We start from the raw sequence: 48737 nt of genomic DNA, 5'->3' as shown, positions 1-48737 counted from the left end.
TCCAGCGCTGCGCCGCTGGCGCAAGGCGCGCACCGCGCGCGCCTGCGCGAAGCGGCCGCACAGCTCGCCGCAGGCGCTGGCGAGCTCGCGGGGCTCGCGCCCTTAGCGAGCATTTGCCGCTCGCTGCAGGAAAAAGCTGAGCGGCTGCAGCAGAGCCGCTTTACGATCGCGCTGTTCGGAGCGTTCAGCGCGGGTAAATCTTCTTTCGCCAATGCATTGATTGGCGAAAGGGTACTGCCCGTCTCGCCGAATCCAACGACAGCGGCGATCAATAAAATCATGCCGCCTGAGCCGGAGAATGGCTGGCCGCATGGTACTGCCAAAATACAGATGAAAAGCAGCGATCGCCTTGCTGACGATATTCGTAATTCGTTAGAGGTTCTTGGCATTCAGGTGAATGGTTTGTCAGATAGTCTTGCCGCGATCAGCCGTTTGACAGCAGACCAAGTATCTGCAAAGGGTAAGCCGCACTACACGTTTCTAAAGGCAGTAGAGAACGGTTGGGATGCCGTTAAGAACGATTTGGGCCGAGAGCTAAAGGTTGATGCAGACCAATTTGCTCTCTATGCAGCGGATGAGAGTAAGTCGTGTTTTGTCGAACTGATTGAACTGTATTATTCGAATCCATTGACGGATCAAGGTATTGTGCTTGTCGATACCCCAGGCGCGGATTCTATCAACGCGCGTCATACTGGAGTGGCGTTTAACTATATCAAAAATGCGGATGCCATATTGTTCGTTACTTATTATAATCACGCATTTTCACATGCGGACCGCCAGTTTCTACTTCAGTTAGGTCGGGTAAAGGATAGCTTTGAGCTTGATAAAATGTTTTTTATCGTAAATGCCGCCGACTTGGCTTCATCAACAGATGAACTTGAAGGTGTAGTCGCTCATGTTCAAAGTAATCTACAGCAGCATGGAATCCGAAAACCGAGAATTTATCCACTGTCCAGCTATTATGCTTTGGAAGGTAAGCTTGCTGAAGATGAAGCGACGGTTCAAGCGTCAGGTATAGCTGCATTTGAACAAGATTTTGTCAGATTTAGCTTAGAAGAGCTCACGGATATTGCTGTCAGGTCAGGACAAGCCGATCTGGGGCGAGCGGCAGATGTGCTGCAGCAGTGGATCATCGGAGCACAGTCAGACGAAAGTGCACGGCTTGCGCGTGCTGCGGATATTCGATTGGCTCTGAATGAAGCTGTTACAAAGCTTAAAGAAATATCAACTGAGCCTGAGGAGAGAGAACTCCGCAAGGAAATAGATGAGCTGTTGTATTATGTGAAGCAGCGTGAAACCTACCGATTCGGTGAATTATTCCTACATGCCTTCAATCCCGCTGTATTCAGTGAGGAGGGGCGTGATATTAAAGCTCTGATGGAGTCGGCATGGGATGACCTGCGTCGGATGATTTCTTTTGATTTATCTCAAGAAATTTTGGCTACCACACTTCGTATCGAAAATGCAATTAACAGTACAGCCAAAAAAAGAAGGCAGCAGTGGTCACAGTCTTTTGGCAGTGAGCTTACAACCTTTCAGTATTCCGAATACGAACCGAAGGTGTTTGAAACGCCGCAGGAGACTGAGCCATTTAGCGCTAATTCCATACAGGCGAAATGGCTGGCCGGCTTTTATAAAAACGCCAAACAATTTTTCGAAGGTGACGGGAAACAAAAGCTGCGCACTGAGCTGGAAGCGAAATTGAACGATCCGTTTACTAGTTATGTGCAATCTCAGGCGGATTGGCTGGATCAGATATATCGAACTCAACTGCAAGCATGGTACCAGTTATTATCTGAACAGCTGCAAACTGAACTACAGGAATATGCTGTCGGGCAATTGGCTGCCTTGGAAACGCAGATTGACATCGAAGAACTTAAAAATAAGCATGATAAATTAATGAATAATTATTTAAAACCAAATTTAAAATGATCTATTTATGATCGGCTGTCTGTAAAAAGGCAGCCGATTTTCATTGTTTTTATAAAAGGGGATTCATATGGCGGCATAAGGTACTATTTTCGTGAAAAATGTGGATTGTGTCATCATTTCGTAAAGATTTGAGGTTTTATCTCCTTACAAGGAGAATTATGGGAAATAGGGTTGTTGCCCCACCTATTGGATGGTGTTAAGATTCTAAAAAAGCGAACGCTTTCGGTGGCAGTATGGTCTGCATCGGAAGCAATTTTTGCTTTTGCGGCCAATTTTGGCTGAATGATTAGCATAAGAATTGCTTTAGTCCAAACTTAGGAGGGTCCAATGGAAGTCTTTAGGCAGCTAAAGGAGTATTACTGGTCAGAAAGAAAATTATTGATTGCATCGATTTTGTCGTTGATGACCGCAACGGCTCTAGGACTGGTTTACCCCAATTTGCTTCGTTATTTGATCGACGAAGTAATAACAAAGAAACAGTTTTCCTTAGTGCCTGGATTATCTTTACTAGTAGTGGGCGTGGTTACCTGTAAAGCGATTTTTCAATTTGTTCATGGTTTAATGAGCGCAAGGCTTGGAAACAACACGGCTTTCAACCTTAGGAATGCCTTGTATGAAAAGCTGCAGTATTTATCCTTTCAATACTATGACAAAGCAAGGACTGGAGACTTAATGTCTCGTCTTACGGCAGACCTGCAAGCGGTTCGTGATTTCGTCGGATTTGGTTTTGTTCAAATATTAAACGTCTTCATGATGTTTATTTTCGGAACAACCATGCTGCTGACCATCAATTGGCAGCTTACGTTGATCACTATGATCACCATGCCATTTCTTGTCTTTACCGCGATTCGCTTCGAAGGTAAAATCCATCCAGCGTTTCGTTCGATCCGTAAATCTATGAGCTCTATGACCACCTCAGTACAAGAAAACATTACAGGTGTACGTACTGTAAAATCATTTGCCCGCGAGCCTCATGAAATTACGAAGTTCTCGGAAAAAAATGAAGATTACAGAGTAAATAACGTAAATACATCAGGTATTTGGGCTCGTTATTTTCCATTAATGGAGATTCTCGCTAATTTAAGCGTTGTCTTTTTACTTGCTAGCGGTGGTTATATGGTTATTCATAATATGATCACTTTAGGAGAACTTGTCGCTTGCTTCAGTCTGATCTGGTATATTATCGGACCGATGTGGCAAATAGGTTTTCATATCAATAATTACACGCAATCCAAGGCGGCCGGGGAACGTCTTCTCGAAATCTTACATCACTTTGTACATGTTAAAAACAAAGACAATGCGATAGAGCTGACACCAGATAGAGTAAAGGGACATGTTCGCTTCGAGGATGTGACATTTGCTTATACAGACCAGCAAGCTGCTCTTCAGCATTTTAATTTGAATGCGCCTCCAGGATCAGTAATAGGTCTTTTGGGAGGTACCGGATCTGGCAAATCTACAGTTATACAGCTTTTGCTGCGTGCATATAATGTCAAAGAAGGTCGAATTACAGTGGATGGCCTGGATATTAGGGATATCACGTTAGAGAGTCTAAGGGAGCAAATGGCGATTGTTTTCCAAGAAACCTTCCTATTTTCTTCGACAATTCGAAATAATATTGCCTATGGAGTCCGGAATGTGACGATGGATCAGATCATTCAAGCGGCTAAGCTTGCAAAAGCTCATGACTTCATAATGGAGCTTCCGTTAGGCTATGACACTATTGTTGGCGAACGTGGAATGGGACTATCTGGTGGGCAAAAGCAACGAATTGCCATCGCAAGAGCGCTGCTTATGAATCCCAAAATATTAATTCTAGACGATGCGACGAGTGCTGTTGATATGGAAACTGAGCACGAGATTCAAAGAGGTTTCCAAGAGGTTATGAAGGGCAGAACAACTTTTATTATTGCGCATCGAATATCCTCCTTGAAGCATGCTGATGAAATTATTGTATTGGATCAAGGTCGAATCGTTCAGAGAGGAACGCATGATCAATTGATGAAGCAAGAAGGACCTTACTTGGAAACATATAAGATTCAATTCGCAGATCAAGCGGATGCTGTTTTGCTGGAAGAATCTATTGAAGATCTTATAACACAACAGGAGCAGCACGTGGAGAATCAGGTGGCCGCAGCGGGTCAACAGAAGTCCGGGAGGTACATACAGTGAGTGAGTCAGTGAAACAAACGGTACAAACCGATGAAGATGAACAAACAGGAAGACGTTTTGTCTATCAGGATGATGAATTGCTGGATAAAGGGTTTGACTGGGTACAGGTTAAACGGTTGGGCCAATATTTGAAGCCTTATTCCAAACAAATACTTCCCGTCATTATAACGATGATGATAGTAGGGGCGCTAACAAAGCTTTTGAATCCATTATTAATCGCTTATGCAATCGATAATGTACTTCGAGAGAGTGCTCCTCGTCATGGTGATACAGCCTTGCTGTTTCAATGTGTAGCTGGCATGCTCTCCTTGTACTTCATTCAGTGGGCAGCAAATAACTACCGAATCCGGTTTACCAATAAAGTCGGACAGAAAGTGATCTATGACCTTCGTCATGATTTATTCAAAAACATACAAAGCTTGTCCTTCCGCTTTTTTGATAAACGTCCAGCAGGCTCAATTCTAGTGAGGATTACCAACTACGTAAATTCATTACAGGATTTGTTTACAAACGGTGTTGTCAATCTGATGATTGATTGTGTGCAGCTTCTAGGCATCATCTTCATTTTGTTGTTCTACAATGTCAAGCTTGGTACGGCTATTATTGTTACGGTACCGATTATGTTTATGGTTTCCACCAAGCTGCGAGTCTTGATTCGTCGTGCCTGGCAGGTTGTGCAGACGAAGCAATCCAGAATCAATGCACATCTAAATGAATGCATTCAAGGCATCAAAGTGACACAGGCTTTTACACAGGAAAAAGAAAATATGGCCTTTTTTGATCAAATGAATTTGGATAACCATAAATCTTGGCAGCGGGCATCAACACTAAACCAAGCTTTCAATCCGATTATTGAAGTCACGGGAGCCATCGGTTATTGTATTCTGTTCTGGTTTGGAGCTTATTTAATTCAACAGGAAGAAATAACGATTGGATTATTGGTTGCTTTTGCTACATATATCGGACATTTTTGGGAACCGATCAACCGATTGGGGCAAATGTACTCTCAAATGCTGATTGCAATGGCGTCATCTGAACGGATCTTTGAGTTTATCGATGAGAAGCCGAATGTCGCTGAGGCAGCAAATGCAAAAGAATTACCTAAAGTGAAGGGCGATATTGAACTATCCAAGGTGGAATTCGAGTACGAGCCGGGACGTAAAGCTCTCAAGGGAATTGATCTGAGTGTAAAAGCTGGGGAATCGATTGCCCTGGTTGGTCACACGGGTTCTGGCAAGAGCACTATTATTAATCTGCTATGCCGCTTTTATGATATTACAAGTGGCTCCATCACGATAGACGGTCACGATATTAGGGATGTAACGGTGTCTAGCTTACGCTCTCAGGTAGGTATCGTGCTGCAGGATACGTTTATATTCTCCGGCACTATCCGGGATAACATCCGCTTTGGACGGCTGGACGCGACAGATGAGGAAGTAGAATTTGCAGCAAAGGCTGTAAGAGCACATGATTTTATCATTAATTTGCCGTTAGGCTATGATACTGAGGTACAGGAACGAGGGAATGTGCTCTCCATGGGGCAGCGCCAGCTAATTTCATTTGCACGCGCATTATTAGCCGATCCACGCGTTCTGATATTGGATGAGGCGACTGCCAGTATTGATACAGAAACAGAGTTGAAAATTCAAGAAGCGCTGAAAACGCTGCTTGCTGGAAGAACCTCGTTCATTATCGCTCACCGATTGTCGACAATCAGAGGTGCTGATAAAATTATCGTGTTGGATCATGGGGTGATGATGGAGCAGGGTACTCATGAGGAATTACTGGCGCATAGAGGCATATATCATGGTTTGATTCAGGCTCAGTATCGGTTTTTGAGAGAAGTGGGATAGGAACATTTTGAAGAAATTAGAACATGTGAATATTTATTCATAAGGTACGGTTATTCCGGGAAAGGGATGGTACTCCACCGCTGTTGAAATCCAAGTTGTCTATTAATTTACCTTGCGGTAACAACTTGATTTCAAATGCGGACGTAGACTTTCCGTACCATTCCCTTATCCCTTCATAACCACATGAATAAAGATTCACAAACCCATATTTCTTAAAAAAGTTCCTATTTATTAGAGCTAGAAAGACAAGACGCCCTGTAGTTGGGCGTCTTTTTTGTACATATACGACTTTATTGGTTTAAGGTGAACGAAGCTTTACCTGAATTTCTGGAGCTAATTCTCACACATATAGTCTTCTTTTTAGTTCGATTGCGTAGGGTCAAGATGAGGGAAGCGAGTGCACTTGTAAAAGGCGGCAAACAAATGTACGTTTTCAATCCCTTCCTTCGTCACTCCAATCTACTACTAGGGAGAACTCAAAGGGTGTTAACGAGGTTTGCTTTTATTAGTGATAATCAGTGCCTCTCCGGAATAGACTAGGAAAAGGTTGTTTACTTTCCACCATTACACCGATATACGGGAGGTACAAGTGGACTATACAACAGGCTGGAAAATGGAAAAGAAGCTGGTTCTAAGCTGTGGGAGCTTGGCTGTTTTTGCTTTGTTTTGCTCAATTGTATATATGTATATGCTGCAGCATACTGTGACGCGATACCGTGTTATTGTTGGGATGGAAGAGGTTGGCACCGTCAGCAGTCCGAATGTCGTTTGGGATTGGTTCGAGCAGAAAAAAACATGGACAAAGCTGCAATATCCGATGGTTCAAGCTGAAGCAAAGTTAGCAGACTTACAATTTATTGAAGAACGGGAGTACAAAGCAACGTTTGATAATTCGGGTGTAATTACTGAGCTGGAGAAAAGAATTAGGACACAGATGAAAGGCGTACAAATCCGTATAGATGGTAAGCCGCTAGGACTGGTCAAGGATGAAGCCGCGGCGCAGGAGCTATTGGAGCAGGTTAAGCAAAAAATGTCGAAAAATAGCAGCAAGGGGCAGGTTCGTATTTTATCAGAACCATCAGGATCAGCTGCTGAAACAACAGAAGACCAAAAAACTGCAGATGAGACGTTCCCGCGTTTCGAATCTATTCAATTTGTTCAGAATATTGATTTCGTCTCTTTAGAAGTCAAGCCAGAGGATATTGGAGATAGCGGGGCAATGCTTAAAAAAATTGAAACGGGCGATGTACAGCCGTTGAAATATAAGGTCGTTTCTGGTGATTGCGTGTCTTGCATTGCCTATAAGCTGAAAATCAACAAACAGGTCATTTATGACAATAATCCTTGGATCAAAAATAATCTGATTCGTATTGGAGATGTTTTGGATTTAACGGTGTTACAGCCGCTGCTGTCGGTGAAAACAATAGAAAAGCGTACAGAAAGCTTTGAAATGCCCTATGAGGTTGCTTATGTAGAAGATTCTAGCATGAAAGCAGGTCTGAAAGAAACATTAGTCCCAGGAGAAGCCGGATTAAAGGAAGTTACCTACCTGACGACCCGAATCAATGGCGAATTCAAGGAAGAAACAGCGGCAGCTGAGAGCATTCTGCGTCTAAGTGTTCAAGCTATCGTTAGAAAAGGGACTAAAGTGATCCCAGGAGTAGGGACGGGAAGCTTTGCATGGCCTATTTACAGAGCTAAATTAACAAGCGAGTTCGGTAAACGCTGGGGAGCATTCCATCCGGGCACAGACATGGTTTCTGAGAATAAAACGATCATGGCTGCTGACAACGGAAAGACGGTATTTGCCGGATGGAAAAATGGTTACGGTAATTGTATTATTATTGATCATCAGAATGGGTTTAGTACGCTTTATGGTCATTTAAGCAAGCTTTCTGTAAGTGAGGGTGAGCTGGTTCAGAAGGGTGAGAAGATCGGCATCATGGGTGCTACCGGTAATTCTACAGGTGTTCATCTTCATTTTGAAGTACATAAAGGAGACGGTCAGGAAAATCCGCTGAACTATTTGGGCAGCTTATAATACACATATTGATATAAGGGATCAATTAGACTGGAGGCCTACTGCTTCCGGTCTATTTGTCAAACATTTGCAAATTGGTTCGCGAACCGCTACTCTAAAATGGAAGTGCAATAGATGTCGAAAGTTGGAGAAGGGAGGAGTTGTCTTGTTATCCACTCGTTTTTTGTGGCGCACGGTTGGGTTGGCTGCTTTTTTATCAACTCTGCTGTGTATTTTCGGTTTTGTTTATGCGATAAACCAAATTATGTTTCCAAAGAAGGCTGGCAATATGGGAGTAGCCGCCCCTCAAGAAACGGTCAAGCCTAAGGAGTCATCCTTTGCTGCTAAGGACAAGATTCAAATTGTCGCTTTGGGAGATTCTTTATCGGCTGGAACCGGTGATTTATCAGGACGGGGATATGTGGGACAAGTAAAAGAAAAGCTGGAGAAGCAGCTGGGTAAGCCTGTTTTTATCTTAAATAATTTTGCTATACCCGGATTTAAAACAAGCAATATGCTGAAGGATATGGAAGAGAAAAAAGGGATTGATACAGCTCTTTCGCAAGCGGATCTTATAGTGCTGACGATTGGCGGCAATGATTTATTTGAAGGTGGACAAGGAGTATTCAACGGGCAATCCGATGAGAGCTTTAATCCAGGCGCAGCGCTCGAACGTATGCCGGAGGCTTTAAAGCGTCTGGAGTTAATATTGGACCGGGTAGCTAAGTTAAATCCAACGGCGGTCATCTGTTATGTCGGTCTTTACCATCCTTTTTTGGATATTGATCCCAATAGAGAGGGTTCCCCAATTATTCAGAAATGGAATATGAGCGCCTTTGAAATTGCAAACCGTTATCCGAATATGGTAGTGGTGCCTACTTTCGATTTATTTGAGGTCAATTTAAGCAAATATTTGTATACGGACCACTTCCATCCGAATCAAGACGGATACGAACGTATTGCGGAGCGGATAGCGCAGGTCGTAAAATAGACCTCTTAGCAGACACTTTTAATACCGTTATGGAGGTTGTTCAAAAAGCCATTTTGACCGCTTCTCTATTCTGAAAGGTTGACTTTTTGAACACTCACTTACAGGGAGATGTTAGCATGAAAAATCAGCGGGAAGTTGTTCTATCAGTTAAAAATGTTAAGAAATCCATCAAAGGCAAAGAGATTATAAAAGGCATCTCGTTTGAAATATACGGAGGCGAAATCTTTGGGTTTTTAGGGCCCAATGGCTCCGGTAAAACAACGACTATTCGAATGCTGGTTGATTTGATTGCACCTACCGAGGGCTCAATTACGATCTGCGGCTATGACGTCCACAAAAAGCATAATGAAGCGATGCAATACGTGGGCTGTATTGTAGAAAATCCAGAGCTATACTCGTATTTAACGGGCTGGGAAAACCTCGAACACTTCGCGCGAATGCTACCGAACGTTTCGGATAAGCGAATTCAGGAGGTAGTTGACATTGTAGGCATGGACGCTCGAATTCATGATACGGTAAGGACTTATTCGCTAGGCATGAGGCAGCGGCTTGGTATTGCTCAGGCCCTTCTTAATAGTCCAAAGCTGCTCATCTTGGACGAGCCCACTAACGGCTTGGATCCGCAGGGCATTAAGGAAATGCGCGAATTTATCCAGCAGCTGGCCAAAACCGGGTTAAGCTTGTTTGTTTCAAGTCATCTGTTGAGTGAGATTCAACAAATGTGCGACCGAGTGGCTATAATAAGCCATGGGGAAGTCATCAAGGTTGGGGAAGTCGATGCGCTAATTGATGAATCGGCAAGCCGTGTTGTATGGCGGATTTCTCCTCTGACCAGAGCTTTGGAGGTGCTTCAAGGGCAGCCGGATGTTCAGGTTTTGAGCTTTGAAGAGAAAGATTCAGATGAGGCGGTTGACTCGGCAGCCGTCGTGGTGACTCAGCTAAGTCCGGAAAGGGTTCCTGCATTGACACGTCTGTTGGTTGAGTCGGAAGTTCAGCTGTATGGAGTGGAGACGAAGAGTCCAACGCTTGAGGATTTATTTTTGAGCTTAACGGAGGGGAAAAGCATTGGTTAGTTTATATCCGTTGGTTAAAAACGAATGCATCAAAATCGTTAAGAAGAAGCGGCTGCTGGTCGTTCTACTTATATTGGCAGCACTTATACCTATGTTTACTTTTGCCCAGATGAAGGTGGCTCAAAATAATCTGAAGCAGTTCGGTACTACAGATTGGCGGGCTGAGCAGAGACAGAAAATTACGGATTACACAAGGAGCATCGGGAGCGCTCGCGTACCTGAGGAGTGGAAGCAATTTCGAAGGGTTGAAGTCATTTTGGCCCAGTATTATTTGGATAAAGATGTGAATCCTGCGGAACCTAACGGTGTAACCTTTACAAGAGAATTTCTTAAAAATGCTGTGGGTCTGTTCATACCTCTTATGATTATGGTGATCGCATCCGACCTTGTGTCCTCCGAGCATTCAACAGGAACAATTAAGCTTTTGCTGACCAGACCTGTTGAGCGATGGAAAATTTTAATGAGCAAGTTAATCAGTATTATATTGTTCACTTCTCTGATTGTGACCTGCACAGCCTTGCTTTGTTATCTCATATCAGGTATTGTATTTGGCTACGGAGGTTGGGATATGCCGATCTTCTTTGGATTTAAAGTTGTCGGTACGGAAGTGGATACTTCTTATGTTCGACCAGTGGAGCAATGGCTTTATCTTATCATGGAATTTGGCTTGGTATGGTATTCTGCGTTGATCGTAGCGGTTATGTCTTTAATGATTTCAGTAATGATACGTAGTACAGCTGCTGGGATGGGTTTGATGCTAGCTGTGCTTATTTCGGGTACAATACTGACTAATATGGTCTCATCATGGGAAACCGCAAAATATTTATTTATGGTCAATTTGCGACTGACTGATTATTTGACAGGCAGCCTTCCGCCCATAAAGGGTATGGATTTACCGTTTTCTTTGACAGTACTTACGGTATGGGGTGCTGTGTCTATAATTGCATCATTTGCCGTTTTTACGAAAAAAGATATATTGAACTAACGGTACAAGATGTTATAATGCACAATAGAAACTAGAGCTTCAGAAAAAAAGTGACAACCAGCTTCGCTGTACTTGTAGTAATGGTTGCACAAAAGGGGATGCTGCGATGGCGGAACAACTTGATTTGTTTGCTAACAAAACAACCACGCGGACGGATTACGACGCTGACGATATTCAAGTGCTGGAAGGGCTTGTAGCAGTCCGAAAAAGACCAGGTATGTACATAGGGAGCACAAGCTCCTCCGGGCTTCATCATTTGGTGTGGGAAATAGTGGATAATGCCGTCGACGAACACTTGGCTAAGTATTGCTCCAAGATTGACGTGACGATTCATAAGGACCAATCTATTACGGTTCAGGATAACGGACGTGGGATCCCGACAGGGATGCATAAAACAGGTATTCCAACCCCACAGGTTGTCTTTACCATATTGCATGCCGGCGGAAAATTCGGCGGTGGGGGATATAAGAAATCTGGAGGGTTGCACGGTGTAGGCGCTTCAGTTACTAATGCACTTTCCGAGTGGCTGGAAGTTACTATTTATCGTGATGGGAAAACACATCGCCAACGTTTTGAATATTGGGTGGATGACAAAGACGTAGAACACGTCGGCGAACCAACTTCCGGTCTTGAAATTATTGGTAATACAAGGCAGACAGGTACGAAAGTTACGTTTAAACCGGATAAACGCGTATTTCATGCTGGAATTGCAGTTAACTACGATACGCTGCTTGAGCGTTTGCAAGAAATTGCTTTCCTGAATTCAGGCTTACAGGTTACCATAAAGGATGAACGGGCTGATAAACAAGAGACGTTCCAATACGAAGGCGGCGCAAGCCAATTCGTCCAATTTTTGAATGAAGAAAAAACAGTGTTGCACGAGGTTATTCATTTCTCCGCTGAAAAGGATGATATTGAGGTAGAGGTAGCACTTCAGTATAACGATGGGTATACCGAAACTCTCGTTTCGTTCGTTAACTCGATTCCGACTCGTGGTGGTGGTACTCATGAGACCGGATTTAAAACGGCCTATACACGTGTCATGAATGACTATGCGCGTAAAACGGCTATTTTGAAAGAGAAGGATAAAAATCTCGACGGACAAGATTTGCGCGAAGGCATGATGGTGGTCATCAATATTAAGATGGGCGAGGTTGAATTCGTCGGTCAAACGAAGGATCAACTAGGCAGTGCAATAGCTCGAAGTGTTGTAGATTCAATCGTATCTGAGAAAATGGCCGTTTTCCTGGAAGAAAATCCTCAGACCGCTCAGATGGTGATGAAAAAGGCGGTACAATCCGCAAAAGCTCGTGAAGCCGCGCGAAAAGCACGTGAAGAGGTACGAAGCGGCAAGAAGGGCAAGAGTGAGAGCTCCAATCTTGGAGGCAAGCTAACCCCTGCTCAATCAAAGGATCACACCAAGAATGAGCTGTTTATCGTGGAAGGTGATTCTGCTGGAGGTTCTGCCAAACAGGGCCGCGACTCCAAGCATCAGGCTATTTTACCGCTTAAGGGCAAGCCGATGAATCCGGAGAAGGCCAAACTGCTGGATATTATGAAAAACGATGAATATAAGGCGATCATTGCTACGATTGGAGCGGGCGTAGGTCCTGAATTCGATGTAACTGAGAGCAATTATGCCAAAATCATCATTATGACGGATGCGGATACAGATGGCGCTCATATTCAGGTACTGCTTCTTACCTTCTTTTATCGTTACATGAAGCCGTTAATAGATGCAGGTAAGGTTTATATCGCACAACCGCCATTGTACAAAGTAACCAAAAAAGCAGGCAAAAACAGCTCTGTAAACTATGCTTGGACCGATGAACAGCTGAATAAGCTAACCAAGGAATTAGGCAAAAACATCGAATTGCAGCGCTATAAAGGCTTGGGTGAGATGAATCCTGATCAACTATGGGAGACAACTATGGATCCAGCTACACGCACTATGCTGCAGGTGCAGATTGAGGACGCGGCAAAAGCCGAACGGCGTGTATCTACGCTGATGGGTGATAAAGTAGACCCGCGTAAGCGTTGGATTATCGAGAATGTCGACTTTACCGAGTTCGAGGAGTAGATAAACTGTGACAATATTGGAAAGCTTTTTACCTGCATTTCTGGAGGAAGTAGTTGGAGACCGATTCGGCCGCTATTCCAAATACATTATACAAGATCGCGCTATTCCTGATGTGCGGGATGGCCTAAAGCCTGTACAACGGCGTATTCTATATGCTATGTACGATGCTGGCAATACACCCGATAAACCGTACAGTAAATCTGCCAAAACAGTTGGTTATGTAATGGGTAATTACCATCCTCACGGAGATTCGTCTATCTATGATGGAATGGTACGGATGGCACAGCCTTGGAAGATGGGGCATACTCTGGTCGATGGTCATGGAAACTGGGGTTCACAAGATGATGATCCTCCTGCTGCTATGCGTTATACCGAGGCTCGTTTGTCCGAAATTGCTATGGAGCTGCTGCGTGATATAGAAAAGCGTACGGTACAATTTAAAGACAACTTCGACAATACGACCAAGGAGCCTGTGGTTCTGCCTGCTCGTTATCCGAATTTGTTGGTTAACGGAGTTAGCGGTATCTCGGCTGGTTTTGCAACGGAAATACCGCCGCACAACCTACGAGAGGTAATCGATGCTTGTATTGCGATGATTGACAAGCCTGGTATGGATCTCGAAGAGCTTATGCAGATTGTCAAAGGACCTGATTTCCCGACTGGCGGCATCATTATGGGCTCCGATGGCATTCGAGAAGCCTATCGCACGGGTAAAGGTCGGATTTACGTCCGGTCGCGTACTGAGATTGAAAGCGTGCGAGGCGGACTTCAGCAGATCGTCATTACTGAAATTCCTTACCAGGTCGTCAAGTCACGTCTAGTAACGGCTATGGAAAACATAAGGATTGAAAAGAAAATTGAGGGCATCGCTTTGGTGCGAGACGAAAGCGGGCGTCAAGGCTTGCGGATCGTTGTCGAACTGAAGAAAGAAGCGGATGCACAAGGTGTTCTTGCTTATTTGTTGAAAAAAACCGATCTTCAGGTTACTTATAATTTCAATATGGTAGCTATAGTTAATAAAACGCCTAAGCAACTGGGCATCCAGGATATTATTCACGCTTACATTCAACATCAGAGAGAAGTTGTGACGTATCGAACTCGATACGACTTGGACAAGGCTGAAGATCGAGCGCATGTCCTGGAAGGACTCGCCAAGGCCTTAAATATTTTGGACGAGGTAATAGCTGCGATCAAGGCATCCAAGAACCGTTTGGACGCACAAAATAACTTGGTTGCGCTATTCGGCTTTACGGAGCGTCAGGCTGACGCTATCCTGACCTTACAGCTATATCGTTTGACCAATCTGGAAATCCACTCCATCGAGAAGGAGCTGAAGGATGTCCAAAAAACGATAGCTCATTTGAACTCCATACTGAACAGCGAGAAGAAATTGTTGTCGGTCATCAAGGATGAAATGACTGTAATTCGCAATAAATATGGTGTTGATCGGCGCTCGGATATCCAAGATGAGGTGGAAGAGCTCAAGGTTAATCTTGAGGTGATGGTAAGCGCAGAGGATGTATACGTTACCTTGTCCAATGAAGGCTACATCAAACGGACAAGCAAGATGTCCTTTATTCGATCAGGCGGAGAGATTGAGAAAACAGGGCTCAAGGATGGAGATTATGTACGCTACCTTCTGGAAGTAAACACTCTGGATAATCTGCTTATCTTCACGCAAAAGGGACAGTTCTATCTCTTGCCTGTTCATCAGGTACAGGAGTACAAGTGGAAGGAAAACGGCACAGCCATTGTGAATGTTATTCCTATTCCCAAGGATGACCGGATTGTAAATGTCATCCCGGTAAAAGACTTCGAAGAACCGGGCCGATCTGTTGTATTCGTCACCAGACGCGGTCAGGTGAAGAGGACGGAGCTCAAGGAGTATTTCACCAACCGTTCCATTGGCATTGTCGGTTGCAAGGTCGGGGAAAACGACTCTGTATTCGAGGTTCGACTTAGTCATAATGATCAAGATATTATGCTTGTATCTAAGCTGGGTATGGCGATCCGTTTTGCCGAAACAGAAGTGAACCCTATGGGCCGCGCAGCTGGAGGGGTTCGTGGTATCCAGTTGAAGGATGATGATGAAGTCATCAGTGCTGAATGGATAAAAGGGGAGGAAGGGGAACTGCTAGTTGTTTCCGACCTTGGCTACGCGAAGCGCTCACTCATTCTTGATTACCCTGTACAAGGCCGCGGAGGGAAGGGAATCTTCACCTTTGAATTCAGAGATGGCAAGCGAGTGAAGCCTAACGGCAATCAGCTTGTTAAGGCCTTCGTAGTTAAAGAGGAGCTGCTGATTACCGCATTCCTGCAAAGCGGTGAGCGTGTTTCATTCTCTTCGGAAAAGACACCGATAGAGCAGCGTAAATCAACAGGAAGGCAGGTTGTCACGGTTAATAAGACAGACCTGATTTCTGATTTGTTGAAGAGCGATTAGTGCAAATTTAATCATAGCTATTGTAATGAGCATCGTGCTTTTCGATAAATTCCAAAAATAATTTTAATACGGCCCACACTGGCATCGATTCATCTAATCGGTCGAGCCATTGTGGGTCATTTATTATGCCGGATTGTAAAGCCTGTTCACCAATAACCTGTTTCCATTCTTCCATCTTTAAATCACTCCTTACACGAAATGACAAGCCCCGCCTCTAGTCAAATACCTATGCTGCATTATATGTTGAAACGAGTCTAATGTTCCTGATATTTATCGATTAATGTCTTAAAGTATTTATGATATTAACCTTTCAACCGAAGAAAGGTAATGATATAATAAAAATAACAAACGAGGAAAAATTTTGGAGTTGAAAACAGGAGTGATAATCTGTGGTAACCCAAGAATTTGCAAAACTATGGTGGAAGCTGTCTAAGGATCTTCACACCCATATGGATGCGGAGCTTGCCCCGTCCTTGACCGAAGGGCAGCTGACGGTCTTAGAGTTGCTTCTGAATCGAGATCGAATGAAGCCTTCAGATTTTATTGAATTTCTTGCAACGACACCAGCTGCGATTACCACATTGTTGGATCGGATGGAAAAGGCGAGTCTCATTACGCGGGAGCGGGATGAGAAGGATCGCCGGATCGTATGGGTGCAGGTCTCTGAGAAGGGAAGAGCGGAGTGCGAACGCGGAATGCAAATTCGTGAACGGTTTCTGCAAAGCTACTTAAGCCGGATCTCTTCACATAATCAACAGCTGCTGGTCTATTTGCTAGGCAAGGTTGCGAATGCATAATAGTTTTTGAGGGTTGCTATTTTTCCAGAATGAGTTACAATTGTTTTTGACAAAGAAAGCTGTGTGTGACTGGCGGACATGGGGAACCATGAGGGAGCACATAGGGTACAAGGCCGTACGCCTGGGCAAAGGTAAGGGAGCATATCCCTTGCCTTTTTCTGTTCTTAATTAAGTTGAAGGGTTGGGAGAGTATGACAACAAATAGCCTTATATTAGACGGAGCTCAAGTAGCAGATACCATCAAGGAACAATTGAAGGCAAGGATAGGACGACTGGCAGGTCAAGGGATTACAGCTTGTTTGGCGACAGTCATGGTAGGGGATGATCCTGCATCTGATACTTATGTGAGAATGAAAGGAAATGCATGCAGGCGGATCGGGATTGTCTCCAAGCGGATTCAGCTCGCCAAGGAGACAACAACGTCAGAATTGGTTGAGGTTATTCAGCAGCTCAATAAGGATCCCTTAGTGCATGGCATTTTATTGCAGCATCCGGTTCCTTCACATATTGATGAAAGAGCAGCCTTCGACACAATAAGCATCGAAAAAGATGTAGACGGTGTGACTACTATGGGCTTCGCTCAGACGGCCTTTGGATTTGGTGCTTTTCCATCCTGCACGCCAGCGGCGATTATTGCGATATTAGATGCTTATAACATATCCATTGAAGGTAGGCATGCTGTAGTTATCGGTCGAAGTCCGATTCTAGGCAAACCAGTATCGCTTATGTTATTGAACCGGAATGCTACCGTAACTATATGCCATTCCAAAACACAGCAGCTGGATCAGATTGTAAAGTCAGCAGATATAGTTGTTGCGGCAGTGGGCAGACCTAAATTTGTTCAAGGTGATTGGATTAAACCAGGAGCCGTTGTGATGGATGCCGGTTACAACAAAGGGAACATTGGTGATGTGGATTATGATGCTTGCATGCGAAATGCAAGTGCTATTACACCGGTACCCGCAGGTGTCGGACCTGTAACTATTGCCACATTGCTCAAGCATACCGTTGATGCTGCTGAAAGAGCCTCTATGTCCAACCAGTAAAGGTGTCAGCAATTAGAGATGGATGCTGGTGTAGCGACCGTAAACCCGTGTATGATTTCAAAAGCCAAACTTGTAAAAGTGAGGTATAATCGTACACGACGATTTAATGGGAGTTTTTTTAATAGGGGGGAAATCAGTGAGTGAGATCGCGATTCTAGAGCTGGATTGCTTGCAGAAATCCATTTTTCAAGAAAAACAGAGGACTTTGTTTGAGGGGATTACTAGTACAATTACGGAGCCTTCCATAATCGCAGTGCTAGGAGTATCCGGGCAAGGGAAAAGCACATTGCTGCGCATTCTCGGCATGCTGGATAGTGCAGACACAGGGACGGTCCGGTATCGTGGACGGCTTTCAACGGCTTGGCGTCCCCAGGACTGGAGAATGAAGGTCAGCTATGTGGCGCAGCTGTCGGTTATGCTTACAGGAAGTGTGGAGGATAATCTGCGCGCAGCAAGCTTTATACATCATCAGCCGTTTGATAGTAAATCGGCAACAGAGCTAATGGCTAAAGTAGGACTTGGTAATATGGATTGGAAGAAACAAGCAGCCGATCTATCCGGCGGTGAGAAACAAAGGGTAGCTTTGGTGCGTTCGATGCTATTAAGGCCGGAAGTGCTGCTATTGGATGAGATCACAGCTTCTCTTGATCTGCAAAGTAAGCAAGCAGTCGAAGAGATGCTATTGGGCTGGCAAAGTAAGGAAGAAGGCACGATTATATGGGTAACCCATGATTTGGAGCAAGCTCGTCAAACAAGCGATCGTATTTGGTTCATGGGGGAACAAACATTGCTGGAGCAAAATGATACAGTTGATTTTTTTGCAAACCCGCAATCTGCAGTAGCCCAGCAGTTTTTGCAAATCACGCGGGAGGAAGCTAAATAATGATGTCCAATCTTGCGTTAGGCTTTACGCTTGTTTTTATCGTTATCACGATTTTCGTGTCCATGTGGCAGAAGCTTGGGTTAGAAAAGGATATTATAATTGGGACGATTCGTTCGGCAGTTCAACTGTTGCTAGTCGGTTATTTGCTGCAGTTTGTTTTTAACGCTAATCATCCAGCACTTTTAATAATAATTTTATGCGCCATGATTATCATTGCTGCTTGGAACGCAAGTCATCGGGCAAAAGGAGTTGCTGGCATACGTTGGCGAATCATTCTGGCCATCGCGATTACGGAAGGGTTGACTATGGGATTGCTGCTGACACTGGGTATCATTGAGCCTACGCCGCAATATATCATACCTGTGAGCGGGATTATCATTGGTAACTCTATGGTTGTTTCCGGATTATACTTGAACCAGATGAAGCGTGAGATGCAAACTTCGAGGGGACAGATCGAGACCTTGCTTTCACTCGGAGCGACAACGCGTCAGGCTATTCAGGAATCGTTAAAACGCTCAGTGAAGGCTAGCATGATCCCAACTATTGATGGGATGAAGACAATGGGCCTTGTACAGCTGCCAGGAATGATGACGGGGATGATTGTAGCAGGCGCCAATCCGGTTGAAGCTGTGCGATATCAGGTGCTTATCGTATTTACGATTATTGCAGCTGCAGCACTGTCAAGTATAGTTCTAAGCATGATCAGCTACAAGCTGTGGTTCACCAAGGATGAGCAGCTGCGTTCGACGGTATAGTGCTGCATTCACGGTGTGAGGTTATAGCGGAAGTCCTTGTTCCTCTAACGTCTAGAAAATACAAAAACAGAGAGATAAGGGAACAGCAATTTCCTTTATCTCTCTGTTTTTGTGCGTTGTGCTCTTCGTAGTTGAAAATAAAGGAATTCCGGCTTCCGCTATAGCCTCAAATTGGAGCCAGCAGATTGGATAAAGGAACTCATAGTTCCGCTTCAATCCTTCAAGGCACACATAGCAGCGTCATCGCTATCCTTATTATCAAACTGTCTCAGACATGGAGTGAAATTTTTCCTTTAAGTAAGGTTGGGTGTTTGTTAAGCAACTAGTCGTGTTGTACTATAATAATGGTATAAAATAATAAGCAATGTTATAGATTAAGTAGTTGTAAATTAAGTTGTTTTAAATTAAGTAGTTTTAAATTAGATCATAAATCACCAGAATTGTTAGGTAAAACATATAGAACATGTTTAAGAATGGAGGTTAGAAATGAAGGTCAAACGAATCGTTTCCAATATACATACGGAGGATATCATGGCAGCTAAACGCTTTTACCAGGACGTGCTTGGTCTCGATGTATGGATGGATCACGGATGGATCGCAACTTACGGCTCGCACAAGGAGATGAGCATCCAAATTAGTTTCGCCTCACAAGGAGGCTCAGACACACCTACACCGGATCTATCGATTGAAGTCGATGATGTTGATGTTGCATTTGAACGCATGAAAAGCGCGGGGTTTTCGATAGAATATGGCCCGGTTGATGAGCCTTGGGGGGTACGGCGATTCTATGTTCGCGACCCATTTGGCAAGCTTATCAACATTCTTGCACATGTACCCTACAATTATGAATAGCTTCGGGCCAATGGTACACGCGGAAGAGCTTCCGTGAATGCGATTATCCAAGGTTGAGCCGTTGAATAGAAAAAAACGGCCGCCTATTAGCGGCCGTTCCACAAGTTCCAAGGGAATGCAATAGGGGGCGCTGAGGTGAAGCTCAGCGTCTCTTTTGTAACCGGATGCTCGAAGCTAAGCTCAGTTGCCCATAAAGCGATCTGCTGACCCGGCTTGGTCAGATGCGCTCCATAGCGCTGATCTCCAACCAATGGACAGCCGATTGCTGAGAATTGCACACGAATTTGGTGCGATCTGCCGGTATGCAGCTCGATCTCGACAAGCGAGAGCCCGTCCATATGATCGGCCAACCGGTAATCCAATATGGCCTCTTTGGCACCAGGCTTGCCCGGAGGTACAACGGATACCATATTGGTCTTAGCATCCTTAAGCAGATAATGGGTTAATGTGCCTTGTGATTGCTTAGGCGTTCCGTTGATGACCGCCGTGTAATGCTTGCGAATAGTACGTGTCCGCACTGAATCAGAGAGACGGGAAGCCGCCTTAGAGGTTTTGGCGAAAACCATGACGCCGCCGACTGGCCGATCTAATCGGTGAACCAATCCCAAATAGACGTTGCCCGGCTTGTTATGCCGGCGTTTGAGATCCTGCTTGATCATCGTGAGCAGATCAGGATCATGGGAATCATCCTCCTGTGTCGGCACGTTCACCGGTTTGACGACCACTATGACATGATTGTCCTCGTATAGAACAGGGATGGAGGGCAGAGAGGCTTGCGCCATTGGTTACGCCTCCCAGCGCCCAAGGATGCCACACGGCAGCATTAGCTTTGAGGTCGTAATTGGCAGTCCAATTTCTCCGCAGGTAATATTGCCGCCATATTTGTTGCCGAGCGATAGGGCCAAAATATTTTTCAATACAGTTGCAGATATACCCGTCGTATACGAGTTGATCAGGAAGAACAACGGTCGGTCGGACATGATTTGCATACATGATTCTACAAACGGAAACAGGTTCGTTTCAAGCTTCCAGGTTTCACCGTTCGGGCCGCGACCATAGGAGGGAGGGTCCATAATGATGGCATCGTATTGGCTGCCCCGGCGCTGTTCACGCTGAACGAACTTAAATACATCATCCGTAATAAAACGGATTGGACGGTCTCCCAAGCCGGATAATTGAGCGTTCTCCTTGGCCCATTGTACGACTCCCTTGGATGCATCGACATGGCATACCTCAGCTCCAGCATATGCGCAGGCAACAGAAGCTCCACCTGTGTAAGCAAATAGGTTCAGGACTCTGATCTTTCGTCCTGCTCCTTGAATTTTATCGATCATCCATCTCCAGTTAGCCGCTTGCTCAGGGAATAATCCGGTATGCTTAAAGCTGGTCGGCTTAATATGAAACGATAATTTATCGTAAGCTATAGTCCAGCGTTCCGGGATTTGTTTCTTATAATCCCATTCGCCCCCGCCGCTGGAGCTTCTATGGTAATGGGCATCGGGATTTTTCCACAATCCGCTCTCTTTGGCTAGCGGCCAAATGATCTGCGGATCCGGCCGGCGTAAGATGATATCACCCCAGCGCTCCAGCTTTTCTCCATCGCCAGTATCAATGACCTCATAATCTTTCCAATCGTGTGCTGCAAACATGACCTTACCTTCTTTCTATCAGTTTCCGAAAATCCATTCTTGACAATCCTATCTATTGTACACGAAATTATATCGATAAAAAAGCTGTAAAGGCATTTACTAGGTAAACTCTAATTTATTTGATTTGCAGGCAGTCAAAAACAACCCTATCAAGGATAAAGGGCCGCGTCGTCCTTAAGGGACGAGTATGTTTGTCATGCCTATAGTTTATCCTATCTGTACAACACAAAAAGACTGGAGTCGCCTCCAGCCTCTTAGTTGAACCTTCTTATTTAGGCAGCTCGATTTTTTCGATTAAGCCCGGCAGTTCATTGTCTGAAAATTGCTTGTAAGCTTTGTTAACTAAGTTCCGAACGATGCTATCCGGAGCTTGTAAATAAGGATTGTATCCACGTGTTTCTACACGAATGATATGATAGCCAAATTGAGTTTCCACCGGTTCACTAATTGTTTTTAATGGTAACTCAATTGTAGCCTTTTTAAATTCAGGCACCCAATCACTCACAGCAGCATTTTCATATAAGCCGCCTTGAGCTTTGGATCCTGGATCTTCCGAGTATTCTCTAGCTACAGCAGCAAAATCTGAACCAGCGATTTGCAGCTTTGTCTGAACTTCCTTCACCTTTTTGTCTACTTCTTCTGCTGTACGTTCTACTCCTTGATCATTCTTGAAGCTTATTAGAATGTGGCTGACAGAGGCAGCTAGATAATCCGTATTATTGTTCTTAACTTCCTGATCATAAGTTGCTTTGGCTGAGGCTCCCAAAGCCTTCTGCGTACCTACCATTTCCTCAAGATAGGTGTGCAGATCCTCTTCCACGAGGTTGTATGTTGCCAGAAAGGCTTTGGAGTCTTGTCCGCCGCTGATTTCTTGGATATAGCTTTTTATATTTTTAAATTGTTTAGCTACGGCATTGGGCAAAGCTTCCTTATCTTCATTGGTTAATCGGCTGGTCAAAATTTTGCCGGCAATCAACTGTTTGAGTGCTGAAGTTTGAGCATTAACATCAGCTGGCGATGATGCATCCTGCTGATTAATTAACCGAATAATATTGATATACTTCTCTAACTCACCAAGCGTAACTTGTCCGCCTTTATAAACGCCAACGGTACTGCTCAGGTCGATTTTGCGACCCACATAAATGGTATCGTTATCACCATCCCATGTTACTTCCTTACCAAGTGCCTCACTTACAAACCGGAGTGGAACATAAGTGGTCCCGTTATAGATAAAGCTATCATCCGCCGGTTTTTTCTGTTGACCATCAAACATATATTTGATGTTTTTAAAATATACTTCTATTTGTGTCCCGCTGGCATACGCTATCGATCCGGTCATCAAGACACCAATCGACAAACCCAATACGAGCCCCTTAAACTTATCATTCATAGCTGATTTATCCACCTTTCTTTTATCCCGTGCGCTTTTGAGGTTATGAGCTCTAAGAAGCGCACTTATAACTTATTCCTCTTAAATCGACAAACTCCTGCTTTTTTTGGTTAAAAGGATATAATGGGAATCTGATTGGTTGTCGATTTATAAGAGAAAGTATATTTGATCAAAAGAGAGGATTTTGCAATCTGATGTAGTATTTGTCTTAAAGAAACAGAAAAATTAAACAATAAGGGGATGGATGAATTTATGATGGATTTATTCCCCGGACCGGAAGATCTATTCTTGTTTCACGAGGGCAGCTTATATCAAAGCTACCGGGTGCTTGGAGCACACTTTGCGGAACTAGAAGGCACCTTGGGGGTTCGGTTCGCTGTTTGGGCGCCGCACGCAAGGGAAGTACGGGTTATTGGTGATTTTAACAACTGGAACAGCAGCGGGTATGGAATGAGCAAGGCAAGCACTTGGGGAGTATGGAGTTTGTTTATTCCTAATGTGCGGGAAGGCGATTTTTACAAGTACGAAATACTTACCCAGCATGGAACATTGGTTTTGAAGGCAGATCCTTATGCGTTTTATTCAGAATTGAAGCCAGGGACAGCCTCGCGAGTGTTCGCACTGGAAGGCTACGAATGGAATGATCTGGAGTGGGAAAGAGGCAAGAGCTCGAACTCTTCTTACAACAGGCCAATGAACATCTACGAGATACATATGGGAACCTGGAAAAAGAAGCCCGATGGTGAATATTATTCGTACCGCGAGCTTGCCGATGAATTGGTTGATTACGTGGCGAGCATGGGATATACCCACGTAGAGCTGCTGCCCTTGGCGGAGCATCCTTATGATCGATCTTGGGGCTATCAAGCAACAGGCTATTATTCTGTAACGAGCCGCTTTGGAACGCCGAAGGACTTTATGTACTTTGTGGATCGCTGCCATCAGGCTGGAATTGCAGTCATTATGGATTGGGTTCCTGGCCATTTTGTGAAGGATGATCATGGTTTAAGACAATTTGACGGGCAGCCCTTATATGAGCACAAGGATCCTCGGCATGCGGAGAAGCCAGAATGGGGGACGCTGGCCTTTGACTTTTCAAAGCCAGAAGTCATTAGCTTCCTTATCTCTAACGCATTGTTTTGGATGGATATGTACCATATTGATGGACTTCGTGTCGATGCTGTTGCAAGCTTGTTGTACTTGAATTTCGGAAAACCACAGGATCAATGGATCAAGAATGCGCATGGAGGGGACGAGAACCCGGAGGCAATAGCCTTTATAAAGAAGCTGAACCATACGGTGTTTGCTCACTATCCTCATGCATTAATGATGGCGGAGGATTCAACCGATTGGCCCATGGTTACATCGCCGGTACATGAAGGTGGGCTTGGCTTTAACTATAAATGGAATATGGGCTGGATGAACGATATGCTGAAATATATGGAGATGGATCCGTATTTCAGACGAGGCAGCCACAATTTATTGACCTTCTCATTCATGTACACTTTCTCGGAAAATTATGTGCTGCCTTTATCACACGATGAGGTTGTGCATGGCAAAAAATCACTGCTTAATAAAATGCCCGGGGATTACTGGCAGAAGTTCGCAAATTTGCGGGTGCTTTACGGTTATATGATGGCCCATCCCGGCAAAAAGCTACTGTTTATGGGTAGTGAGTTTGGTCAGTTTGATGAATGGAAGGATTTGGAGGATCTCGATTGGGAGATGCTAGAGTATGAGAGTCACCGAACTATGCATCAGTATGTCAAAGATTTAAACCACTTCTATTTACAAGAGAGATCGTTATGGGAGCTGGACCATCAGTCTGAAGGGTTTTCATGGATTGATCCCCACGATAATAACCAGAGTATTGTTACTTTCATGAGAAAGTCAAAGGATCCTGAAGATTTTTTGATTATTGTATGTAATTTCACCCCTGTTACACACAGTCAGTATCGGATTGGTATCCCATTTGCTGGCGAATATAGAGAGTGTTTTAATAGCGATCTGCCTGTCTATGGAGGCTCTGATCAGCTTAATGGCGAAAAGTTGAAAACACAAACCGTTTCTTGGCATTATCAACCATATAGTTTGCAGCTAACGATTCCGCCGCTTGCAACCATAGTGTTAAAACCTGTCAAGATCCAGCGTCTTAACAACACTAAAAGAATAGGAAGGGGTTAATGCCGATGCGCAAAAAGGAATGTGTGGCCATGCTGCTTGCAGGAGGAGAAGGCAGACGGTTAGGAGTTCTGACAAATAAACTGGCTAAGCCTGCCGTACATTTTGGTGGAAAATATAGGATTATTGATTTTACCCTTAGTAATTGCACGAATTCCGGTATCGATACAGTAGGAGTGCTTACGCAATACCAGCCGCTGGTGCTGAATACATATATTGGCATTGGAGCCCCATGGGATCTCGACCGCAAGAATGGCGGCGTTACTGTGTTGCCTCCCTACATGGAACAAAAAGGCGGGGATTGGTACAGCGGCACAGCTAATGCGATTTTCCGTAACGTTTCCTTCATTGAGCAATATGATCCAGAGTATGTACTTGTAATCTCCGGGGATCACATCTATAAGATGGATTATGATCTCATGCTTGATTTCCACAAGAGCAGAGGGGCTGACGCAACAATAGCTGTGATTGGAGTCAAATGGGAGGAAGCAAGTCGTTTCGGAATTATGAGCACAGATGATGAGGAAAGAATTACGGAATTCGCGGAGAAACCGAAGGAGCCCAAAAGTAATTTGGCTTCCATGGGTATTTATATTTTTAATTGGAAGGTTCTTAAAGAATATTTAACGAAAGATGAAGATAATCCGGAGTCAAGTAAAGATTTCGGTAAAGATATCATTCCATTAATGCTCAGTGAAAATAAGAAGATGATGGCTTATCCTTTTCAAGGTTATTGGAAAGATGTGGGCACGATTGAAAGCTTATGGGAAGCCAATATGGATTTGTTGGAAAATGAGCCTGACTTCAATCTGAACGATAGAGAATGGCGCATATATTCGGTTAATCCATGCCAACCTGGTCAATATATCGCTCCCACCGCACAAATTCGACGAGCACTTGTTAATGAGGGCTGCAGTGTATTGGGTGAAGTGGATCATTCCGTATTGTTCTATGGTGTAGAGGTTGGGGAAGGAAGCCTGATTAAGGATTCCGTTATTATGCCGAATGTGAAAATCGGGAATAACGTTAAAATATACAAATCGATTATCGGCGAAGGAACCGTGGTCGAAGACGGAAGTGTGATCGGCGAGCCTGGGCAGCAAAATATTATATTAATTGGCGGTAATGAGCATATCAGTCTGGCTACCTCGGCCAACTTGAAAGGGTGAGTTCAAATGAAGCGTATGATGGGCGTAATAAACTTGGTGAATGAACCTGACTATTTGGAAGAACTTACCTATTCGCGTTGTGTAGCATCTGTGCCGTTCGGCGCAAGATATCGGTTGATTGATTTCACCCTTTCCAATATGGTTAATTCCGGTTTTGAGAATGTCGCTGTCTTTACCCAGCATAAATACCGTTCACTTATGGATCATCTTGGCTCGGGCAAGGAATGGGATTTGGATCGTAAGCGTGGCGGTATGTTTATTTTGCCAGCAATCCTGCAAGAAACAACAGGCATGTCACGGGGAGATTTATTCCAATTTTACAGCCATCGTGATTACTTTTACCGGGCTCGCGAGGATTATGTGGTTATTTCCCGCAGTCATATCGTATGCAATATCGATTTCAATAAAGTTCTGGATTATCACTTGGAGAAGAATGCAGATATCACGGTCGTTTACAAGCATGCAGATGATGAAGAATTCGCTAAATATCGCCGTCTAGCTGTTAAAGATAGCGGTCAAGTTACAGTGATGGAGGATCAGTCAGGACGTTTGCGTACAGATAACATTTCAATGGAAATGTATGTGATGAGCAAAGAGCTTCTGCTTGATATGGTTGAGTCCTGCTTAGCGCAAGGGTACGATCATCTCGTGCGTGACGGTATTATGAAAAATATTGATAAGCTGAGCGTTTATGGTTATCTTCATGAAGGACACGCAGGCATAGTCAATACGATTCAAAGCTACTATAAGCACAGTATGCAGCTGTTAAATCCGAAAGTATGGCGTGAGCTGTTCTTTCAAAAGAATCTCATTTACACGAAAATTAAAGACGAGCCGCCGGCTAAATATGTGGAAAACTCCAGTGCCCGCAATGCATTGATTGCTAATGGCTGCATAATTGAAGGCAAGGTAGAGAACAGTATTTTGTTCCGCGGCGTTAAAATCCGTAAGGGTGCCTATGTGAAAAATAGTATCATCCTTCAAAATTGCGAGATCGAGGAAAATGTTATTATAGAGAACGCCATACTGGATAAGGATGTATTTATTAACAGAGGCCGTGTACTCACAGGCGACAAGCAAGCGCCATTTATCGCTTCCAAAACCAAGGTTATTTAAGGGAACCAGCTTGATTGGGTAATAGGTTTGAAGAGCCTTATTTGCCTGTGCGGCTGCACAATAGGAAGTGACTTCGTAGCTTCAAACACGTTTTCCGGACTTTTATTGAATTAATTTTAAGGTAATAAGTCCGGAAAAACCTCGCCTCGAAGTCATCTTCCAATCGTTCCGCCTATCGGCAAATAGGAGCACATTCAAAAAAATGACTCAATCAAGCATAAATATAAAAGGAGTGGTAGGAAGCCATGAAAGTGTTATTTGCCGCATCGGAAGCAGTACCTTTTGCGAAGACAGGAGGCTTGGCAGATGTTATCGGATCTTTACCGAAGGAACTGGTCAAGCAAGGACTGGATGTAAGAGTTATACTCCCCAAGTATGAGGACATACCGGCACAATTTACGCAGCAGATGGAAACCGTCGCCTCCTTTACTTTGCAGATGGGCTGGAGACAGCTGTACTGCGGTATTTTGAAGCTTGTTCATGAAGGAATTACCTTTTATTTCGTCGATAATGAAATGTATTACCGTAGAAGAGGCTGCTATGGTTACGGTGATGATGCAGAACGATTTGCATTCTTTTGCCGTGCTGTGCTGGATGCCTTGCCTCATATTGATTTTATCCCGGATGTCATTCATTGCCATGACTGGCAGACTGGAATGATCCCTGTTCTTTACCGAGCTCACTTCAGCTGGCAGCCTCAATACGAGCATATTAAAACCGTTATGACCATTCATAATTTGAAATATCAAGGTGTTTTTGGCAAAGAGCAATTCAAAGATTATTTTGCATTAGGTGACGAGCATTTGGGAGGCTATGCACTGGAGCTATTCGGAGGGGCCAGCTTTATGAAGGGCGGACTCTTGTACTCGGATATAATCACAACAGTGAGTCCGACTTATGCAGAAGAGATACAAACTCCTTATTTCGGGGAATACCTGGATGGTCTTCTGCGCAGCCAACAGCATCGGCTTTATGGCATCGTAAACGGTATTGACTATGAAGAGTTCGATCCAATGACCGACCCGCGCTTGGAGGTCAATTACCGCGATTCGGTTGTAAAGAAGCAGCAAAACAAAATGAAGCTGCAGGAGCGTCTGGGTCTGCCCGTGAACAAGGATATCCCTCTCATCGCATTGGTGACGCGTCTGGTTGATCAGAAAGGACTTTCCTTAGTAGATAGAGTCATAGAAGATTTATTGTCACTAGAAGCGCAATGGGTCATTCTAGGGACCGGAGATCATCGGTATGAGCAGTTGTTCCGCTGGGCTGCTGATCGATATCCGGACAAGCTATCCGCGAATATTACCTTTAATGAACCATTGGCGAGGCAAATTTATGCAAGCTCTGATCTATTCTTGATGCCTTCGGAATTCGAGCCTTGCGGTATCGGACAATTAATCGCAATGCGCTACAGATCCATACCGATTGTAAGGGAAACGGGTGGACTTAAAGATACGGTGGCTTCCTTTGACGAATCGACTGGGGAAGGAACAGGCTTCAGCTTTACGCATTACAACGCTCACGATATGCTGTATACCGTTCAACGAGCAGTTAACCTTTATAATGATCCAGAAGCATGGAAGACCATTTGGTCCAACATCAAGAAGAAAGATTTCAGCTGGCGCAAATCTGCACAGCAGTATGCGGCTTTATACAATAATCTATAAATTTGAAACGATAACAAATAAACCAACGCCTCACGAGGCGTTGGTTTATTCTATAGCTAAAGAAGCTGAAATGTGAAAGTTTATCTGTTGGAAAAAGGGGTTGCTATCAGATGAAAACCTTGTATGCACTATCTGATTTGGATGGTACGTTGCTGCTTCCAAATGCAACGGTGTCGGAATTCACTCAAGGTGTTATAACGCAATTATTGAATGAAGGGCATGTAGTAAGTTATGCCACAGCTAGAAGCTATGCGAGCTCGCAAGCAGCAGCAGGATCGATACCTTGGAAGCACCCATTGGTATTATATAATGGAGCGCTGCTGTACGACCCGGTGGCTAAGAAGAGGCTGGGCGGCGCCTTTTTGAATAGTGAATTGACCAATGAACTGCTGGATTTGGGACGGTCCTTCGGGCATTGTCCGCTATTGTTCGCATTGGATGAACAAGATAATGAACGCGTACTGCATGAGCCGTTAGTACTCACTGGATATCAGCAGTTTGCTGCTAGCCGTCCAGGCGATAAACGGTTCTGTGAACTGCCACAGCTGTTCTGTCCAGATTCCACACAGACACTCATTCTAACGTATATTGGGCATCATGATGAGCTTGTTCCTTTGTTGGAAGCAGTTAGCAGCTTGTATACAGGCAGGGTACATATTCATTTCATGCCGGATGCTTATATTGCTGATCATTATTTTCTGGAAATCAGCCATCCCAACGCTAATAAAAAGGATGGATTATTCCTATGGGCCCAAAGTGTAGGCTGTCAGCCGGAAGAAGTTATTGCATTCGGAGATAATTTAAATGATCTGGGACTGCTCGAAGCCGCTGGCACCAAGGTAGCTGTCGGAAATGCACAGCAGAAGCTAAAAGAAGCGGCAGATCTGGTTATTGATACGAATAGGGAAGACGGAGTAGCCAAGTACTTACTCCAAGTGAGAGTTTGAATAACCTCTTCAAGCAGGGTCCATTATTTCTTGATCGTCGTAATACATCGTTTCATTATTAAAGGAGCGGTTAATCGACAACAAAGAATGCATCAGCTCAAATAAATCAGCTTGATCCAATTGAAGCGAAATTTGACCTATTTCATTTTCTTGACTGTGATTTTTGGAAATTTTGAATCGAATTGATTTGTGATCGGGATTCACTTCTATCTCCCATTGTTCTTTTTTCAATATACTTTCCCACATATGTAATCACCGTTCCTTCTCTGTCATCAGGTTTGCCCTATTTTGTTGGACGCGAGATTAAGTATATGTGAGTAAATTGAAATTATTACTAAAAAAATAAGTGCTTACCACCATTGCTTGGGATAGCTAGAGGTTCGAGCGATTTTATGATAAAAGTACGCAGTCAGCACAATGAGTACTGCACCAAACAGTACCGGTGTGATTAGAAATTTCCAAGTGACAGCGGACAGCATGACTACTATTGGATCAGCTCCAGCGGGAGGGTGAACCGTTCGAGTCCTTTGCATGAAACCAATAGCAAGTCCAACGGCAAGAGCGATACTCCAAGAGTGTGTTCCGAATAAAGTTAAAATGATAAGACCAACCAGTGTGCTTAGTAGATGCCCCCCAATGATGTTTCGCGGTTGAGATAAAGGACTTTCGGGAAGCACAAATATAAGCACGCAGGTAGCGCCAAAAGGAGCCATGATCAAGCTGAAATTCATTAGTTCGCCAAATCCACTGCAGAGAAGAATGGCCGTGAAGCCACCTAGGCTCGGAAGAAGTGCTTTTAATTGATGTGAATATTGACTCATACTGATGTAACACCTCTTTCCTATCATTGCTACATATGATAACATAGCTATACCTATTTTACTTATGGATATATATGATGCTTGACATTGCAAATTGCAATATCAGTGAGGTGCAAAATGATCGATCAGATCGAAGGGAAATGGTTTAAATCGTTCGCTGCTGTATATGAGCACAAGAGTATTAGTAAAGCGGCGGAGCAGCTGGGTTATGTGCAATCAACACTTACGACGCATATTCAACTACTGGAGCGGGCATGCGGACGAAAGCTGTTTAATCGTCTTCCTAGAGGTGTTGAGCCGACGGAAGCCGGAGTGGAGCTTTCTCATTATGCCAATCAATTTCTACAGCTAGGGGAAGCGATGAATGAGGCCTTGCAATCACATACGGTTGCCAAAGGCACGGTGAAGCTGCAGGTTTTGGAATCTTTTTGCGTTTCCTACATGCCTTCTGTATTTGAACTTTTTTTTGAACAGTTTCCTCTAGTTCAGCTGGAACTGACGACAGGCTTTTATAAGGATACGTTGGAGGCACTATTAGAGCGGAGAATTCATATGGGAATTGTTCCGAAGAATCCGGAAAGAGATGATATCGATTTTCACCCCCTTATAGCAGAGGAGCTGATTTTCATTGCAGCACCTGCATTATCTGGGCAGTTAGGAGCAGTGGGTCTCTCAGAAGAAAGAAGAGTCATAGGCTTTGGAAGCCGCTGTATCTATCAATCACTTGCACATGAGGCGATGATGCAGGAATGGGGCACTCAACCCTATAAGAGCCTGGAGTACGCGAGCTTGGAAATGATTAAGCAGACCGTCATGAGCGGACAAGGGATTGCGCTAGTTCCGAAGATAGCAGTTGAAGCAGAGCTGCAATCAGGGCGACTTGTTAGGGTGCAAATGAAGAACCCGATCTTTGTGACCCATGGGATAATAGCCTGGAAAGACAAGGAGGAAACGGCTGCAACTAAGGCCTTGAAGCAAACAATCTTAAATCGGTTTTGAATCGGTTACTCATAAACAATTCTGATTTGACAGAGTGGCATTCTCGTCTTTAAACTAAAATAATGTAATATCATCCAATCACCACAAGATTATGCACAAGCTACAAGCTTTCTTACCCTATGAATAGAGGAGGATACTAATATGTTTATACAAGGCCAGGAAAAAACGGTTCCTGAGTATCACGAAAACTTAAAGGTTATTTTGCTAGGAACAGGTACGCCGCGCAGCTTTATTGGAAGGTCTAAGTCAGGAGCAATCGTACTGGCAGGAAATAAAACCTTTCTAGTGGATTGCGGCGCGGGTGTGGTTGACCAGATGATAAAAGCAGGCGTCATGCCGCAGCGTATATCCGATGTATTATTTACACATCATCACAGTGATCATAATTCCGGATTTTTCGATGTTTTTATTAGCAGCTGGCGGACACATGTTAATGCTGAGCGTGTTTTTGAAGGACGTAAAGTTCCAATGAGTGTATACGGTCCAACAACTACGAAGGAAATTATCGGGAAAATGCGGGAATCGTTTGATTTTGACGTTAACCTGCGGGTTAATTACAACAAATCGACAGACATAGGCGCTAATATTGAGTATTTTGAAAGCAATGAAGGCGTATTATATGACCGTGATGGAATTAAAATTACGGCTTTCGAGGTCGACCATAGACCGGTTAAGCCTGCGATCGCATTTAAATTTGAATTTAATGGAAAAGCTCTAGTTATTTCAGGTGATACAATTCCTGTGGATAATATGGTTAAATACAGCGAGGGCATAGACCTGCTAATACATGAATCCTACAATAAGCCATGGTTAGACGCGTTGATAGAGAAATTTCCTGAGCAAACGGTTGGCCTGTCAAATCCGGCAAAATACCATACAACAACGTTGGAGGCTGCGGAGATTGCTAGAGCAGCGGGCGTGAAGCATCTTGTGCTAACGCATCATATTCCTGCACCGCAGGAAACAGAGGAAGCCGAAGCGGCTTACATGGAAGGCATGAATGAGATCTACAGCGGGAAAATTACGATGGCGCGCGATCTCATGGAATTTGATCTGGAATAACCTCAGGTCTCACTCTTTTTAATAAATCATTTCTAAAAAAAAGCTTGATTGAGCATGCAGAGGCATGTTGAATTGAGCTTTTTTATTTTGGAGCCTAGTTTAGAAAAAATTAAGAACTATTTATACAACCTTAATAGTTACTTTACAGTCAGTTTCGATTCGTTGGCTACAATGGGTTTTGTGGGAGTGAATTGCTTTCTACTAAATCTATTATTGGAGGAATGACTCATGAATCGGAAAAAATTAGCTTTAATCGGAACAGGTGTTACCGTTGGAACCTTTTTGTTGATTACATCCGCGTATGCAGGTATTGCTGAAACCTCAGGCTATGACACCTACAAATCAGCAATCAAAAACACAGTCACTGCAAAAAGTATGACGGATACCGTAGCTGTATCTATTCAAGATAACGGCAAGCAAGTAGTAAGCGTAAATGCAATCGTTAAAAAAGATAAGCCTGCAAATGCAGTTAGTGCGAATGTGAATATTCAAGGCGGCGGCAGCGATCAATCTGTTAACGTGTATACAACGGCGGACGGCAAAAAGGTTATTAAAACAGGCGCAAGCGAGGTTTATAACGTTTTTGATGCCAAGGATACTCAGCATGGACGCGAAATGAAAAAAGAGAAAGCAGATGTTGGACAGGGAGATAAATTTAATCAGGAAGCCGAGAATCTAATCGACGCGTTGGTAGGAAATCTTAAGCAGTATGTAAACGAAACGGCAGCTGTTGACGGAAGTAAAGAAATTCATGTATCGCTCTCAGGCAGCCAGCTTCCAACCGCAGTGAATGCTGTAGGCTCATTTCTAGTGAAAAAGGCGTCTCATGACAGTCTAAAAGCTCATGAGTCTGACACTTCAAACAAGAAGGAATTGTTCGGCGCCGACCTGAGCAGCTTAAAGCAGGCTATGCCTAAGCTGACACAGGATGTTGCGATTACAAATGTGGATATTCAAGCATCTGTAGATGCAAATAACACGATTACGAAACAGAAAGCAACGTTAGCAATCTCTGGTAAAGATGAGTCTGGTGCAGCACATATGGTTACCGTTAACGTCGACCTTGGCATTTCCGGTTTGAATACTACTACTCCTGATTCCATTGACCTGACAGGTAAACAAGTACAAACGGTCGATGCGAAACAATGGGACAAATCCAAGTTTAACCACTAATACTTAAACGGCGGGCGCGTTTGCAAAGGTGCGCCTGCTTCCTTCCTAGTTCAGAAACAGTCCATTCGAAAGGAGCAAGCAGATGACGGAGGCTATTCTGGAATTAAACGGACTTACTAAAAAATATAGCAATAAGCGCGGTGTCGAACAGATTACTCTGCAGGTCAAACGCGGAGAGGTGTATGGTTTTTTCGGTCCGAATGGAGCGGGGAAAACGACTGTAATGAAAATAATTACTGGCCTCTGCCGCGCTGATCAAGGAAATGCGCGATTATTCGGTTATGATATAACGACGCATTATACTCAGGCGATGCAAAAGACAGGGGTACTAATTGAAACGGCTGAAGCATTCGAATATATGAGCGGGTACAAAAATCTGCAGCTAGCTTCAAGGTTTTATCCGGAGCTCGGGAAGTCCCGAATAGACGAGGTATTGGAGCTTGTCGGGTTAGCTAAATATAAACAGGAGAAGGTGGCGGGTTATTCACTCGGAATGAAGCAACGGCTAGGAATAGCCGCAGCGTTATTATCCAGCCCTGAGCTGCTTATTCTCGATGAACCGACGAATGGACTGGATATCGAGGGCATGGTTGAAATGCGCAAAATGATGGCTCTTTTAGCCAGTGAGCAAGGAATGACGTTCTTTCTGTCCAGTCATATGATCCAAGAGATGGAGCTGTTATGTACACGAATCGGCATTGTGAATGAAGGCCGGTTGATACAAGAAGGATTGCTGTCCGATTTGGTGGATGGGCAAGTCTATGAATCGCTTGAACAGCTGTTTATTTCCACTCTACAAGAGGAAAGGGAGAGAAAGGAATATGCATAGCTTTGTTGCAGGAACACGTAATGAATGGAGCAAGCTTGCAGCACGGAAGAAAATGCTGTTCTCGTTGCTGCTGCTCGTGCTGTTGCCAGTTGCTTCAGCTGTACTGCTCTCTCAGCTTCAATCTGGCATTGGAATAGCAGCAGTATCATCGGCTGATTTTCCAGTTCTAATGTTAAGTATTTATACCAACTTCGTAATACCTTTGTTTACGTTTATGGCAGCCGCCGACTTATTTGCAGGAGAAATTCAAGACCGTACGCTGAAGCTTACCTTGCTGCGCCCTGTCAGCAGATTCGTTGTATTTGGTTCCAAGATAGCAGCACTGGGTCTTTATTCACTAGTTAGTCTTGTCATTGGATGTGCCGTATCTGTACTCTCAGGGCTTCTGCTTAACTCGCGAGGCGATTGGGGAACCGGTCTATTGCAAGCGTTGGAAGCTTATAGTGTAGCATTCATACCTATGTTCACTCTTGTAGTATTGGCAGTTCTGTTGACTCAGCTATTTCGGAGCGCTAGTGGAGCCTTGATGGTAAGTGTTTTTGTATATGCCGGTTTAAAGCTGTTTGGCGTCTTTTATCCGCAGTATGCAGCCTATTCACCGACCTATTATACGGATTGGCATCAGCTATGGTTGAACGGAGCCGTTCCAGCGAGTAAGATCCTCAATGCGACAACTTATTTAACCGCTTCCTGCATCTTGTGTTTTACGGCAGCATTTGCTATGTTCGATAGAAGAGAAATATAGAAGGCCTGAGAGGCTATATAGGGGATATGGGTTATGTCCATCAAGGTTAGGCTGCTGCTTTCATATATGGCTATGCTTATTGTGCCTTTAATTCTGTTTATATTGGCCGCGATCATCATTGGTGTGGCTTTTATTGGGGATATGAAATCGGTTTATCATGGTGAATTTCGGCACGGCAACTTCATCAAAGAAGTGATAGAGAAACAGGATGCCGTGTTCGCAGACATACAAACCAAAGCTACCAAGGCGCCGGAGTCACTGCTCGATCCGAATGTCGCCGGTGAACTGGAAAATCTATTGGAAACGGTCAAAATGGGGCTAGTGATCCGTAAAGGCTCTGAGCTGCCGTATATTTCGGAGCGACTGAGCGGCTCTTCCATCCTGCAGTCACTGCCCGGTTATATCAATAAGGGTGAAGATAGTCAAGACATGAAAAAAACAAGTGACAACTGGTATTGGTATCGTCAGCATGATTTTATGTTCACCGATGGAACCCGGGGTAGTGCTTTTGTTATTACAGATATTAATTTTGTGCAAAAGTATTTGCATAAGTATTCCTTCCTGCTGATTGGCTCACTATTTTTCATTCTAATGTTGACCAACGGGGTCTTAACCTATTTAGTATCGAGAAGTATAATTAGACCCTTGAAGAAATTGAAGCAAGCTGCTGAACAAATCCGTGAAGGCAATCTCGACTCGGAGGTCGGAGTGCATACGCGAGATGAGATTGGAGAGCTTAGTATTGCTTTTGAGCAAATGAGGCATAGGCTGAAGGAATCGGTAGAGATGCAGCTCCAGTATGAGGAAAATCGTAAAGAGCTGTTATCCAACATTTCTCATGATTTGAAAACACCGGTTACCTCGATAAAAGGCTATGTGGAAGGTATTTTGGACGGAGTAGCAGGACCGGATAAATTGGATAAATATTTGCAAACCATATATGCCAAGACCGTAGATATGGATCGAATGATTGATGAACTATTTTTATTTTCGAAGCTCGATTTGAAGAAGCTTTCCTTTCATTTTGAAACCATAGAATGGGTTCCATATCTGGAAGACTTGATGGAAGAAGCGCAGTTTGACATGGAAAAAAAGGGTTTCTCGTTTTCACTTGACCTCGGGGCTGCAGACCGCTCGGTAAAGGTGAGTGCAGACAGGGAAAAGATGAAGCGAGTACTTACTAATATATGGGAAAATGCAGTGAAATACGCGGATAAAGAGTATAAAGCAATCCGTGTAGCACTAATCGTACGAGAAAAACAAATAATCATAGAAATTGAAGATAATGGGCAAGGGATTTCGCAGGATGCGCTGCCGTATGTGTTTGATCGATTTTATCGGGCGGATCTGTCCCGTAATTCCCTGACAGGAGGAAGCGGACTTGGGCTTGCTATTGCCAAACAGATCATATTAGAGCATGGAGGAGCTATTTCGGCAGAAAGTGTGGAGGGTGAAGGTACTCGCATTTCGATTACTTTACCTGTGGCAGAGACAATGAGTAAAGCGAGGGGGCAGACAGACCGTTGAAGCGAATTTTGATTATTGAGGATGAAATGAGTATAGCCGAGCTGGAGCGGGATTACTTGGAAATTGAAGGCTTTCAGGTTGATATTGAAAATCGTGGCGATACTGGCTTGCAGAAAGCGCTGCAGGAGCCGTATGATCTGATTCTGCTGGATGTCATGCTTCCTAAGGTGGATGGCTTTGAAATTTGCCGGAAAATCCGTAGTGAACAGGATACCCCCATTCTGATGGTTTCGGCTAAAAAGGAGGACATCGATAAGATTCGCGGATTAGGGCTCGGTGCCGATGATTATATAATTAAGCCCTTCAGCCCAGGGGAGCTTGTTGCCAGAGTGAAGGCCCATCTGAACCGTTACGAAAGATTAATGGGGAGGCGGGAGAATGCAAACGAAGAAATTCGTATTCGCGGTTTGATGATCGATAAAACATCGCGCCGTGTGTATGTGAATGACAAGGAAGTAGTCTTTACTACCAAGGAATTTGATCTTCTTGCTTTTTTGGCGCTCAATCCGAACCGTGTGTTCAGCAAAGACCACTTGTTCGAACAGTTATGGGGCTTCGATTCGATGGGTGACATCGCAACTGTTACTGTCCATATCCGCAAAGTGCGGGAAAAGGTAGAGGCCGATCCATCCAACCCTCAGTATATCGAAACCGTCTGGGGAGCGGGCTACCGGTTTAAGATTTAACATTGGAACATGGGCATGCCAATAGGGATATTAAACAAGAAGCTGAGGGAATGTAACATTTCCCTCAGCTTTTTATGTTAATACCTATCGCTTTGTTTTCCAGACTCCTCAGCTATCTCCGCTCCCTCTTGGGCATCTACTGAGCCAAGGTGAGCGGATTTTTTAGAATGAGCGAGGCCTTCTGAAACACGTCGGCCGTATTCAGGATCTGCATTCGTAAAGTTTTCGATCATTTTTTGTTGGATTTGGGGTACACATACGTTTAGAGCGTCGACTAAATTGCTAATCAATTCTTCGCGTTCCCAATTCTCGAAATTACGGAACGTTTCCCCAGCTTGCTTGAAATCATTGGTCCGATCGAGCTTTTGACGTACGAGCTTGGCATTATAGACAGGCTCGTGCTCCAAACCGGACGGTGCTGCTTCCTTCAAACCTCCTAATGAGGATGGTTCGTAATTGACATGTGGATTTTGATCCGCTGCTTTATCAACTATGTATTCCATTTGTCCGCCGCGTTGATTAGTTGCAACATGAGTTTTAGGAGCATTTATCGGAAGCTGAAGATAATTGGTTCCTACCCTGTAGCGCTGCGTATCCGAATAGGAGAACGTCCGTCCTTGCAGCAGCTTATCATCGGAGAAATCAAGCCCATCTACAAGAACACCGGTACCGAAAGCAGCCTGCTCTACTTCAGCAAAATAATTGTCCGGGTTTTTATTCAATACCATTTTACCAACAGGCAGGAAAGGGAATTGCTTGTGATCCCACAGTTTCGTAGGATCCAGAGGATCGAAATCCAGCTCAGGCTGCTCGTCATCACTCATAATTTGGACGCATAGCTCCCACTCCGGATAATTTTCACGTTTAATGGCTTCATATAAATCTTGTGTCGCATGGCTTGTGTTTAAGGCTTGGATTTCATTGGCTTCTGTTTGAGTCAGGTTCTTAATTTCTTGCTTCAGAGGCTCCCAGTGATATTTCACGAGGACGGCCTGGCCTTCTTTGTTGACCCACTTGTAGGTGTTTACACCAGAGCCTTGCATCTGTCTGTAATTGGCTGGAATACCCCATGGTGAAAAAAGAAACGTGATCATATGTGTAGCTTCTGGTGAATTTGAGACAAAATCAAACATACGTTCCGGATTGGATAGATTCGTAACTGGATCCGGCCGGAAAGAATGAACCATGTCTGGAAACTTCAAGGGATCACGAATAAAGAAAATTTTAAGGTTATTTCCGACTAAGTCCCAATTGCCTTCCTCCGTATAGAACTTTACAGCGAAGCCGCGCGGATCACGTAACGTTTCCGGTGAATGCCCTCCATGGACAACCGTAGAAAACCGGACAAAAACAGGAGTGCGATTTCCCGCTTCTTGAAACAGCTTAGCCCGTGTATATTTTGCAATAGACTCATTGCCTACTTTGCCATATGCCTCAAAATAACCATGAGCTCCTGCACCCCGCGCGTGAACAACTCTTTCGGGTATCTTTTCCCGGTCGAAGTGGGACACCTTTTCAATATAATGATAATTTTCAAGTGTAGAAGGGCCCCGATTCCCAACAGTTCGAATGTTTTGATTGTCCGAAATAGGATGGCCTTGTCGATCGGTTAATGTAAGGTCTTTGGTTCTTTTTTCCTGCTTGTCCATTTTATCCTCCTCATGTATATTCCAACCTATTGTTAGCAACCATTTGGAATATTATGCTGCCTATTGGAGAGCTTAAAAGTTATAATAGGGAAAATACCATAATTATCCTTCGATTAAGAAAAGGGGAACGAAAATGACGATTTATATTGCATTATTACGTGGCATTAATGTAAGTGGACATAACATGATAAAAATGAGTGAATTGAAAAGCATGTTTCAAGCGTTAGGATTTGGACGAGTGCAAACGTACATAAATAGTGGTAACGTCTTGTTCGAATCGGAAGAAGGTGCGGAAACGTTACAATTGCGAATTGAAAATGAAATAAAGTTAGTGTTCGGTTTATCGATCAGCGTTATATTGAGAACCGACAAGGAACTGGAACGGATTATAGAGCGTTGTCCGTTTGCACCAGGCTCCTTGACCGAAGGAGAAAGCATACACCTCACCTTATTGAAGGAAGCACCTTCGCAGGAAGAGATTGATCGGCTGCCTGATGTTAATTATGAGAATGACGAATATTATATGGAGGATCGAGAGATTTACATTTTGTATCGTAAGAGTTTACTTGATTCTAAATTACCCAAAAAATTTCAGAAGCTTGTACCCCAGACAGCACGAAACTGGAAAACGATAATAAAGCTAGGGACAATGGTCGAAGCGATGAAAGCTCATTGAATTGTTTCAATAGATCGGGTGTTTGCCGAAGTGCGAAGAGTCGTTAAGCAGCAGCCCATTTTACATTAAAGTGGGAACCAATACAGACACCAGCCCATACAATAGGGTCAAATGACTATATCATCTTTAGGAGGCAAACTGTATATGGAGCGTGCTTTTGGACATGGAGGCTTTGAACACGGAGGCTTTGGACATGGAGGCCTTGGACATGGAGGCCTTGGACATGGAGGCTTTGGACATGGAGGCTTTGGACATGGACACGGAGGTTTTGGACACTTTGGGCATCCGTCTTTTTTTCCTCAACGTAGATTTTTTCCATTTTTCTTTATTTCCCCTTTTTTCTTTCCGTTTTTTAGAGGAGAAGATGATCGCAATGGCACATATTTCACACATCACCACTGTAATGAAGGAGAGTCTATGGGGGTCCTGGCTCAAATGTACAATGTTCCCCAACCGATTCTAGAGAGTATGAATCCGCACATTCAAAATCCGGATTACTTAGCGCCGGGAAGCACTGCATATATTCCACGTTTGGATAAAATGTATTGCCACAAGATGTACATGGAGCAAGAAGGACTTGGAGACGGTAGAGATTTGCCTACTACGAACCCTGAACAACAAACGATGCCAATTCAAGGGAAATCACACATGCATCCGTACGGTCAACATACTCATTCCGCTTATCCATACCCCCATCATTATCCGCCGCAATACCATCCTGGAGCAGGGCAGCATATCGGCAATGGCTTTGGTGTTCATCTTGGAGGCCATCTTGGCGGGCATGAAGCAGGTGTTCATGCGGGTGGGCATCTAGGTGGGCAAGGCTTGGGTGTTCATACTGGCGGATATATTGGGGGTCATGGAGCAGGGGTACATGCTGGTGGACATTTAGCGGATCATGGCATGGGCGTTCATCTCGGAGGACATCTTGGGAATCAGGGTGCGGGCGTACATGCTGGCGGGAATATTAAGAATCATGGCGTTGGTGTTCACGTAGGAGGCAATCTAGGTGATCATGTCGGTCAGGTTGGCGTTCATCTCGGCGGTCATGTTAGTGGTCATGAAGAACAGGATCACTTAGATAAAAATTAATCTTTATCAGTAATGGTTGAAGCTCTCTTTCCTTTGGGATGGAGGGCTTCATTTTTTTTGACCTATTTGAATGTTTAAGTTCTTCACCCTACTAACGTTTTACTGGGTATCCTTTCTAAATGTCTCATAGGATTGATAAATGTTGGAACCGTAGGGTTGAATGTTGAAGGCTAGCTTATTGGTGTAAGGAGCTGTGATTGTACCCTCACTCACGGTAGAAGCACCCTTTCAGCGTGGAAGCTTGTAAGGAAGTGCAAGACCATTAATGTACACCAAGGACTGCGCATGTGACGCAAGCGATTTAAAGATAAAATCACATATCGCAAAATGTTCGTTTTGATAATTATATTGACTAAAAACAACATGTAAATTACTATAAATGTTATAAAAAGTAAATTTCATACCCAATTTTGAGGAGATGATTTTTTTGTCCGTTCCTTTTCGATTAAATCGCATGTTTAGTGAACAAGGAAAATGTTTTGATGTAGCTATTGATCATGGTTTTTTTAATGAGTATACGTTTTTAAACGGTATTGAAGATATGAGGTTAGCTATCCAGACTGTTGTGGAAGCGAATCCGGATTGCATCCAATTGACTATTGGCCAGGCGCATTTCTTACAGTCTATTCCCGGCAAGCAGAAACCAGGCCTTGTCCTTCGTGCCGATGCAGCCAATGTTTACGGTCCTGAGCTCCCAAGCTTCTTATTTAGTGAAACCATTAACCGGACCATTGAACAGGCTTTGCGTTTGGATGCCGTAGCTGTTTGTGTCAATCTGCTGCTCCTTCCGAACCAACCGGAACTTCATCATCAATGTGTTCGTAATATCTCTCTTCTCAAAACTGAAGCAGAGAAGTACGGGATGACATTGATGGTCGAACCTCTTGTTATGCTGCCAAATGAAGAGAAAGGCGGATATATGGTAGACGGTGATCTCCGTAAAATCATGCCATTGGTCCGCCAGGCTGTTGAGCTGGGCGCGGATGTCATCAAAGCGGACCCATGCGATGATGTTAGAGAATATCATCGTGTGATTGAGGTTGCTTCGGGTGTTCCTGTGCTGGTTCGCGGCGGGGGACGTGCAAGTGATGAGGAGCTTGTTAACCGGACTGTCGAGTTGATTAAGCAGGGAGCTTCTGGCATCGTATATGGCCGCAATGTGGTTCAGCATCCGAACCCGGCTGCTATGACTCGTGCCATGATGGCCATCGTGCACCACAACGTTACGGCTGAGGATGCGTTGAGCCTGCTGAAGGGAGTCTCAGCCTAATGGCCAAAACAGTTATACGTTTCGGTGTTATTGGCTGTGGGTTAATGGGCAAGGAATTTGCCAGCGCATCGGCTCGTTGGTGCCATTTGGAACATGTAGATTTTGAACCGCGGATTGTCGCAGTGTGTGACGCTAACCCAGCAGCAGCGCAGTGGTTTCTGAATCAAGTTCCAAGCGTGGAGCATGCCTACACGGATTACAAAGATTTATTGGCCGACGCTTCGATTGATGCGGTTTATTGTGCGGTTCCACATAATCTACACGAAAGTATATATATAGATATTATTCAGTCAGGCAAACATTTGTTGGGAGAGAAACCGTTTGGTATCGATAAAAAAGCCAATTCGGCTATTCAGGAAGCGATTCTTGCCCATCCAAATGTCATGGTCAGAAGCTCATCGGAATTTCCGTTCTTTCCAGGCGCCCAGCAATTGGTGAGGTGGGTGAATGAAGGTCGATTCGGAACCATTATCGAAGTGGAAGCGGGCTTCTGGCATTCCAGTGATCTGGATCCCAACAAGGCAATCAATTGGAAACGCCGTATTGCCACCAATGGAGAATATGGCTGTATGGGAGACTTAGGCCTGCATGTGCTTCACCTGCCGCTGAGATTTGGTTGGAAACCGGCCAATGTCAGAGCAATGCTGTCAAAGATCATTCATGAAAGACCGGATGGGAAAGGTGGAATGGCAGCCTGCGAAACTTGGGATAATGCCATACTTGCTTGTGAAGTGAATATTGAGAAGCAGAAGTTTCCTATGATCCTTTCCACCAAAAGAATGGCTCCAGGACATGCTAATACATGGTTTATCCGTATCCAAGGCACTGCCTTTTCGGCCGAGTATAGCACCAAAAATCCAAAACAAATAGCATCTCTTCCTTATGAGCCGGGTGGATCACAGGCTTGGCATGTAGTCGATGTTCCTTATAAATCCGCGTACGATACGATAACCGGAGGCATTTTTGAGTTTGGATTTTCCGATTCAATTCTCCAGATGTGGGCAGCATTTTGCGACGAGCTCTTACACGGCAAGGAGATGGTGCAGTCATTCCACTGCGCAACACCAGATGAAGCAGCAGGCAGTCACATGGTGTTTACAGCAGCTCTGGAATCGGAACAAACAGGAGAAACCGTAACGATTGACTGGAGGGAATAGTGTTGAGCGGACGAGGGGTGGACGTGGTAGTTGCAGGGCATATTTGCATAGATGTAATTCCAGCCATCCAGGAGAAGAAGGAAGCTATGCTTACTCCAGGTAAGCTGATTGACATCGGCCCTGCCCTGATATCGACCGGAGGAGCCGTTTCCAACACGGGATTGGCCCTACACCGGCTAGGCCTTAAAACGCGCTTAATGGGGAAGATAGGCGATGATTTGTTTGGCAATGCCGTTCTTAAAGCGCTTGAAGAGTACAATGAGGAATTGTCGGAAGGAATGATTGTGGCGTCAGGTGAGCATACCTCTTATACGTTGGTTATCAGCCCTCCGAATGTAGATCGCATCTTTTTGCACTGCACTGGAGCGAATGATACGTTCTCTGCGGATGATGTAAAGGAAGATTCATTAAAAGATGCCAGATTGTTTCATTTTGGTTATCCGCCATTGATGAAGAGGATGTACGAAGACAGTGGAACGGAATTGGAATGTCTTTTATCAGCTGTTAAAGAGCAGGGCTTGACGGTTTCGCTTGATCTGGCCAAGCCGGATCCCGAATCGCCGGCTGGACATGCAGATTGGAGGACTATTCTTCGCAAAGCGATTGCTCACGTGGATGTATTTCTTCCGAGCTTCGAAGAGATATTATTCATGCTTCGTCCCGAGATATACGAGAAATTTACAAATGTACAGCAAACAAACGTTTTATTGTCTTTTGCAAACGTTCAGTTGCTTTCATTGCTTACCGACGAGCTGATTGAAATGGGTGCTGCGGTTGTAGGGTTGAAGCTAGGAGAGCATGGTCTCTATCTGAAAACCTCAAGAAACTCGGCAAGATTCCAGACCATGGGTTTCTGTTCTCCGCCTGCAGACAAGGTAGAGGGGTGGGTGAACCGTGAACTGCTGGTTCCTTGCTTCCAGGTAAGGACTGCAGGAACAACGGGGGCTGGAGATTGTACGATTGCCGGTTTTCTGGCAGCGCTTTTGAAGGGATTGACTGTGGAAGAGGCACTGATAAGCGCAGTTGGAGTCGGAGCCTTTAATGTTGAAAAAGCGGATGCCGTCAGCGGAATTCCATCATGGGATATGCTCAGGGCGCGAATTTCGAACGGTTGGCTGCAACAGGAGATAAGGTTTGAGCTGTTTGGTTGGCGCTATCAGGAACATCTCCAGGTTTGGAGCCACGATAACCCTTAAAGAATACTATCCATGATTCATTGTTTACCATATTGCTCCTTTTCGAAAAGGAGGCGATAATAAGGATAACAGACATTTCTTTTACTTGGAAATCGGCGGGAGGCCGTAGGTATCATGATTAACGGATTGAATGAGAGGCAGCAGCAAATTTTGGAGCTTTTGAATGCTGAGAGGGAAGTTAAAATCACAGAATTGAAGGAACTATTTGCTGTGACGGAAATGACACTTCGCCGAGATTTGGAAAAATTGGAGTCAGCGGGGAATATTCGGCGCACATTCGGTGGAGCTATCCTGATGGGCAGAGATATTGCTTTACAGGATCGGTACAGCTTAATGTCGGAAGAAAAGATGAAGATCGGTAAAAAAGCTGCGGGACTTATTCAACCCGGAGATTCCGTGTTTATTGACGCAGGAACCACAACTCTGCAAGTTGCACGTTATCTGCCTCCAGGTATGAACATTAAGGTTGTAACCAATGCCGTAAACATTGCTGCAGAATTGATGGGCAAACAAATCCAGACCCTCGTGACAGGAGGAATGCTAATAGATACAACGGCAGCTTTGGTTGGACCGATCACGGAGAGAACGATTTCCGGTATGGCGTTTGACCGTATTTTTTTGGGTGCAACAGGCGTCAATATCAAGCATGGATTTAGCAATTCAAACTTATATGAAGCGGAAATAAAAAAAGTTGCGATAAGTCAAGCGGAGGAAGTCAACATTGTGATGGATCATTCGAAATTCGGAGCAAAAGAGTTGTTCTCATTTGCCCCATTGTCGAAAGTGCATCGTATTGTGACGGACCAATTGCCTGCAGACGAGCTGCTGTCGGCCAGTGAAGAATCGGGCATCGAGCTCTGTACTCAATAAATGCCGTTTAAAGGCATTTGCTTAGGGCTCGTTAATTGATTCTGAAGAAAGGTAGCAGTAAGATGGCTGGTGAAGAAGGGTGGACGAAGACACTCTTCGCTAAGTGAATGAATTGTAACCGCTTTCTCATTGTGTAATGGGGGGATTGGTATTGAAAGCCTTAGTCTTTTATGCTCCAGGGGACGTGCGTGTAGTAGACCGCCCGGAGCCAATAGTAAACGCTGGTGAGGTCCTAATTAAAGTTGCCGCAGCAGGCTTGTGCGGCACCGACAGACATATTGCTGACGGCAGCTATACTTCTGCCAAATCTATGGTTTTGGGACATGAGCTAGCTGGTGTGATTCAAGAGGTCGGACATGGAGTGGAACACATATCCGTAGGTACCAGAGTGTGTGTGGATCCTAATTTGGGCTGTCACAGCTGCAACTATTGCCGTGCAGGGAAGCCGCATCTATGTCTGAATGCTCAAGCTGTGGGTGTGACTCGTGATGGTGGATTGGCGTCTTACGTCAGTGTTCCTGCGGAATTATGCCATCCGTTGCCTGAAGGGCTTTCCCCGGTTCATGCAATATTAGGGGAGCCCTTGTCCTGTGTCGTTCATGCGCTGGATCGCGCCAATATTGAGCTAGGAAGTAAAGTGGCGATCTGGGGATTGGGCACTTCAGGTATCATGATGATTCAATGCCTGCGGGCAATGGGACAGCCAACAATTATTGGGGTGAGCCATCATGAGGATCAGAGAAATCTTGCTTTAAGGGCAGGAGCCACCCAAGTCATGACGCAGGAAGAAGCCAAACAAAGCCTGGAAGTGGATTTGGCGATCGAAGCATCCGGCTCTCCGTCAGCTTTTGAACCTGCATTTAATGCTTTGGCGCCTGGAGGGCGCATGCTGCTATATGGTGTGATGTCACCTGGTGATGTAGTTTCATTAAAACCTGAACAAATGTTCAGACGCGAGCTTACGCTAATTGGAAGCTACGTCGGACCCAGAACTTTGGATCGCGCATTGTCACTCCTTGCCGCTAGAATCGTGGAACCGGAAATGATTCTGGGCGACAGGCTTAACCTGGAGGAAGCGCGCGAATGGGTTCTCAAAGAGGGAGCTAGAAAAAGGGCGAAAGCCTACGTGGTGTTTGAGTAACGAAAAATCCTAAACGTATTGGAGGCCGAATGCAATGAAAGCTTTAGTCATGGAATCGCCCCGAAATGCAGTTATTAAGGATGTTCCATATCCTCATCCAGGTCCGAACGAGATCACAATACAAGTGAAACGATGCGGCATCTGCGGCACGGATTTACATATTTACCAAGGGACATTTATGCCAAAATATCCATTGATACCAGGTCATGAGTTTGCTGGAGTGGTCAGTAAAACGGGTGCCCATGTTACCAAATTCAAAATCGGTGACCGTGTAGCTGTCGATCCTTCCTTATTTTGCGGGAAATGTGACTATTGCCTTAGCGGTAGAGGAAACCACTGTGTTGAGTGGGGAGCTATCGGAGATACAGTTAACGGCGCAATGGCTGAGTATGTCAAAGTTCCGGAAGCCGTTGCTTTTCATATGCCCGATGGTATGCCATTTGCGGAAGGTGCTTTTATTGAACCTATTGCTTGCGTGGTGCATGGTATGAACCAATTGCAATTACGTGTAGGACAAAGCGTATTATTGTTCGGAGCGGGCAGTATGGGTCAACTGTTGATTCAGTCTTTATCCCATGCGGGTGCGGGTGAATTGGCGGTAGTGGACGTATCTGACAATAAATTGGAAATGGCTAGAAAGAACGGGGCTACTCACACTTTCCTTAGCTCCGAAATTTCCTCCAAGCTGAATAACCGGAAAAAGTATGCAGGCTTCGATGCTGTAATAGATGCAACCGGGATTCCTCAAGTTATTCAAGCACAGCTACAATATCTTGCACCGAGCGGAACGCATCTGCAGTTCGGTGTAGCTCCTCAAGATGCAAGGATCTCCGTAAGTCCATTCGATATTTATCACATGGATTGGAAATTAGTCGGTTCGATGGCAGTGAACCATACCTTTAAGCCAGCTATGGATTGGATGGCAGCAGGGCGTTTTAAAACGGCTCCTCTTATATCTAAGCAAATTCAGTTGGACGAGGTGCCGGCCTTTTTTGCCCAAGGTAAGGCTGCTGACATTATGAAGGTTCAAATCAGCTTTGAATGAGAGGATGATTGACCCATCAAACCATCAAGAATCTCTAATTTACAAGGGAGGGCAGTGAGGAATATGAGAAGAAGCGAGATAAGAAAAGCTCAAGAACGCACAGCATCAATATTACTAGCTAATGGCATTGCACTAGCCGCTCATGAAATAGAACATATTGAAGTGGCGGGCTTTGGGCTAGATGAGCTCGAGGTTCAAGGTTTGGAACTCGTTACTTATGTGAACACCGATCGCTACTGTGCCAAAGAATTAGTTTTGTTTCCAAGGCAAACGTGTCCGGAGCATTTGCATCCATCGATTGGTAATGAGCCTGGTAAAATGGAAACCTTTCGTTGCCGATCAGGGAAAGTGTTCTTGTATGTGGAGGGTGAAGCTGCTGCAAGCATCAAATCTGTTGTTCCTGCAGGAAGTGAATCCTATTACACCGTATTTCATGAGGTTGAATTGCTTCCAGGTGAGCAGTATACCATTCAGCCCGGAATTAAGCACTGGTTTCAAGCAGGTGACGAAGGGGCTATTGTGTCTGAATTTTCTAGTACAAGTCGAGATGAGTATGACATTTTTACTGATCCGCGCATCGAGCGTCTACCCGCCATTCTGGAAGAAGAATAGGAGAAGGGTCTAACCTTCTCCCTTATTTCTGCTTTATTGTAAAATAAATGGAAAAACATTAAATGGAGTGCATGATATGAAACCGTATCCTCGAAAGCTGGCCTCCATTCGAACCATATTGATCACCAGCCTCTTGGTGCTGATGATTTTTCCAATTATTATAATTACCTTGGTGACGTACTATAA

43 protein-coding genes and 1 riboswitch (1 of these 44 cut by a window edge) are annotated in these 48737 nt (G+C 44.4%); of the genes, 36 read left to right on the top strand and 7 right to left on the bottom strand.

The features are described 5' to 3' along the window. The 9 genes from GC093_RS28480 to gyrA all read left to right on the top strand — a co-directional run. The coding region (locus tag GC093_RS28480) for a dynamin family protein (protein WP_171655312.1) at positions 1–1932 on the top strand (1932 nt) is incomplete at its 5' end. Positions 1933–2259: 327 nt separating this feature from the next. Continuing rightward, positions 2260–4104 (top strand): ABC transporter ATP-binding protein, encoded by a 1845-nt coding sequence (locus GC093_RS28475; RefSeq protein WP_171655311.1) that lies wholly within the window; start codon positions 2260–2262, stop codon positions 4102–4104. Then, positions 4101–5957 (top strand): ABC transporter ATP-binding protein, encoded by a 1857-nt coding sequence (locus GC093_RS28470; RefSeq protein ID WP_312886625.1) that lies wholly within the window; start codon positions 4101–4103, stop codon positions 5955–5957. The genes GC093_RS28475 and GC093_RS28470 overlap by 4 nt, the downstream gene beginning before the upstream one ends. 589 nt (positions 5958–6546) lie before the next feature. After that, complete coding sequence (locus GC093_RS36710) at positions 6547–7998, top strand: LysM peptidoglycan-binding domain-containing M23 family metallopeptidase (RefSeq protein ID WP_171655310.1); 1452 nt, start codon at positions 6547–6549, stop codon at positions 7996–7998. Between the two features lie 145 nt (positions 7999–8143). After that, on the top strand, positions 8144–8968 hold the full coding sequence (locus tag GC093_RS28460; RefSeq protein ID WP_171655309.1) for a GDSL-type esterase/lipase family protein: 825 nt from the start codon (positions 8144–8146) through the stop codon (positions 8966–8968). Positions 8969–9084: 116 nt separating this feature from the next. After that, complete coding sequence (locus GC093_RS28455; protein WP_171655308.1) at positions 9085–10041, top strand: ABC transporter ATP-binding protein; 957 nt, start codon at positions 9085–9087, stop codon at positions 10039–10041. Then, entirely contained in the window at positions 10034–11026 is a 993-nt protein-coding gene (locus tag GC093_RS28450) for an ABC transporter permease (RefSeq protein ID WP_171655307.1), read from the top strand. The genes GC093_RS28455 and GC093_RS28450 overlap by 8 nt, the downstream gene beginning before the upstream one ends. A 106-nt stretch (positions 11027–11132) precedes the next feature. Next, positions 11133–13106 carry a DNA topoisomerase IV subunit B gene (gene parE / locus GC093_RS28445; protein WP_171655306.1) on the top strand — a complete coding sequence of 658 codons (1974 nt, stop codon included), beginning with the start codon at positions 11133–11135 and terminating at the stop codon, positions 13104–13106. Positions 13107–13113: 7 nt separating this feature from the next. Then, a complete protein-coding gene (gyrA, locus tag GC093_RS28440; protein WP_171655305.1) occupies positions 13114–15549 on the top strand; it encodes a DNA gyrase subunit A in 2436 nt (811 codons plus the stop codon). Positions 15550–15556: 7 nt separating this feature from the next. On the opposite strand, the gene GC093_RS28435 is transcribed toward gyrA, so the two are convergent. Next, complete coding sequence (locus tag GC093_RS28435) at positions 15557–15724, bottom strand: hypothetical protein (RefSeq protein WP_171655304.1); 168 nt, start codon at positions 15722–15724, stop codon at positions 15557–15559. Positions 15725–15938: 214 nt separating this feature from the next. Between GC093_RS28435 and GC093_RS28430 the strand changes: the two genes are divergently transcribed. The 5 genes from GC093_RS28430 (at position 15939) to GC093_RS28410 (ending at position 19882) form a co-directional block, all read left to right on the top strand. Further along, complete coding sequence (locus tag GC093_RS28430) at positions 15939–16346, top strand: MarR family winged helix-turn-helix transcriptional regulator (protein ID WP_171655303.1); 408 nt, start codon at positions 15939–15941, stop codon at positions 16344–16346. A gap of 55 nt (positions 16347–16401) precedes the next feature. Beyond that, a riboswitch (ZMP/ZTP riboswitch) is annotated at positions 16402–16480 on the top strand. Positions 16481–16537: 57 nt separating this feature from the next. Next, positions 16538–17392 (top strand): bifunctional 5,10-methylenetetrahydrofolate dehydrogenase/5,10-methenyltetrahydrofolate cyclohydrolase, encoded by an 855-nt coding sequence (locus GC093_RS28425; protein ID WP_171655302.1) that lies wholly within the window; start codon positions 16538–16540, stop codon positions 17390–17392. 136 nt (positions 17393–17528) lie between these two features. Beyond that, entirely contained in the window at positions 17529–18275 is a 747-nt protein-coding gene (locus GC093_RS28420) for an ABC transporter ATP-binding protein (RefSeq protein WP_312886624.1), read from the top strand. Between the two features lie 2 nt (positions 18276–18277). Beyond that, the gene (locus GC093_RS28415) at positions 18278–19030 is read left to right on the top strand and encodes an ABC transporter permease (protein ID WP_171655328.1); all 753 of its coding nucleotides are present in this window, start codon (positions 18278–18280) and stop codon (positions 19028–19030) included. Between the two features lie 486 nt (positions 19031–19516). After that, a complete protein-coding gene (locus tag GC093_RS28410) occupies positions 19517–19882 on the top strand; it encodes a VOC family protein (protein ID WP_171655300.1) in 366 nt (121 codons plus the stop codon). A gap of 86 nt (positions 19883–19968) precedes the next feature. Here GC093_RS28410 and GC093_RS28405 read toward each other — a convergent pair whose 3' ends face one another. From GC093_RS28405 to GC093_RS28395, 3 genes are all read right to left on the bottom strand, one after another. Next, positions 19969–20664 (bottom strand): RluA family pseudouridine synthase, encoded by a 696-nt coding sequence (locus tag GC093_RS28405; protein WP_171655299.1) that lies wholly within the window; start codon positions 20662–20664, stop codon positions 19969–19971. Positions 20665–20667: 3 nt separating this feature from the next. Then, positions 20668–21531: a class I SAM-dependent methyltransferase gene (locus GC093_RS28400; RefSeq protein ID WP_171655298.1), complete on the bottom strand. Its 864-nt coding sequence runs from the start codon at positions 21529–21531 to the stop codon at positions 20668–20670. Between the two features lie 268 nt (positions 21532–21799). Further along, the gene (locus GC093_RS28395) at positions 21800–22921 is read right to left on the bottom strand and encodes a peptidylprolyl isomerase (protein WP_171655297.1); all 1122 of its coding nucleotides are present in this window, start codon (positions 22919–22921) and stop codon (positions 21800–21802) included. 252 nt (positions 22922–23173) lie between these two features. On the opposite strand from GC093_RS28395, the gene glgB reads away from it, so the two are divergent. The 5 genes from glgB (at position 23174) to GC093_RS28370 (ending at position 30001) form a co-directional block, all read left to right on the top strand. Further along, on the top strand, positions 23174–25105 hold the full coding sequence (glgB, locus tag GC093_RS28390; RefSeq protein WP_171655296.1) for a 1,4-alpha-glucan branching protein GlgB: 1932 nt from the start codon (positions 23174–23176) through the stop codon (positions 25103–25105). 5 nt (positions 25106–25110) lie between these two features. Then, positions 25111–26271, top strand: coding sequence for a glucose-1-phosphate adenylyltransferase (locus GC093_RS28385; protein ID WP_171655295.1), 1161 nt, complete (start codon positions 25111–25113; stop codon positions 26269–26271). 15 nt (positions 26272–26286) lie between these two features. Continuing rightward, the gene (gene glgD, locus GC093_RS28380; RefSeq protein WP_216624885.1) at positions 26287–27387 is read left to right on the top strand and encodes a glucose-1-phosphate adenylyltransferase subunit GlgD; all 1101 of its coding nucleotides are present in this window, start codon (positions 26287–26289) and stop codon (positions 27385–27387) included. A 245-nt stretch (positions 27388–27632) separates the two neighbouring features. Further along, positions 27633–29054, top strand: a complete 1422-nt coding sequence (gene glgA, locus GC093_RS28375) for a glycogen synthase GlgA (RefSeq protein ID WP_171655293.1) — start codon at positions 27633–27635, stop codon at positions 29052–29054. Between the two features lie 110 nt (positions 29055–29164). Further along, complete coding sequence (locus tag GC093_RS28370; RefSeq protein ID WP_171655292.1) at positions 29165–30001, top strand: HAD hydrolase family protein; 837 nt, start codon at positions 29165–29167, stop codon at positions 29999–30001. 9 nt (positions 30002–30010) lie between these two features. Here the strand turns inward: GC093_RS28370 and GC093_RS28365 are convergent, their stop codons facing one another. Continuing rightward, a complete protein-coding gene (locus GC093_RS28365) occupies positions 30011–30232 on the bottom strand; it encodes a hypothetical protein (RefSeq protein ID WP_171655290.1) in 222 nt (73 codons plus the stop codon). A 119-nt stretch (positions 30233–30351) separates the two neighbouring features. After that, the gene (locus GC093_RS28360) at positions 30352–30822 is read right to left on the bottom strand and encodes an HPP family protein (protein WP_216624874.1); all 471 of its coding nucleotides are present in this window, start codon (positions 30820–30822) and stop codon (positions 30352–30354) included. A gap of 117 nt (positions 30823–30939) precedes the next feature. Here GC093_RS28360 and GC093_RS28355 point away from each other — a divergent pair, with 117 nt between their 5' ends. The 7 genes from GC093_RS28355 to GC093_RS28325 all read left to right on the top strand — a co-directional run bounded on the left by GC093_RS28355 (position 30940) and on the right by GC093_RS28325 (position 37843). Then, positions 30940–31821, top strand: a complete 882-nt coding sequence (locus GC093_RS28355) for a LysR family transcriptional regulator (protein WP_171655288.1) — start codon at positions 30940–30942, stop codon at positions 31819–31821. A gap of 141 nt (positions 31822–31962) precedes the next feature. After that, positions 31963–32883 (top strand): MBL fold metallo-hydrolase, encoded by a 921-nt coding sequence (locus GC093_RS28350; RefSeq protein ID WP_171655287.1) that lies wholly within the window; start codon positions 31963–31965, stop codon positions 32881–32883. Positions 32884–33111: 228 nt separating this feature from the next. After that, entirely contained in the window at positions 33112–34056 is a 945-nt protein-coding gene (locus GC093_RS28345) for a hypothetical protein (RefSeq protein WP_171655285.1), read from the top strand. An 82-nt stretch (positions 34057–34138) separates the two neighbouring features. Beyond that, on the top strand, positions 34139–34885 hold the full coding sequence (locus tag GC093_RS28340; protein ID WP_171655284.1) for an ABC transporter ATP-binding protein: 747 nt from the start codon (positions 34139–34141) through the stop codon (positions 34883–34885). Next, a complete protein-coding gene (locus GC093_RS28335; protein ID WP_171655283.1) occupies positions 34878–35630 on the top strand; it encodes an ABC transporter permease in 753 nt (250 codons plus the stop codon). Before GC093_RS28340 ends, GC093_RS28335 begins: the two co-directional genes overlap by 8 nt. Positions 35631–35663: 33 nt before the next feature. Beyond that, positions 35664–37157: a sensor histidine kinase gene (locus GC093_RS28330; RefSeq protein ID WP_171655281.1), complete on the top strand. Its 1494-nt coding sequence runs from the start codon at positions 35664–35666 to the stop codon at positions 37155–37157. Next, the gene (locus tag GC093_RS28325; protein ID WP_171655280.1) at positions 37154–37843 is read left to right on the top strand and encodes a response regulator transcription factor; all 690 of its coding nucleotides are present in this window, start codon (positions 37154–37156) and stop codon (positions 37841–37843) included. Before GC093_RS28330 ends, GC093_RS28325 begins: the two co-directional genes overlap by 4 nt. Positions 37844–37920: 77 nt before the next feature. On the opposite strand, the gene GC093_RS28320 is transcribed toward GC093_RS28325, so the two are convergent. Further along, entirely contained in the window at positions 37921–39492 is a 1572-nt protein-coding gene (locus GC093_RS28320; RefSeq protein WP_171655279.1) for a catalase, read from the bottom strand. A gap of 133 nt (positions 39493–39625) precedes the next feature. Here GC093_RS28320 and GC093_RS28315 point away from each other — a divergent pair, with 133 nt between their 5' ends. From GC093_RS28315 to GC093_RS28270, 10 genes are all read left to right on the top strand, one after another. Further along, entirely contained in the window at positions 39626–40168 is a 543-nt protein-coding gene (locus tag GC093_RS28315; RefSeq protein WP_171655278.1) for a DUF1697 domain-containing protein, read from the top strand. Positions 40169–40312: 144 nt separating this feature from the next. After that, entirely contained in the window at positions 40313–41260 is a 948-nt protein-coding gene (locus tag GC093_RS35600) for a hypothetical protein (RefSeq protein WP_216624871.1), read from the top strand. 427 nt (positions 41261–41687) lie between these two features. Then, positions 41688–42530, top strand: coding sequence for a class I fructose-bisphosphate aldolase (locus tag GC093_RS28305; RefSeq protein WP_246315529.1), 843 nt, complete (start codon positions 41688–41690; stop codon positions 42528–42530). After that, positions 42530–43687, top strand: a complete 1158-nt coding sequence (locus GC093_RS28300; protein WP_171655276.1) for a Gfo/Idh/MocA family protein — start codon at positions 42530–42532, stop codon at positions 43685–43687. Before GC093_RS28305 ends, GC093_RS28300 begins: the two co-directional genes overlap by 1 nt. Then, positions 43687–44883, top strand: coding sequence for a carbohydrate kinase family protein (locus GC093_RS28295; protein WP_312886623.1), 1197 nt, complete (start codon positions 43687–43689; stop codon positions 44881–44883). Before GC093_RS28300 ends, GC093_RS28295 begins: the two co-directional genes overlap by 1 nt. Positions 44884–44997: 114 nt before the next feature. Continuing rightward, positions 44998–45753: a DeoR/GlpR family DNA-binding transcription regulator gene (locus GC093_RS28290; protein ID WP_171655275.1), complete on the top strand. Its 756-nt coding sequence runs from the start codon at positions 44998–45000 to the stop codon at positions 45751–45753. 151 nt (positions 45754–45904) lie between these two features. Then, entirely contained in the window at positions 45905–46894 is a 990-nt protein-coding gene (locus tag GC093_RS28285; protein WP_171655274.1) for an alcohol dehydrogenase catalytic domain-containing protein, read from the top strand. A gap of 34 nt (positions 46895–46928) precedes the next feature. Further along, a complete protein-coding gene (locus GC093_RS28280) occupies positions 46929–47939 on the top strand; it encodes a zinc-dependent alcohol dehydrogenase family protein (RefSeq protein WP_171655272.1) in 1011 nt (336 codons plus the stop codon). A 63-nt stretch (positions 47940–48002) separates the two neighbouring features. Continuing rightward, on the top strand, positions 48003–48551 hold the full coding sequence (locus tag GC093_RS28275; RefSeq protein ID WP_171655271.1) for a D-lyxose/D-mannose family sugar isomerase: 549 nt from the start codon (positions 48003–48005) through the stop codon (positions 48549–48551). A gap of 76 nt (positions 48552–48627) precedes the next feature. After that, a protein-coding gene (locus GC093_RS28270) for a sensor histidine kinase (protein ID WP_171655270.1) crosses the window boundary here: on the top strand, positions 48628–48737 show its start. Its footprint extends 1684 nt past the window's final position; only the first 110 of its 1794 coding nucleotides appear in the window; it begins with the start codon at positions 48628–48630; the stop codon falls past the right edge of the window.

It is taken from the genome of Paenibacillus foliorum, from assembly GCF_013141765.1.
In the GTDB taxonomy this organism is placed as follows: Bacteria; Bacillota; Bacilli; order Paenibacillales; family NBRC-103111; genus Paenibacillus_S; species Paenibacillus_S foliorum.
Note: the sequence above shows the minus strand (reverse complement) of the source record. Positions and strands in the feature narration are given on the sequence as shown.

Excerpts from the sequence above, each read along its gene's own strand:
- GC093_RS28330 (WP_171655281.1), top strand. The coding sequence starts at position 35,664 with ATGTCCATCAAGGTTAGGCTGCTGCTTTCATATATGGCTATGCTTATT.
- GC093_RS28350 (WP_171655287.1), top strand. The coding sequence starts at position 31,963 with ATGTTTATACAAGGCCAGGAAAAAACGGTTCCTGAGTATCACGAAAAC.
- glgA (WP_171655293.1), top strand. The coding sequence starts at position 27,633 with ATGAAAGTGTTATTTGCCGCATCGGAAGCAGTACCTTTTGCGAAGACA.
- GC093_RS28475 (WP_171655311.1), top strand. The coding sequence starts at position 2,260 with ATGGAAGTCTTTAGGCAGCTAAAGGAGTATTACTGGTCAGAAAGAAAA.
- GC093_RS28280 (WP_171655272.1), top strand. The coding sequence starts at position 46,929 with ATGAAAGCTTTAGTCATGGAATCGCCCCGAAATGCAGTTATTAAGGAT.
- GC093_RS28385 (WP_171655295.1), top strand. The coding sequence starts at position 25,111 with ATGCGCAAAAAGGAATGTGTGGCCATGCTGCTTGCAGGAGGAGAAGGC.
- GC093_RS28455 (WP_171655308.1), top strand. The coding sequence starts at position 9,085 with ATGAAAAATCAGCGGGAAGTTGTTCTATCAGTTAAAAATGTTAAGAAA.
- GC093_RS35600 (WP_216624871.1), top strand. The coding sequence starts at position 40,313 with ATGGAGCGTGCTTTTGGACATGGAGGCTTTGAACACGGAGGCTTTGGA.
- GC093_RS28415 (WP_171655328.1), top strand. The coding sequence starts at position 18,278 with ATGTCCAATCTTGCGTTAGGCTTTACGCTTGTTTTTATCGTTATCACG.
- GC093_RS28355 (WP_171655288.1), top strand. The coding sequence starts at position 30,940 with ATGATCGATCAGATCGAAGGGAAATGGTTTAAATCGTTCGCTGCTGTA.
- GC093_RS28370 (WP_171655292.1), top strand. The coding sequence starts at position 29,165 with ATGAAAACCTTGTATGCACTATCTGATTTGGATGGTACGTTGCTGCTT.
- GC093_RS28435 (WP_171655304.1), bottom strand. The coding sequence starts at position 15,724 with ATGGAAGAATGGAAACAGGTTATTGGTGAACAGGCTTTACAATCCGGC.
- GC093_RS28400 (WP_171655298.1), bottom strand. The coding sequence starts at position 21,531 with ATGTTTGCAGCACACGATTGGAAAGATTATGAGGTCATTGATACTGGC.
- parE (WP_171655306.1), top strand. The coding sequence starts at position 11,133 with ATGGCGGAACAACTTGATTTGTTTGCTAACAAAACAACCACGCGGACG.
- GC093_RS28425 (WP_171655302.1), top strand. The coding sequence starts at position 16,538 with ATGACAACAAATAGCCTTATATTAGACGGAGCTCAAGTAGCAGATACC.
- glgB (WP_171655296.1), top strand. The coding sequence starts at position 23,174 with ATGATGGATTTATTCCCCGGACCGGAAGATCTATTCTTGTTTCACGAG.
- GC093_RS28300 (WP_171655276.1), top strand. The coding sequence starts at position 42,530 with ATGGCCAAAACAGTTATACGTTTCGGTGTTATTGGCTGTGGGTTAATG.
- GC093_RS28410 (WP_171655300.1), top strand. The coding sequence starts at position 19,517 with ATGAAGGTCAAACGAATCGTTTCCAATATACATACGGAGGATATCATG.
- GC093_RS28275 (WP_171655271.1), top strand. The coding sequence starts at position 48,003 with ATGAGAAGAAGCGAGATAAGAAAAGCTCAAGAACGCACAGCATCAATA.
- GC093_RS28315 (WP_171655278.1), top strand. The coding sequence starts at position 39,626 with ATGACGATTTATATTGCATTATTACGTGGCATTAATGTAAGTGGACAT.
- GC093_RS28345 (WP_171655285.1), top strand. The coding sequence starts at position 33,112 with ATGAATCGGAAAAAATTAGCTTTAATCGGAACAGGTGTTACCGTTGGA.
- GC093_RS28320 (WP_171655279.1), bottom strand. The coding sequence starts at position 39,492 with ATGGACAAGCAGGAAAAAAGAACCAAAGACCTTACATTAACCGATCGA.
- GC093_RS28360 (WP_216624874.1), bottom strand. The coding sequence starts at position 30,822 with ATGAGTCAATATTCACATCAATTAAAAGCACTTCTTCCGAGCCTAGGT.
- GC093_RS28290 (WP_171655275.1), top strand. The coding sequence starts at position 44,998 with ATGATTAACGGATTGAATGAGAGGCAGCAGCAAATTTTGGAGCTTTTG.
- GC093_RS28395 (WP_171655297.1), bottom strand. The coding sequence starts at position 22,921 with ATGAATGATAAGTTTAAGGGGCTCGTATTGGGTTTGTCGATTGGTGTC.
- glgD (WP_216624885.1), top strand. The coding sequence starts at position 26,287 with ATGATGGGCGTAATAAACTTGGTGAATGAACCTGACTATTTGGAAGAA.
- GC093_RS28405 (WP_171655299.1), bottom strand. The coding sequence starts at position 20,664 with ATGGCGCAAGCCTCTCTGCCCTCCATCCCTGTTCTATACGAGGACAAT.
- GC093_RS28335 (WP_171655283.1), top strand. The coding sequence starts at position 34,878 with ATGCATAGCTTTGTTGCAGGAACACGTAATGAATGGAGCAAGCTTGCA.
- GC093_RS28340 (WP_171655284.1), top strand. The coding sequence starts at position 34,139 with ATGACGGAGGCTATTCTGGAATTAAACGGACTTACTAAAAAATATAGC.